The organism is Limimaricola cinnabarinus LL-001, assembly GCF_000466965.1.
GTDB classification, from domain to species: Bacteria; Pseudomonadota; Alphaproteobacteria; order Rhodobacterales; family Rhodobacteraceae; genus Limimaricola; species Limimaricola cinnabarinus.
Window position 1 is genome coordinate 1 of the sequence record NZ_BATB01000031.1, and the last position, 40,535, is coordinate 40,535.

Genomic DNA, 40,535 nt, shown 5'->3' on the forward strand with positions numbered 1-40,535 from the left:
ATGCCGACGCGCTGCTGCATACCGCCCGAAAGCTGGTGCGGATACTGGTCGCCCAGACCCTGCAGCCCGACCCGGTCGAGCCACTTGGTCGCCTCGTCGGCATAGGCGCGCGTCTTCTTGCCCTCGATCGCGGGGGCGAGACCGGTGTTCTCCAGAACCGTGCGATGCGGCAGCAGCGCGAATTTCTGGAACACCATCGACATGCGGTGCTGGCGCAGGTCGCGCAGCTGGCGCGGGTTGTAGGCGAGGATGTTCTCGCCATCGACCAGCACCTCGCCTGCCGTGGGCTCGATCAGCCGGTTGAGATGGCGGATCAGCGTCGATTTGCCCGAGCCCGACAGCCCCATGATCACCGTCGTCCTGCCCGCGGGCATGTCGACATTGATGTCATTGAGGCCGAGAACGTGGTTCTCCTTCTCCAACAGATCGGCCTTGCTCACGCCCTCGTGGACATGGGCGAGCGCCGTCTGCGGGGCGTTGCCGAAGATCTTGTAGAGGTTGCGGATCGAGATCTTGATGTTGTCGGTCATGACCGTCCCCTCAGTGCTGCGACGCGTTGATGCGGGCCAGAGCGGCCTTGGTCACGCGGTCGAGGATGATCGCCAGAAGCACGATGCCGAAGCCCGAAACGAGGCCCACGCCCAGCTCGAGGCTGCGGATGCCGCGCAGCACCAGAACGCCCAGACCCGGCGCCGAGACCAACGAGGCGATGACGACCATGGCAAGGCTCATCATGATGGTCTGGTTCACGCCGGCCATGATGTTGGGCAGCGCCAGCGGGATCTGCACGCCGAAAAGCTTCTGGCGCTCGGTCATGCCGAAGGCGTCGGCGGCCTCGATCACCTCCTTGTCGACCATGCGGATGCCCAGATCCGTCAGGCGCACCACCGGCACGATGGCGTAAAGGATGATCGCGATGCCGTAGAGCTTGGGCTCGGTCACCGAAAACAGGAAGATCAGCGGGATCAGATAGACGAAGGGCGGCAATGTCTGGAGCATGTCGAGCACCGGGATCATGCCGCGCTGCACCTTGTCGTTGCGCGCCATGGCGATGCCGATCGGCACGCCCAAGAGCACGCATATGAAGGCGCAGACGAAGATGATCGCCAGTGTCTGCATGGTGTAGTCGTAGTAATCGATGAAGGCGAGGAAGGCGAAGGAGAGCCCGACGAGCCCCGCGAGCTTGAGCGAGCGGCCCACCGCGTAGGAGACGATCATCAGGATCGGGATCATCAGCCACCAAGGGGCGGCCTGCATGATCCAAAGCGCGTTGGTCAGCGCCCAGCTCAGCGGCTGGGTCAGCGGATCGACCACCACCTGCAGCCCGTCCTTGATGGCGAGAAAGCCGTCCTCGAGTCCCGAGGTCAGGTCGCGCGACTGCGGCATGGCCGGGCAGGCGGCGTTCAGCGCGTCGAGCGACGGAAAGGGCGTGTCCCAGGCCGAAACCTCGGTCTCGGTGCCGCTGGTCTCGCTCAGCAGCGCATCCATCGACATGAGACCGCCGCCGGCCTCGTCGCCGCCGCACCATTCGCGCAGGCCCAGCCCGTCGAACACGAAATCATAGGTTGCCATTCAGGCTCACTCCCCGGCGGGTTACCGCCTTGTTATTGCTTCAAAGAACATGACAAGGGGCGGCTCGGGCCGCCCCTTGAAGCGATCGGCCACGAAGGCCCGGTCTTATTTCAGCAGCGCCGCGAGCTTTTCGCGGGCCTCGTCGTTGAGCCACTCGGACCAGACGTCCGGGTTGTTCTTGAGGAAGTAGACCGCCGCCTCCTCGTTCGAGGCGCCGTTCTGGTCGGCCCAGGCGAGCAGGCTGCTCATGGTCTCGGTCTCGAAGGACAGCTTGCTCATCAGCTCGACGATCTCGGGCTCGCGCTCGCGGAAATCGGTCGTGACCACGGTGTAGACCGGGGCCGCGGGATAGGAGCTGACGCCCGGGTTCGGCGTGTCCTTGTTGCCGTTCGCGAAATGCGCCTCGGCGTCGTAGTCGCCGATCTTCACCTCGGTCATGTCGTACTTGCCCAAGGGCACGGTCGGACCCCAGTAATAGCCGAACCACGGCTCCTCGCTCTGCACGGCCGAGGCCATCGAGGTGGCCAGCGTTTCGCCCGAGCCGTGGTTGAACACCTCGAGACCCGAGCTTTCGAGATCGAGCGCGCGGATCAGGTTGTCGTTGGTGACGCGGCAGCCCCAGCCGTCGGGGCAGTTGTTGAAGCGCCCATCGACCAGCTCGGGGTTGGCCATGATGCCTTCGATCGTCGTCAGCTCGGGGTGCTCTTCGGCGAGATAGGTCGGAATCCACCAGCCCTCGACGCCGCCGGGGGTCAGGACCTCGCCCAGCTCCTCGACCTTGCCGGCCTCCTTCAGCTCCTTGTAGACGTCGCCGGTGGAGTTGGTCCACAGCTCGGTCAGGATGTCCGGCTCGCCGTTCTCGGCCACCGAGGTGACGGCCGGCACGGTGTCGGAGGGCACGGTCGCGACATCGCAACCATAGCCCTGCTCCATCAGGAACTTGGCCACGGCGGTGACGATCTCGGAGGACGCCCAGTTCATCTGGGTGATCGAAACTTCGCCGCATTCGGCCGCGGCGGCGCCGGGCAGGGCGATGGTCGCGAACAGCGCACCGAGTATCTTCTTCTTCATTCCGTTCTCCTCATGTTGGTGTGTCGGCAGGGGTCGGCCCGCACCTGCGGGCGTCGTCGCGCCGACGGGGATCTTGCGTCCCGTCCCGGGGGCGCCCGGCGTCGCGCCGGGCCCATGGGGCAAACGGCGGCCGGGCGCCGCCACTCGGGGTCATAACCTAACGGTTGAGACCGAAGGAGCAAGCCGAATGCCCCCCGAAGCGGACACGACGCAGGTCGAAAGGCCGTCTTGAGCGGGTTCGGCTCGCGCGAAACCGGGCCGCGCGGGGCGGCCGCGCACGGGTGCGGCCGGTTGTCGTGAGGCGGTATTGCCTCGGCTCAGGACCCATTGATCTTGAGGAAGCTGCGCAATCCAAGCCCCCCGAGAGACATGATCGATGAGTAGAGTTTTCCGGATGAAGCCGAGCATATGGCCTGACTACAGATGTTCGTCAGGAAAACCGTCGCCGGGACCGTTCCCCGATACGGCACTGTCATGCAATTCCCGTTCGGGCCCAAGCTTACCTTTTCCCATCGTGCTGCGAGCCACTCTCTTGATCTGGGCCCTGTCGAGGGCCGAGAAGCGGGCCATGACGGTAATGTGGACCTGCGTCTCAGCGATCTTGCGGCCGGGGTCTCGTGAGATGACGCGCGCCGCCGAACCTCCTCGGCCAGTTCGTCCGCGCTTCGAGCCGATGCCGGGCAATATGGCCGGTCCATCGCTTCTACAGCGCCCGACCCGGATCGTGCGGGACAATATGGACCCGGCGCCATCGCCTCCGGCGCGAAGGGCCACGTTTGTGGAGCCGACACAAGACAGGCGCAGGAGAATCCGGCTCATCGTCAGGTGCAGCAGCGCCTGCATATTGCCACGAAATGGAAGCTGTATATAATCTGTTAACGTGGGCGCCGATGTTGTACAAATTGCCGCGCATTGCCCTGCCCATCGCGGGGGCAGGGGAAAATCGGATACCGTTTTCATTGGTATCGACGCTGCGGACGCCTCGTACAGGTTCGATATGCGGCCCGACACTTCAGTTGACCTAACAGCGACGGACGGGGGTAGGGAGGAGAAGGCGGGCCCGAATATCGAAGTTCTCTCAGGTTTGTTTTTGAAGGAAATTCTGTTTTGCGGTATCGTCCTGAGATCGACGGCTTGCGAGCCGTCGCGGTTGTCCCGGTCATCCTGTTTCATGCAGGCTTCGAAGCGTTTGGCGGAGGATTTGTCGGGGTCGACATCTTCTTTGTCATCAGCGGCTACCTCATCACCTCCATCCTGATCAAGGAGATGGAGGCCGAAAGGTTCAGCCTGGTCGATTTTTACGATCGCCGGGCAAGACGGATCCTTCCGGCACTCTTTCTGGTGTCACTCGTCTCTGCCGTGTTCGCGTGGCTTTTGCTGCTGAAGCATGATTTCAACGATTTCTTCAGAAGCCTCGTAGCCGTCGCGACATTCTCATCGAACATATATTTCTGGCTCGAAAGCGACTATTTCTCCACGGCCGCAGAGCTCAAGCCGATGCTGCATACTTGGAGCCTCGCCGTCGAAGAGCAGTACTACATCCTGTTCCCGCTGATCTTGATGGCGATGTGGCGCTATGGCAGGTTCGTCCTCCTGACCCTGCTCGCGACCATTTTCCTGCTGAGCTTTGGTTACGCGCAGATGATCGTCGATGATCGTCCCATGGAGGCGTTCTTCCTTTTGCCGACCCGGGCCTGGGAAATCCTGGTGGGGGCGTTCTGCGCTTTCTACCTGCATAGCGGCAGACCGACGGGTTCGGCCATGGCCCGGCAGCTGTTCAGTGGGTTGGGCCTCGGCCTGATCGTGATGGCCGTGCTTGCCTATTCCCCGGATACACCTTCGCCCAGCATTTACATGCTCGCTCCGACAATGGGTGCGGCGTTCGTGATCCTTTTCGCGACCGAGGGAACATTCGCTCGTCGGCTGCTCTCCGCGTCTCCCATGGTCGGCATAGGGCTGGTCTCCTACAGCGCATATCTTTGGCATCAGCCGATCTTCTCCTTCGTACGCCACAACTCCCTCGAAGAACCCGGGGCGGCAGTCATGATTTTGCTGTCGGCCTGTGCCGTTTTTCTGGCGTGGCTTACATGGAAATTCGTCGAGACCCCGTTTCGGAGAAAATCCGTCTCACGGCGGCACATCTTCATCGGCAGCGCGTCGGGAAGCGCCCTGATCTTGGCCGCCGGCCTGGCCGTGCATTTCAACGGTGCGGTCAACTATGGCAATGGACGCTTCAATCTTCTGGATCAGGAGATCACGCTTCTAGATTATGAAAGCAACAACAAGGCTTTGCAGAAAGCATCCTGGAGCGTCTTGCGGGAATACGCAGATGAGCTGGAATATGTCGCCGACCGCAACGATTCCAACAATGATCGAAAATGGTTCTTGCCCGATGACGGGCGCTTCAATGTTCTTCTCGTGGGAAACTCGCACTCCAAGGATCTGTTCAACATCATGTTTCTGAATCCGGAGACCTCGAACCATATCCGGATCGGTCGCTACAACGCACAGATCGGAGAGTTGGGGCCGGACCATCCGTTTTTTGAATCCTACAGCTACAAGCACGCCGATGTGGTGATGGTGGCGACCCGCTTCGATGACCGGCGGGGCGATGTCTCGAACCTTCAGCCTTTGGCCGAGCGCGTGCTTCGAGACGAGAAATCCATCGTATTGGTCAAGAACATCTTCGAGTTCCCGACACTTCTCGGCGGGAAATGGACCCTGTTCGACATGGCCGTTCACCAAGCGATCGAGGCGGGAATTCAGGACGGGGACTATATTTCGCGCATGGCGAACGAGTACTATTACGAGGCCTTCACCGCAGGCGACGTGGACAGCAGGGTCATCGCGGCGAACGAAGAGATCCAGAGATTGGAGGGTGTCGATCCGAGAATCATCGTGCTGGATCGCATGGATTACATATGCTCGAGGGTGGAGCGTACCTGTTATTCGGGGTCGAACCAACTCGAGAAGTATTTCCCCGATTACGGGCACCATACGATTGCCGGGGCCACATTCTTCAGTTCGCGGGTCGACGAGGTCGATTGGCTGAGGCCGGTTCTCGATCTGGCGCAGCAGATCAAGAGTTGAAATCTGATCTACCGACGCGGTTTTGCCCTGCACTTCACCCAACCGCGAAACGAGCTTGATCCGTCAGATGCGCGGCCAAGGGTGGCAGGTCGGGCAGATGCGTGAATGGTTCATAGTCCCATGCAAGGCAGGCGGTGATCGCTGTTATGACCTGAGGTGCCTTGGGGGCCCCGGCCCCGCGTATCCGCCCGATCTGCCATGCCAGCAGGCTCGGCGGGCGTGACAACTGGCGCGCAAAGCGTGTTGGCTTTGGTGATCCCACGTGTTCGACGGCGCGATCGAAGGGTGCTCTCCTTCGATATGGGTCAGATGCCGTAGTAGCTTCGGTACCATGCCACGAAACGCTCTACGCCCTCTGCGACATGGGTCGCGGGGGCGTAGCCGGTCAGGTCCTTGATCAGGCGCGTGTCCGCCCATGTGGCAGGCACGTCGCCCGGCTGCATGTCCAGGAAACGCTTCTGGGCCACGCGTCCGGTCGCCGCTTCGATGGCCTCGACGAAATCCATCAGCGCCACTGCCGAGCCGTTGCCGATATTGACGACCCTGAAGGGTGCCACGGGTGAAAGGCTGTCATGCTCGCCAAGAGATGCGGCGCCGGGATGGCCTGGCGCCACATCTGCCAGCCTGCGGATGCCTTCGACGAGATCGTCGACATAGGTGAAGTCGCGCTTCATGTCGCCATGATTGTAGATGTCGATCGCCTCGCCATTGAGGATCGCGCGGGTGAATTTGAACAAGGCCATGTCGGGCCGCCCCCATGGCCCGTAAACGGTAAAGAAGCGAAACATCGTCGTCGGCAGGCCGTAGAGATGCGCATAGCTGTGCGCCATCGCTTCGTTCGCCTTTTTGGTGGCGGCATAGAAGGACATCTGCGTGTCGGCCTTGGCCGTTTCGCGATAGGGCATCTCGGTATTGGCACCATAGGCCGAGCTCGTCGAGGCGAGCAGCATGTGCCGCGGCGGATGGGCGCGGGCGGCTTCCAGAAGCTCGAAGGTGCCTTGAAGGTTCGCCTCGAGATAGGAGCGTGGGTTGTCGATCGAATAGCGCACCCCTGCCTGTGCCGCGAGGTGGATGACGATCTCGGGGCGGTGCGCCTCGAAGAGCCGCATCAGGCGTCCGGGCTCCTCGATCTTGCCTATGTCGGCCGAGAAAGCTTCATGCCGCCCGAGCCGGGCATGACGTGCCTGCTTGAGCTCGACGCTGTAATAATCGCTCAGAGAGTCGATTCCGACCACGCGATAACCATCTGAGATCAGTCTTTCACAGACATGCATCCCGATGAAACCTGCGGAGCCTGTGACAATCGCGGCGGGAAGGTCGGTACGTGTCATGGCGCCGCCTGAGAATATTATTCATGAGTTTTCAATGACTGAACGCAGGGTGGACCTGTGAGGCGCGCTTGGCAAGCACGCTCGGTACCAAAGACGATCCATGAGGGCGACTTCGGGTCGCGATCTGCGTCGGTCCCAGTCACATGTCGATTGTCTCGCATGTAACGGAAGCCTGCTTCAGGGCCGGACAAAGGCGGCGTGGGAGCAGGAACGAATCATACTTCCGACTTCCATCGCGCTCCTCCGGGCGCCGGAAAAAAATCTGCCATGTTTTCATTCCACAGGCCGCCTCGGGAACCTCGGCGATACGCGTATTGGTTGAATGAAGGCAAGTCCCGACCGGGCTAACGGTTGAGGTTCGCTGAAATGCCTTCGATTTGCGTAAATCACTGTGTTCAATGGTGTATCGATCGATACTGGCATTCGAAATGCCTTTGGCGCGGTCTGGGGTCTGAGATAAGGGCACAGTTCAAATTCATGCCAATAGTTTCGCCTATGTGTTATACATACTTAGGTTAGCAATTATAATATAATTTCCCTGAAAAGCATTACTAAGCAATAATATATTATAATACCAATAACTTAAGCAATATAAAGTCGCGATGCGAGATCGTCACTTGATTACAGCTGAAAAGTGTTTGTCTGACGGCGTAAGATTGTTAATCTCTGCAGTAAGGAGCGAAAGCAGTTCCTGGATTGCAGGATCGAACGCCGAGTCGGATCTGTTGAAGATCCGGGAGGGATGCGTCGATTGGCGCAGGAGGGTCGTTTCCAGGCCAAACTCCATCCAGATCTGTGAAATCGGACTTGCAAGCCGGAGATGCATTTTCCGCGATTTTTCGATTTTTTATTTAGTACCCAGGGGTAATGGTTGTGGCTGTTTCCAACAATTTTTCCGCAAGCTCTCTCGATCTCAATGGCATCGGCACACTAAGCCAGCCGACCGCTCTTGTCTGGGGGGCGGACGGCCGTCTTTACGTGACAGAAGTCGATGGGGACGTGAAGGTGCTGACCATCGCATTCGGCGATCCCAACCCGAATGACAGCGACAACACGACGAAGTTCTACGTCACCGATCAGGTCACGCTGGATCACGTCAAATCGATCCCGAACCACAACGATGACGGCAGCCTCAACACCGCAAACAATGGCACCAAGCGGCAGGTCACGGGGATCGACGTCACGCCGCAGTTCGATGCGAACGGCCAGCCCGTGATGATCGACGGCAAGCCCGCGGTCACCATTTACGTCACCTCTTCGGACAGCCGGATCGGCGCGGGCGGCGACGGCGAAGATGTCGGCCTCGACACCAATTCCGGCACCATCACCAAGCTGACCCAGACCGGCCCCGACAGCTGGGATGCGGTGGACCTCGTGCGCGGTCTGGCGCGCTCCGAGGAGAATCATGCGCTCAACGGTCTGGAGGTGATCCAGGAGTTGGATGCGAACGGAAACCTCGTCTCCGAGCGGCTCATCGTCGCCAATGGCGGCAACGCCAACACCGGCGCGCCTTCCAACCACTTTGCCGGGCAGCAGGAGACGGCCTATTCGGCGGCCATTCTCGAGGTCGACCTGACGATGCTGGCGGGCATGCCGGTGTTCGACGACAATGGCCGGGCCTATGTCTACGACGTGCCGACGCTCGACGATCCGACCCGCGCCGGGGCGGATGACGGCAACGACCCCTTTGGTGGAAATGACGGTCTCAACGGCGGCAAGATCGATCCGAACGGGCCGATCAGCATCTACTCGGCAGGCTACCGCAACTCCTATGATGTCGAGGTCACCGATGACGGGCGCGTCTATACGTATGACAACGGCGCCAACAACACATGGGGCGGTCGGCCGATCGGCGAGGCGGGGGACAATGGCGGCATCGTCGATTTCGCACAGGCCGCGGGTTACATCGCGCTGAACTTCAACAACGGCGATGGCAGCAACAAGGATCCGATGAGCTTCGTCTCGTGGGATCCGAAGAATTTCGACCAGATGCACGAGGCGACACGGTCCGACGATCTCGCCGGGCGCACCCTTGCCGCGGGCCAGGGTGGCGCACAGACCTACGAGATCGACGGGCTCACCTATGTCTATGGCGGTCATCCCAACCCGACACGGGCCGAAGGCTCGCGCGCGGGCCTGCTCTTCACACCCGAAGGTGGCGTCAACAATTCCTTCCTGCTCGTCTCGAACGTCGACAGCGCCGGCAATGGTGGCGGCAGCGATTATGACGAGGTCATCGCATGGCTGCAGGCGGTCGAGGCGGACAACGCCAATTACCCGACCACGGGGGTTTACGGCGCCGACAACCAGGAGCTGACCAACAGGGTTCTCGCGGTCACGCCCGGCGTGGCCTATGACATCTACGGCTTTGCCGATGGCACGGGCCAAGCGGTGCCCGTCGGCGATCCGGCGCCACAGGGCGGCACATTGCTCGGCCAGGCCGGGCTGCCCTCCGATATCGGCGAGGTGATCGACGCGGCCAACCCGGTCGAAGGCAACTACCTCGAGGGCGGTTTCACCGACGGCGCGCTCGATTCCGGCAAGGGGTCGATCAACGGCATGACGGAATACACCTCGACCGTGCTCGACGGGGGCGGGGTCGACATGTCCGGGGCGCTGATCGCGGCCTCGCTGAACCAAGGCTCCTTGATCGTCATCGGGCGCGACGAGAACGGCGTCGTGCAGACCACGGCCGCAGGGTCGGGCGAGACCCTTGCGGCGGATCGCACCACACTGCAGGCCGGGGGCGGGCCGCTGGGTCTGGCGTCGATCGGCGACGAATTCGGGGAGCTTGGCCTCGGAAACGCGTTCCGCGGATCGATCTGGGTTGCGACCTACAAGCAAAACGGCCCCTTCATCGAGATCTTCCAGCCCGCCAACGGCGCCGTGCCCCTGGCCGGACAGGATATCGTCGACGAAACCGACGCCGATCTCGACGGGGTCGACGAAATCAACGACCCGTTCGAATTTTCGGCCGAGAACGGCTATGCGATCGAGGCGGGGCAGAAGATCGTCCTCGACTTCACACAGCAGAACACGAATTTTCCCGGCACCCTGTCGGATACCGGTTTTCTCGGGGCTGCGCTCGACGGTGTGACCCCGAACCAGGATGCGCGGACCGCGGCGGAGAACTTCCCCGTCGATCAGCAGCAGGACGGTCTTTACGACAACGCGGGCAACATCATCCCGGGCGGCAACGCCCCGACCTTCCAGATCAAGGACGTGCAGCCGGGCTCGGCCGTGGGCGCGAGCAACTCGGCCCGGGACGCCGTGCATACCGGTATCCGGCCCGACCCGGATGTCGGGCGCATCGTCGCGACCCTCGACATGGCAAACTGGATCTCCAGCCAGCAGGGCACGATCGTCGAAGGGCAGGTCTCGGGCATGATGTTCGGCGACGGGACCCAGTTCAACTTCGTCCGGATCGTCATGGGGTCGGTGGGAGGAAACCCCTATATCGAGGTCGGCTATGAGCTGTCCGATGTCTATGAACAGCTGGCGCGCATCGACGTGCCCGAGCTCGGCAACATCGGCGTCACCGGCGTCGAGTTGCGGCTCGAGATCGACATCAATGCAGGCTTCGCGGTCGAGGTGCAGTACCGCCTCGACGGCTCCGCCGACTTCGTCACCATCCCGCTCGATGGCGGGGCGGGCTTCAGCCTGCCCGCGGGGGTGCTGCAGGATGTTCTGACCGGAGCGCATATGATCGACAGCGGGTCGGGGGCGGTGCCCTCGGGTGCCGCGGTCGGCCTGATCGCCGAGGATGTCGCGGCCGATACCCTGGTGACCGTCGATTTCAACGACCTGACGATCGAGGCCTTCGGCAACGAGATCGTCACCAGCGACCCCGCCGCCGTCAGCGGACCCGGCACCTCCGGCGAAGACACGATCTTCTATACCGGGACGCAGGCCGTCGATGCGACGCTTGCCGATGATGTCGAGAACTTCGACAGCTCCGGATCGGGGGCGGACGTCTCCTTGATGGGCAATGACAACAACAACATCATCACGCTCGGCACCGGCTCAAACCTCATCGGCACCGGCGGCGGCGCCGACGAGGTGCGCGGCACGCTCGCGGCGGTCGGCGGGTCCGAGATCATCGACTTTTCCTTCGACGACGCGGTGGTGATCGCGGATGCCGATGCCGGCATGTCGGTGAGCTACCAGGCGGGTTCGGCGGTCGTGGTGGTGAACGGTGAGGCGATCACCTTCTCGGGTTCGGATTTCGAAACCTTCGACCCGGCGGACGGCCCCACGAGCTTTGCGTTCGAGGACACCGCCGAAGGGCTGCGCATCACCCGCGTGCCGAACGAGACGATCCTCTACCGCATCAATGCGGGTGCGGGCACCATTGGGGCCATCGATGGCGGGCCGGACTGGGAGGGCGACACCGCGCTCGAGAACGGCACCGGTTCGGTCTCTGTCACGGGCGAGGTCGACAACGAGTATTCGAATTTCCTGACCGACGCCGAGGACGAGGTCGATTTCGTCGATGCGGAAGTGGCGGCCTATGCCCCGTGGGATCTGTTCGTGTTCGAGCGCAGCGACAACAGCGACAATGGCGTGCCCCTGACCTATAATTTCGACGTCGTCACGGGTGCGACCTACGAGATCACGCTGCTCTACGTCGAAAACTGGCCCGGCGCGTTCAACATTCCCAGCAATGACCGCATCTTCGACGTGCTGGTCGATGGCACCGCTTTCGCAGAGTTCGCCGATCTCAACCCGCTCGTCGAAGCGGCGGACGCGCTTGGTCTGACGCTGCCGCCGAACTCGGCCACGAACGAAGAGAAGCAGCCCTTCATCGGCACGGTGGTGACGCGCGAGCTGACCTATACCGCCGTCGATGACGAACTGAATCTGTCCTTCATCCACAACAACCAGAACCCGAAGGTCAACGCGATCCAGATCACCCAGCTGGGCGGCGCGTTGCCCAGCGACACCAAGGCCCCGGTGATCGAGAGCATCACGATCGAGAACCTGACCAACGACACCGACAGCCCCCGTGACGTCACGGTCGTGCTGACCGACAACACCGGCTTTGATGCGGGCACCTTGCAGACCGATGGCACGGAGTTGGTCTTCACCGGTATCGTGCCCGATTCCGTCTCGGCACCGACCGTGGTGCTGAGCAATGGCGGCAAGACGGCGACGCTGACTTATGTGGTCCAGCCGCCCGAAGGCGCCTGGCCCAGAGGCGAAGGGCAGATCTCCATCGCCGCGGGCGCCTTCGCGGATGCGTCCGGAAATGGATCGGTGGCTTCCTCCTCGTCCTTCATCCTCGAGCCCGACCTCGACAACCTCGTGCGGGGCGCGGTGGTGCGCGCGATCAATGTCGGCACCTCCGACACGTCTCTTGCGACCAATCTCGGCCCCGATCCGCTGGAGGGCGGCGCGGTCGACAACAACCGTTATGGCGGCGCGATCGTGGCGGACAGCATCCTGACCGATGCGACCGGCCAGCCGATCAGCTTCGAGGCGGACGACAACGCCCATTACTCCAGCCCCAAGGGCGTCTCGGGGCTCAACAACAATGTCGACGGGCAGTCCGGCACCACCGGATCGAACTCGGGCGGTATCGATCTCGACGGCTCGGCGCTGCACACCTACCGCGATTCCGGGGCCGATACGTGGACCGCGGCCTATGACGGCTTCGCCAATGGCTCCTATGTGGTCGAGCTGCATTTCGCGGAGCTGTTCCAGACCTCCGCCGGTTCGCGGGTTGGCGATTTCTACATCAACGGCACGCTGGTGGGCGATGATTACGACGCCTTCGTAGAGGGCGGCGGTGCCGACAGGCCATCCTTCATTCGTCACAACGTCCTCGTCACCGACGGCACCATCACGGTGGATGTCGACAGCTCGGCCGGGCAGGCGGGCTATTCCGCCATCGTGGTCTATGACGCCGTGCCCTCGGACCTGCCGCCCGCGATTTCGGTTTCGGCGGGCAATGTCGCCGAAGGTGACGACGCGGTGATCACGGTGACCCGGATCGGCGACCAGACCGAAGAGATCACCGTCACGCTCGAGCTGACGAATGGCACCGCGGGATCGGATGATCACGCCGGGCTCGGCACGACCACGGTGGTGATCCCGGCCGGACAGGGCTCGGCCAGCACGACCGTGCCGATCATCGACGACGACATCGAAGAGGCGTCGGAATCCTTCACCGTGTCGATCACCGGCCTCGCCAACACCAGCAACAACGCGGTCGTGGCTTCGGGTGGCGACATCGCGACCGTGACCATCGCGGCCAGCGACGTGTCCGGTGACATTCCCGAAGGCGGCACCTTCTTCGCGCTTGATTTCGAGAACGGGAGCGACCCGTTCGCTGATGGCGGATTCGACAGCGCGCTTGGCGGTTCGGGTGCGATCGTCGCGGCCGATGCGACGCTGCAGGGCGGCAAGCTGGTGGTGCAGACCGCCGATGGCGACCTCAACCAAGGCGGTGTCGCGAGCAAGAACGACCTGACCCGGATCGTCGACCTGACCGACCCGGATCTCGACGTGATCCATATCGCGACGCGCTTCGGCAATCCCTTTACCCAGGCCCTTTTGGAGGGGCAGCCGACGCCGATCACGAATGGCGAGGTGCCGCAATATGCGCAACAGGGCATCGTCTTCGGCACGGGCACCCAAGGGCTCAACGAGCTGGTCAAACTGGTCTGGGGCGGAGTCGCCCAAGCCAACGGGGTCCAGACCTGGAGCAACCCGACCGGCGGCGTCGGTCTGGACGTGAAGGTCACGCTTGCCCAGATGGCGCCGGGCGCATCGCTTTTCGACGTGGCCGAGGTCGAGCTCGGTCTCGGCGTGGATCTCGCGACCGGCATGGTGTCGAGCTATGTGACGCTGTTCGACGCGGGCGGCGAGATCCTCGGGGGCGTGCGTCCCATCGAGACACCGGGCTTCTTCATCCAGCCCCCGGTGCAGGCACCGCAGGCCGTGCTCGACAACCTGGCGAGCGGCGCGACCCATATCGGTGTGACCTCCAACGACTTCCAGACGCTCGAAAGCTACGAGGCGACGTGGGATTACCTGAACGTGACATCGCCGCAGATCCCTGTGTCGAACGAAGGGCCGGACGCTTTCAACGGCACGGTTTTCGGCGACTTTTCCGAGGATGGGCTGGTCCCCACCGATATCGGCGTGCTGCAGGACGGGGACAACAGTCTCGTCGCCCAGCAGGCCGGTGACAACGGGCCGGAGGGCCGCGATCGCGACTATTTCACCTTTGAGGTGCCGGTCGGCAAGGTCCTGACCGAGATCGTTCTCGCGGGCTTCGACAATGGCGATCCGACCGACACGGCGGGCTTCATCGGTATCGTGGCGGGCAACCAGATCACGACCGATCCGACCGGCACCGATCCCGGCAACCTCGATGGTGGTTTCATCTTCGGCAGCGGCGAGCTTGGCGAAGACATGCTCGACGATCTCGGCGCAGGCACGGATCAGCAGGGCACCGGATTTCCGGGCTTCGAGCTTCCGCTGCCGCCGGGGTCTATACGATATGGCTGAACCAGGGGGCCGATCTTCCCGCGACGGTGACGCTCAACCTCAAGACGGCCGATGCGACCGCGACGCTGTCGATCTCGGATGCGCCGAGCATCGTGGAGGCGGGCGATATCGGCACCACCGAGCTGGCCTTCGGGCTGACGCTCGACGATACGGGCTTCAACGGCGAGCTGGATGTGGGCTTCGACACCGACACGGTTTCGGGGCAGTCCCAGACGGTGAGCTTCGTCAATGGCGCGGGCACGCTTGCCGTGCTGGTCGCCAATGACGACACGGATGACGGCGACGACACGGTCGCGGTCACGCTCACTTCGGTGAGCGGGGGGGGGCCAGACGGTGGTGCTTGGCACGGCGACGGCCAATGGCACGGTCACCGAGGATGACTCCGTCAGCGATCCGTCGGCGGTGGTGACCACGGCGGGCGATCCGGTCGTCGTCGAAAGCGGCGACGCGGCCACGACGACCGCGCTTGCCTTCGGCCTCGCCTATACGGGGGCGGACGCGACACGGACCATCGAATTCTCGATCGATGGCGGCGCGACGCAGAGCGCGCAGGTGAGCTTCGTGAACGGCGCCGGCACGCTGACGGTCGAACTGGCCAATGACGATCTCGCCGATGGCGACGATACGGTGGCCCTGGCGCTGATCTCGATCGATGGCGACGCCGCGCTCGGCGACACGACCACGGCGACCGCGACGGTGACGGAGGATGATTTCGCCACCACGGTCGATCAGGGCATCGCGCTTCAGACCACCGACGAGGACGCCCTGTTCAGCTTTGCGGTGCCGGGCGACGCTTTCGCGGATGCCGACAGCGCGGCGTTGGCCATGACCGCGACCCTCGCCGATGACAGTCCGCTTCCGGCATGGCTGACCTTCGACGGGACCGGCTTCAGCGGCACGCCGCTGCAGGCCGATATCGGCACGATCCGCATCAAGGTGAGCGCGGGCGATGGCGCCAACCCGGTCGTCTCGACCGAATTCGACCTCATCGTCGACAACGTCAATGACGCGCCCACGGTCCTGCCGATCGATGCGGGGACCGTGACCGAAACGGACACGTTCCAACAGATCGATCTTCTGTCCACCGCCGCGGACGAGGATGGCGACGCGTCGTGCTCAGCACCATCCTCAGCGTCGTCGACAGCGCCGGCGCCGATGTCGCCTATACCGACAATGGCGACGGCACCGTGTCCATCGATCCGCAGCAGTTCGCGGGGACGTTGTCGGACACCGACACCACCACGGTGACGATCACCTACGAGGTCTCCGACCAGATCGCCCCCGCGGTGCAGAACACGGCCACGTTGGTGGTCAGCGGCGACAATGCGCCGCGATACTGGTATATCGACGCGGATGCCGATGGTTTCGGCAGCAGCGACGAGAACGACCCGGTCCTGTACCAGAACGACCAGCCCGACGGCTATGTCGACAATGATCTCGACTGGAACGACGCCGATCCGACGGTTCACCCCGGCGCGACCGAGATCAACGATGGCAAGGACAACGACCAGGACGGCCTTGTCGACGAGGACAACACCGCGCCCGAACCGGTGGATGACAGCTTCAGCGTCACCAAGGACCAGCCTCTCGTGCTGCAGGCCTCGGATCTTCTGGGCAATGATGCGGATGATGATGGCGACACGGCCTTCACGATCCTGGGCGTGACCAGCGGCAATGGGGGACAGGCGAGCTACGACGCCAACTCCGGCGTGGTGTCGTTCACCCCGCAGACCGGCTTCGTCGGCACGGCGAGCTTTACCTATCAGATGGCGGATGGCTTTGGCGGTACGGCCAGCGGCACGGTCACCGTCGAGGTGACCGGGGAGACGGGGGGCACGACGGAAATCCCGATCCCGATCACCACCTCGGCGATGTCGGGCTATGCCAACCAGGACAAGTCGCCCGCGGGTTACGAGTTCGTCGAGGGTGGAAACGACATCACCCTGACGGGCAACACCTGGAAATCCATCACCTTGCCACAGCCGCTGACCGTGACGGCGGGCATGGAGCTGGTCTTTACCGTCGCGTCCGATCAGCTGGGCGAGATCATCGGCATCGGGTTCGAAACCGACCAGATCTGGCGAAATGGCGGTCAGGCGCTGTTCCAGCTCGGTGGCACCGACACGGTCGCGGGTATCTTCGATCAGACCTACAACAGCTATGAGGAGGATGGCGGCGCGGTCGAGTTCCGCATCGACCTCTCGGACCATGTCGGCACGACCTTCAACTATCTTGTCGTTGCCAATGACAAGGATGCCGGCCCGGAAACCAACACCGTCACCTTCAGCGACATCCGCGTGGTGACCACCGCGCCGGCAGGAAACGCACCGCCGGTGGCCGTCGACGACGCGTTCGACATGGGCAGCGAGGCGTCGATCGTCATCGACAAGAGCGCGCTTCTGGCCAACGACACGGATACGGATGGCGATACGCTGTCGGTCGGAAACATCTTCAACGTCACCGGCGGCGCGGTGACCCAGACCGCCGACCAGATCACCTTCACCGCCGCCGATGGTTTCACCGGCGAGGCCAGCTTCGACTATGCCGTCAATGACGGCAATGGCGGCACGGCGGTCGCGACGGTGCGGATCGACGTGGAGGCTGCCGGGGGCGGCAACGAAACCGTCCTGCCCATCGATTTCAACCAGAACCCGATCGAGAGCTATAGCGGCGGGCAGGACAAGACGCCCGACGCCTTCGAGATCGATGCCGATGGCAGCGGCATCACCCTGAGCGGCAACATCTGGAAGAAGACCGTGTTGCCCGGCGGCACCTTCACGATCGACGCCGACACGGTTCTGCGCTTCGACGTCACGATGGAGACGGGCTCCGCCGAATTCGTCAGTATCGGTCTCGAGAACGACGATGACTACAGGACCGACGATGACCTGCTCTTTCAGGTCTTCGGCCCGGTCACGCTCTCGAAGTTCGATCAATCGGTGCATGGGAAATACACGACGGTCGGGCAGACCGTGAGCTACGAGATCTCGCTCGCCGAGCATGTGGGACGGACCTTCGAAGTTCTGGCCCTGATCAATGACGACGACGCCACGCAAAGTTCGGTGGTCCGGTTCTCGAATGTCGAGCTGGTGAAGGCCGGCATCGCCCCCCCCGTCGGTGAGCCGCCATATATCGTGAACGGGACGCTGCCCGATGTCGGGGCGACCGAGGATGTTCCGATCGAGATCAGCCTGCCATTTCTCGATCCGGACACGCCTTACGATCAGCTCGCTTTCACGTTCTCCGGACTGCCCGAGTTCCTGACCCTGACGGATGGTGTGCTGAGCGGCACCCCGGACAACGAGGATGTCGGCCTTCATACGATCGAGGTCACGGCCACCGATCCCGAAGGCAACGCCACGGTGGGGGATTTCGACCTGACGGTCGAGAACGTCAACGACGCGCCCGTGCTCAACGGCAGCATCGCCGATACCACGGCGGCACTGAACAACTCGTTCACGCTGGCATTGCCGACGGGGCTGTTCACGGATGTTGATGCGGGCGATACCATCAGCTACAGCGCCGAAGGTCTGCCTTCGGGTCTGGAGATCGATCCCGTCACGGGCGAGATCTCGGGCACGCCGGACACGGTAGGCAGCTTCGCGGTCACGGTCACCGCCACCGATCTGGCCTTGGCCGAGGTTTCGACCAGCTTCGTGCTGCAGGTGGGACAGCAGGTATCGACCGACCCGATCACCATCGAGATGGAGGAGTTCACCGGGCTTACCGAAACCAACTCCGACCTTCTGAACTTCCGCGAGGATTTCGCGGCACCCGCCTCGGGCAACCAGGTGGTTCGCGTCTCCAACAGCCAGAGCGGGGTGATCTCGACCAGCCTGTCGAACTTTGGTGTCACGGCCGGTCTCTATGAGCTGGAATTGTACTTCTTCGACGAGGATGACGGTGAATCGTCTGTCGAACTCTTCCTGCAGATCCCCGGTGGCCCGCTTGAATCGATCGGATCCTTCACGATGGATCAGGTTCTGCCGGGGCAGGGCAATGCAACGCAGGCGGCCAACCTGACGTCGATCACCCTGAACGGTGTCAACGTGCCCGAAGGTGCCCGCTTGGTGATCAGCGGCACCGCCGACAACATGGAGGTGCTGCGCCTCGACAAGGTCGTCCTCACTCCGGTGCAGAACGCGGCGCCGTCCTTCGAAAGCCCAGCGGCGCAACAGGTGGCCGAGAACGCCACGATCGCGGGCGATGTCGACGCGGTCGATCCAGAGGGTTCCACCGTGAGCTATGCGATCGTGGGCGGCGCCGATCAGGGCCTGATGACGATCGACCCCGCCAGCGGCGTGCTCTCCTTCGTCACGCCGGCCGATTTCGAGGTGCCGGGGGATGCGAATGGCGACAATGTTTATGAGGTCACGGTTTCGGCCAGCGACGGCGCCACCCTCGCCACGCAGGACGTCACCGTCACCGTGCTGGACACCGATGGTGAGCTGAGCTTTACCAGCCCGTCCGCTGCGCAAGCGGCGGAGAACCAGACCGTCGTCACCACCGTCGTCGCCACCGAGGATGGGGGTGCTGGAACGATCACCTATGCGATCGGTACGAGCGGCGTCGATGGTGGGTTGTTCGCCATCGATGCGACAACCGGCGCCCTGAGTTTCCTTGCAGCGCCGGACTTCGAAGTGCCAGGCGACAGCGATGGCGATAGCGTCTACGAGGTGGAGGTGGTCGCCTCGAACGGCACCGCCGAAGCCAGCCAGACGGTTTCGGTGACGGTCACCGATGCCAACGACGCGCCCGACCCGATCGAGCCCGCGCCATCGCAGGTGGCCAACACCAATGCCGCCTCGACCTTCACGGCGACCGATTTCTTCACCGATCAGGATGGCGACGCGATGACCCTCGTATCCGCGACGGGTCTGCCGAGCGGCCTGAGCCTCGTCAATGGCGAGGTGACCGGCACGCCGACGCAGGCGGGCTCGTATCAGGTGACGATCGAGGCCACGGACGGGGTGGAGACCGTTTCCACGATGTTCGATCTGGTGGTCGAGGGCGAAGTCGGTCCATTCGGGCCGGTCGCGCCCGGGCAGGATCTCGACGGCGATCTCACGCCCAACGCAAGCGATCCGGACGTCGATGGCGACACGGTGCCGAACGCCGCCGATCACTTCGCTTACGACGCGAACAACGGTGTCCTCCTCGGTGAGAACGACGTCATCGATCTGACCTTCGACGTGGATGGCACCCCCTATCAGAACGGGTTCACCGGACTGCTGCAGGCGGCTCAGGGCGCGAACAACACCCTCAAGGACTTCAATGAGGAAACGGGTGCCGCCAGCGTCGCGAACGGCCTGTTGAGCGTGGCCACCACGACCGGTGACACCGGCGGGAGCAACACTCCCCAGGACGACTACCAACTCGGGATCAAGAATGCCGAGTTCACGGTCGAGGCGCGGGTGTTGAACCCCTTCACCGGCCAAGCGCCCGTCTCCTTCGACCAGATCGGAATTCATGTCGGAGTGGACTCGACCGATTTCGCAAAGCTCGTCATCGGCAACACGATCGAATTCTCCAAGCGCAGCGACGATGCCGAAACCAAGGCGGGTGGCAGCAACCAGCCGCTGCCGGGCGGGCTCGGGACCGGAGAGTGGGCCTCGGTCGACATCCGCCTCGTGGTCAATTCGACCGATGCGAACTCGGCTTCGATCTCGGCCTTCGCCACGTTCCTCGGCGCAACCGGCAACCCGCTCGCGGGGGCGACCAACGTCAACATCGGGACATTGCAGATCAATGGTGCGCTGGCGGCGGCTCTGGCCGATGAGACAGCTGCGGTCGGGACCGGCTTCACGCATGTCCATGCCGGAAGCTCCACCTCCTTCACCGCGCAGCTCGACAGCTTCAAGGTGACGCCGGGTGCCGATCCCGAGCCCGGCGACCCGACCAGCGCGCTCGAGGCGTTCGAGACGCAAACCGATCTCGATACCTCCCAGAGCTATTCGACCGGCACGGTCGGCTCGGCCGTTCTCGAGATCATGGCAGGCAACAACAACATCGAAGGATCGAATTTCGGACAGAACTCGTTCCAGGTCACCAATACTGGCGGCAAGAAGATATCCGCGGTGTTCATCGACGTGTCGCAGGCACTCTACCCCGACAGCGTTTTCGACCCGGATGGCGCCGGTGGTGACAGCGCCTCGAAAGCTTGGGCGATCAACACCGGTGGCAACACCGGGGGCTATATCGGCGGCGGCGTGGGCGGCTACTTCCTGCCGGGGCCTGATCCGCTTCCGAACACCACCGGGACGGGCTCTTCTTCGAACGGCGGCTACAAGGGCGCCATGGTCAAGTTCGACCCGACCACGAGCAATGGCTTCCAGACCGGTGAGACGGTCGGCTTCTCCGGCGACATGGACCCGAACTCGATCGCGGGTCTGACCAAGAGTTCTGTCGACAACCTGGCGATCGACAGCTGGGATGTCGGCGGCATCTCGGGCCACGAGTTGATCGGTTCGAACTTCACGGTGCTGTTCGACGATGGCACCACGGCCTCGGGCCAACTCGGCTCGGATGGAAGCGCCTCGGGGTCGCATGCCATCGCCACGCAGGATGCCGCGATCGGAGCCGCGGCCCCGACCCTGACCGTCAACGGCGTCGGCGCGGGCGGCTTGGGCACCTATGGCGTCACGCTGCCTCGGTGATCGTGAGCGGCACGCCCGGCGACACCATACAGGTCACGCTGACCAAGGGTTTCAACCCGGTCGTAGGCACCGGGAACGAGATCGCGCAACTGGTCGAAGATCGCTTGGATGCCTATGACTTCAAGGCAAACAACACCTTCGACAACCAGCATATCACCGTGACGCTCGACAGCAGCGGCACGGCGGATATTTCGGACCAGTTCGACTATGACGACAGCCCGGCCAACAACAAGGAGGATGGCACCTTCCCGGGCGACGACGTGGCGCAGATCGGTTTCGTGGCCGCGGTGGTGGATCCCTCGAACGGCAACCTGCCGATCAGCCCGATCACCTCGCCCATCTACCTGACCAATGATGGCGGGCCGGTGGTGAGCGATCCGAACACGGCGCCGGAGGGTTACTTCCAGATCGTGAATTCGGGCGGCAACGGCTACTTCAAGATCCAGATCGAGGACGAGAACGGCACCGGCGGCACGAACCCGGGCGGCAAGTGGTCCTATCAGACCGCCGCGGATCCCGAAGGGCGGCAGAGCGGTTTCCAGGGAGACGGATACTACCTGTTCGGGTCGAACAGCTCGACCGCGATCGACAACAACATCAATGGCGATGATCTGCTGGAATACACGATCTTCGTGCCCGACACCGATCTGGGCACCTACACCGTCGCCTTCGGCGTCTCGCGCGACGGGGTTGCTGCGGGCGATCAGCAAAATGATCTCTGGCTGAACCTCAAACCCGCCGAACAGGCCGGCAATGGCGACATCCATGCCTTCATGCCGCCAGACACCGAGCCCGAACCGCATCAGAAAGGGTTCGTCAAACTCTTCGGCGGTTCCAACAACGGCAACTGGTCCGAAACGTCCAAGGTCGACGGTCTGCCGAACTTCACGGCCCAAGTCACCTTCGACAATGCCGGGCTCTACACGGTCCAGGTCGAAGGGCGCAGCGAAGGCTACCATGTCGATTACTTCGAGCTTTACCAAGGCGGCACCAGCCGAGTGCCGGCGCGGCGGATTCGCAGTTCATCGAGGGCGATCCTGACACTGGCGGCGGCGGCGGTGGAGGCGGTGGCGGCACCATCGGAACCATCACGACACCGGTCGACGCCTCCAGCGATGATTGGGAGCAGTTCGGCGGCGCCAACAGCAAGGATCTCGAATTCGGCCTGAACGGATCCAACCCGCAGGCCGTCGGGGTCCGGTTCGACGGGATCGACATCCCCGACACCGCAAACATCGTGGATGCCTATCTGCAGTTCACCGCACGCGAAACCTCGTCGGGGGCGGCAAGCTTCACCATAGGGATTGAGGGAACCGAGAACGCGGCCACCTTCTCCAGCGCGGCACCGCCGCAGACACGCGGCATCGTCGACGAGTTCAACTGGTCCAATGTCGAACAGTGGAGCGCCGGCACGATCTACCGGACGCCCGACATAAGCGACCTGATCGAGACCGTGATCGGAAATGATGGTGTCTCGAATGGGGCTTTCGCCTTCGTCATCGAGGGAAGTGGAAGCCGGGTGGCCAGCAGCTTCAATGACAATATTGCGCCGGAGCTGGTTCTCGTACTCGAAGATGGCACCACGCAATTCCTTTGATTGCGAGGCGGTAGTAATCTCGCGAACCTGGCCAAAATCTTTGGCCAGGTTCGACCCTGAAGGACACCGCCGGAGATCCGGTCATATGGGCTGAAGGTGGAATATCCGGAGTGCATTTTACGGAATCCGGAATCCACGACATTGGATATGACCGGTGCATGTCATCGGTCGATATAGCTTGTTCAGGGGTTAATATTAAAGGAATCAATTAGTTACCATTGGAATAATCTTGAAATAGTTACCAGCTACCCCTTTAATGAGTTCATTCACATTTACATGAGGTCGGTCGGAATGAAGATCGCGATTATCGGTACCGGGTATGTAGGCCTCGTTTCGGGCGTTTGTTTTTCGGATTTTGGCCACGAGCTGGTTTGCGTCGACAAAGTGCCCCAGAAAATAGAGATGCTTCGACGTGGAGAAGTCCCGATTTTCGAGCCGGGTCTCGATCGGCTTTTGGAGCGAAATGTACGGGCCGGACGGCTGAGTTTCACCGGCGATCTCGCCGAGGCGCTCGACGGGGCGGAGGCCGTCTTCATCGCGGTCGGCACGCCGACGCGGCGTGGCAATGGCCATGCGGATCTGAGCTTCGTGATGGGGGCCGCGGAGGAGATCGCCCGGGTCGCGCGGCATCCGATCGTGATCGTGACCAAATCGACCGTTCCGGTGGGCACGAACCGCAAACTGCGCGAGCTGGTCGCGGCGACCAATCCTGATCTCGATTTCGACGTCGCCTCCAACCCCGAGTTTCTGCGCGAGGGTGCGGCGATCGACGACTTCATGAAACCCGACCGGGTGATCGTCGGGGCCGAGACCGAGCGCGCCGCACGGGTCTTGCAGGAGATCTACCGCCCGCTCTACCTTCGCGATTTCCCGATCATGATGACGGATCTCGAATCCGCCGAGATGATCAAATACGCGGCCAACGCGTTTCTTGCGGCGAAGATCACCTTCATCAACGAGATCGCCGCCCTGTGCGAAAAGGTCGGCGCGGATGTGAAGCAGGTGTCCAAGGGCATGGGCCTCGATGGGCGCATCGGCAAGACCTTCTTGCATGCGGGCCCCGGCTATGGCGGGTCATGTTTTCCCAAGGATACGCACGCGCTGGCCCGGATCGGACAGGATCATTCCAGCCCCGTCCAGTTGGTCGAGACGGTGATAAAGGTCAACGAGGAGATCAAGCGGCGAATGGTCGACAAGCTGTGCGACCTTTGCGGCGGCTCGTTCAACCACAAATCCATCGCGGTCCTCGGAGTGACCTTCAAGCCCAACACCGACGACATGCGTGACGCGCCGGCCCTGACCATCGTGCCGGCCATGGTCGGCGGCGGTGCCGACGTTCGGGTGGTCGATCCCCAGGCCCGCAGGGAGGGTGAGGAATTGTTGCCGGGTGTCGAATGGATGAAAGACCCCTATGCCGCCGCCGAGGGGGCCGACCTCGTGGTCGTCCTGACCGAGTGGAACGAGTTCCGGGCGCTGGATTTGCGGGAGTTGGCAAGCCGCATGGCCGTGCCGCAGATGGCCGATCTGCGTAATGTCTATAGCCCCAAGGATGTCCGGGCCGCAGGTTTCATCGCTTATGAGGGGGTCGGCCGCAGGGGGTGAGACCCACGAAAAGCCTCGCATCCCATCGATGCGAGGCCTCCTTCCACGACGTGTCGATGGAGATCCCATCTTTTCATCCGGACGCGTCGCCCGGAGGTTCGAACCGGGCCACGGGCCCGGGACCGGGGGTCGCGATGCCACCCCCGGCGGATGGTCGTCAGGCGACCAGCAAATCGTTCGGCGTGAAATCGAGCGAGTCGACGCGCAGCGGCTCGCCACCATCATCCTCACCGATCAGCACGAGACGATCGCCTTTTTCGAGGCGGACGTCTTCGATCACGTGCTGCGTCAGGGTGTCTTTGTTCGCCACGCTGTGGCCAAGATCCTCGTCCCAGACCCACGAGGTCAACTCCACCCCGTTCAGTTTGAACATGAAACTGCTCTCGCCATCGTTCTCGTCGAAGTAGTTCAACGCGATGTCGTAGGTGCCATCGGCACCTTCGAAGGTTGTCGCGGCCGAATGTTCGCCCTTGCCGTCACGCCGGATGATCGTGCCACCGGATCCGGCACCCAGATCGTCGACACGGAAACCGGTGAGCTCGAATTCGTCGACTTCGAGATGCAGGGGCGCCGCAGGTGCCGACGTCGCTCCATCCTCGACGGAAGCGGTCTCCCGCGCGGTCTCGGTCGATCCGCCGCTTTGGGTGAACCGCAGGTTGTCGATCCGAAGCGGCTCCGAACCATCACGAGTGCCACGCAGAGTGACCGTATTGCCCTTGGCGAGCTCGATGTCTTCGATCACCTTGGACGTGCGAGTGTTGCTGTTGGCCTTGTTGTCACCAAGATCCTTGTCCCACGTCCATTCCGTGACCTGCTGGCCATTGACCAGAACGGCCATGGTGCTGTTGCCGTCGGCCTCGTCGAAATAATTCAGGGTCAGGTCGTAGCGGCCCGTATCGCCGTCGAACTGCAACTTGGCTTCTTGAGCCGCGTCGGAGCGGGCGCGGATCACCGAATTGCCGCTGGCAGCGCTCAGGGAGTCGATGCTGAAGCCCTCGCTGAGTTTCAGCGTCTCGGCTTCGATCGTGATGTTCGGAGCAACGCTCGCCACTTCGCCGGTCTCAGGCGCGGTCGGCGTCGATGGGCTTTCGACCGGCGGGGTCGGATCGAGGGTGATTTCGGGTTGGCTGGTCACCCCCCCTTTGGGCGCGTCATCCCCAAAGCCGTCGAGCAGGCCGTTGATGTAGTTCTCGATATTGGCGTAGCATCCTTGTCGGCGTCGCTTGGGCGTCCGCGCGGTTCGGGTTGGACCCGATGAGGGTCTCGTATTCGTCGGGGATGCCGTCATCGTCGCTGTCGCGCAGGCCCTTGCGCAGGCGACCGTCTTCATAGCCACCGACCTCGTTCGGGCTGTCGATGATCTTGCCGGTGCCGTTACGCACCCCTTCGATGATCCGTGCGTCGATCGCATCGAGCCCTTGGCCACGCGCACCGACATTGGCGAGCACATGATCAAACAGGTCCTTGGATGACACCACGTCGGTGGTCCGGGGGGCGAAGACGTAGCCATCCTTGATCTTGGACATCGCCGCGCCGGCGACCTCGGCATCGTTGTCCTTCAGGAAATAGGCCGTCGACTCCTCGGGCGACAACAGACGGATCGCCTCACGTCCGGCGGAATCCTTACCCGGCGCGTAGATGTTGGAAATCACGTTCGCGTGGTGCCTTCGTGGATGGCCAGACCATTCGGGCCATAGTTGCTCACGACGTTGTTGATGAACTCGATCTGCTTGGCGTCGTCCTTGATCGTCGCGTTCCGAAACTCGGTGTTCGCGATCAGATTGCCCACGACGCTGATGTTCTTGCTGTTGTCGCCGATCAGCAGGCCCATGCTGTGATCGCCCTTCGGGTGGATCGAGTTCTGCAGCGCCTCGGCCATGATGTTGTTGGAAAAGGTCACGTTGCTTGGCGCGCCCCAGGTCGAGGCCAGCTCGTCGACCGACCACGAGATCGAGTTGCTGTCGATCATGACGTTATCGACGGTCTGGCCACGCTTGCCGACGGCGATGCCGTCGCGATTGCCCGGATCGTCGCCGCCGGCCTCATCGCCGGGACGCACATGCATGCCGCGGATGATCACGTCGCTGTCGACGACCCGCAGGCGACCACCGGTCACGGTGACGCCGCCGGGCGCGGTCTGACCGGCCAGGGTCACGTTGCCGTTGATCTCGATCTGATCCTTGAGGTCGATCTGCCCGCCGACGTCGAAGACGACGATGCGCTTCTGGTCCAGGTCTTCGAGCGCCCAGCGAAGGGATCCCTCGCCGGAATCGTTGAGGTTGGTCACCTTGACCACTTCACCGCCACGGCCGCCTTGGGCCTGCGCGCCGAAGCCTTTCGCTCCTTTGAAAGCCAACATGTTGCTGCATTCATCCTTTTTGATGGATCGTCCGATCCGGTGATTTCGACCAAGGCCGGTTTCCCAACCTGATTCCGACGCCATGCATATCCATCCCGAGACAGCGGTGCAGGCCTATCGGGCTTTACGCAGCGTCCCTGAGTGGAATCCCGCCCTTCGTCGGCGGAGGCTTACCGAAACGCGAAAAATGCGCTCGAACACGAAAATACCGGGCCGATATAATTTGAAAAAGATTTCTGGATCTAACGGACAAGCGGTATCTATATGTCAAATTGTCGCATGTGTTATTTGTAAGGTGTGCAGATCCCCAAGGCCCAGCCGCGCGACGCGGCTTGCAACCTGAGGTAATAGAAATCGACGCTTTTAACGCCTTTGCCTTGAGGTGCCTGACAAACAGTTCAGAAATGTGACAATTTTCTATGACCTGATGCGTCGATACGGCATGATGGTATTTGCCGTTGAGAGAGGCCGGCGAGGTTATTCGGGCATGGTCTAGTAGATTCGATCTCATGGTCTAGTAGATTCGATCTATGGAACGGCGTGTACTTCGTTTTCTCGCGAAAACGACTTTTAAATTTTGATCTGAGGGCGGGTTATCCTCATGCAAAAACTGAATATTCTCGCGCTGACGAAATCGACCGGAGGAATTGCCCTCTACAACAGGCTCCTTCTGACAGAGCTTGGCCGGGTCGGCATGGGCTCGGAAACCTTGTGTCTGTCCGACGGTGCGGCGGAGTACGCGCTCAGTCTGACGTCAAAGGGGCTCGGGGCCACGCCCATGGACATGGCCCGCTACAGTATCGACCCGCGCGGCGACCTGCGCGTGTTGCGACATGTGATCGCGCGTATCCGGGCAGACGAAATCGACGTGATGATCTGCCATGGGAGCAAGGCCGGCTTCATCGGCCGGGCGGCGGGCCTGATGACCGGTTGTCCCGTGGTCTACCGGCAGGCCTCGATGCCGTTCCTGCCACGGGTGCAAGGGCGCAAGGCGCCGTTTTACTGGGCACTCGATTTCGCGGCGCGGGGGTTCGGGGGGCATGTCGTGACCCTGTCCGATTATGCACGAAGCCAGACATTGCGGCACCGGCTCGTGCCCCCCGACCGGATCAGCATCATCCGGACCGGTGTGGATATAGACCGGTTTCGTCCCAGCCGGGATCGGGCCGCGCGTGTTCGCGACTTGGGGCTGGATCCGGCGCGTCCCGTGGTGGGCTGGATGGGGCGGATCGAGCCGCAGAAGGCGCCGTTCGATTATGTCGAGACCCTGCGACTGGTGGCGGACCGCCATCCCGAGGCGCAGTTCGTTCTCGCGGGCGAGGGACGTCTGCGCGGCGAGGTCGAAAATGCCCTTGCCGCGGCGGGTCTGTCGGACCGGGTGGCGATGCTTGGTTGGCAACCCGAACCCGCGCTCGTCCTTCGCGCCTTCGACGTCTATGTGCTGACATCACATTGGGAAGGGCTGCCGCTCACATTGCTCGAAGCGATGGCCAGCGGATGCTGCTGCATCTCCACTGATGTGGACGGTTGCGCCGAGGCGATCGAGGACGGGGTGAGCGGACGTCTGCTCGCCGCGGGGGCGACAGGCGACATGGCGGCCGCGCTGGACGAGGTGCTGCGCCAGCCCGACCTGCGGCATCGATACAGCGTCGCGGCACGCCACAGGGCAGTGACGTTGTTCGACAAATCCGAGATGGTCGACAAGTGGATCCAACTCCTGTCGCGCATGACCGCCGAGACGGCGATTGCAGCGCAAACCTCCGCGCCGGCAGTCTCGGTCGACCGCACCGCGGAGGGCGGGTGATGTCGCTGTTCACCCCGAGCGGTCCGGGCGCGGCCGTCATGGAGGGAACCGCGCGCACGGGGCCGCTCGATGTCTGCATGGTCATCTCGTCCTATCATCCGATCGTCGGCGGCGCGGAGAAGCAGGTCGCGCAGATCGCGCGGATCATGGCGGATGATGGCCACCGTGTGTTTATCGTGACGCGGCGCTACCCTGGCCTGTCGGCGCGTGAGCGGATCGACGGGGTCGAGGTTTCGCGGATCGCCATGTCAGGTCCCCTCGGTCGGCTGAGCTTCGTCATCGGCGCGGCCCGCGAAATCCGTCGCCTGAGACCGGATGTGATCCACTGCCATTCCCTGTTTTCGCCCGCCCTCGCGGGCGCGATCGGTCGGCAGCGCGCAGGTCAGCCGCTTCTGGCAAAGCCGATGTGCGGTGGCGAGGCCAGTCGGATCGCAAGCAAGGCATTCGGTCGCAAGCGGCTCGCCTATCTTGGGCGATCCGTGGACCGTTTCGTCGTGGTGAGCCGCGAGATCGAGGATGAGCTTCTGGATCTGGGTTTGTCCGAAGAAAAGCTGCGCTACATTCCCAATGGCGTGGACGCGCAGCGTTTCAGCCCGCTCCACCATGCTGCCAATCGCGAGGAGCTCAGGCTGCGGCTTGGCCTGCCGGCCGGGGTGTTGTTCCTGTTCGCGGGTCGAATGGCCGCACAAAAGCGGTTGCCGCTGCTTCTCGAGGCCTGGCGATCCGTCCGGGCCGACCTGCCGCAGGCGACCTTGCTCATCGCCGGGGCGAACCGCGCGTCGCAAGACGGCTTCGAGGCCACGTTCGGCGAAGGAGAAGAGATTCCCCCCGCACTGCTCGATCAACCCGGCGTGCGGCTTCTGGGCCATGTCGATGACATGCCGACATTGCTGCGGGCATGCGACGTCTTCGTGCTGCCTTCGGCGCGCGAGGGGCTGTCGAATGCCTTGCTAGAGGCCTGTGCCACGGGGCTGGCCACGATCACGGCGCGCACCGGCGGTGCCATGGATCTCATGTCCGACGGTCAGAACGGCCTGATGTTTGCCGTGGACGACCGGTCGGAACTGGCTGATGCGCTGCATGCCCTTGCCGTCGACGAGGATCTGCGCATCCGGCTCGGCGCCGCCGCGCGGCGCACCGTCTGCGAAAAGTTCGATATCCGGCAGACCGCTGCGGGACTTCTGGCGCAATATGCCGATCTCGTGGAGCATGAAGGACGGAGAGAGCGCGATGACTGAGACCGGTCCCATATTTCTGCTCGGAATGCAGCGCGGTGGCACCAACCAGCTGCTCAATGCGCTGCGCTCGCATCCCGATACCTGTTGGCCCGACGGCGAACTGCACGAGGTGTTGCGGCCCAGACGCGAGGTCGGCCTTGCCGCCTTGCGAGGTTGGGCCAGCTACCTGCCCGTCGCGTGGCGCACCAAGGATGCCCTCAATCCGCGCAAAGCGCCCGGACCGCTCGCGTCGCGCGACCGAGACTGGCTCAAGGCGGCGTTGAGCCGGGCCGCGCGCGCCAACCTGCCGGAGGTCCGGCGCTACAGGCACGCGTTGGCCGAAAGCGGGCTGGGACCGTTCGATCCGTCACCCCGATCGCGGCTGCTGGTCAAGCTCGTCAATTACAATGTCGGGCTGGCTCCGGATCTCGCGCGGATCTATCCGGATGCAACCTTCGTCGGCCTCATGCGAGACCCGTTCGGCATTTGCGAAAGCATGATGTCCCGCGGGACCTCCCCCGAAGCGATCCTGCCGCTTTACCGCTATGTCGGCGAGACGCTGATCAAGCTCGAGGAGCGCGGTCTGCCCGTGACCATCATTCGGCTCGAAGACATGATCGCGGATTTTCGGCGCGTGGTGGATGACGTCTACGGGGCCTGCGGGCTCGGACTGGAGGCCACCCGGGGCTTGTGCCTGCAGCGCAAGGACCGAATAACCGCAGATGGCCGCGTGGTCGGCATGACCAAGGTCGACACGTTCCATGACTTCGACAGCGTCAACGCGCATATGCGCTCGGACGTGAACAGCGCCGCCCGCGCAAGCCTGCCGCCGGACGCGGTCCGGGGCATCTTGCAAAGCTGTGGTGCGATCATGGGCCGGTTCGGCTACGCGGCCCCTATGGAGACCTGATCGGGTCGGTATTTTCCGCGCTCAGCCGGGTCTGCAGGATATGCTGCATCTCCAGTGCCAATGCGATGACCAGCCACAAGAAGCGCGGAAAAGAATCCTGAAGAAAGGTCATCGCCATGAGATAGCCGGCGCATCCGGCCCCGAACGCCACGATATGTCGCGCGAGCCGGTCGTCGTTTGCCATCCGGGCGAGACGAACGGCCATGAAGATGCTTCGGGCCGCGACGATGAGGATCACGGACAACAGCAGTATCCCGGCCAACCCCTGCTCCGCCAGAATTTCTAGGTAGAGGCTATGGGTCGAGCGACCCTCGCCCCGGAAGATCAGGCCGAGTTCGAGCGCGATGTCCTGATAATATGGTTTGAAGTTCCCGACCCCGACACCGAGCAGCGGATGATCGCTGAACAATTTCAGCGCAACCTGCCAGCTGGCGAGCCGCCCTTCCGTGCTCGTGTCCTGCACTTCGCCCGCGGTGACGGTTCCGAAAATGGTGGAGAACCGCTCGATCACCGCATCGCTCGTGAAGGTCGTGACCAACAAGACCGCGACGAGGGCGGCAAGCCCGAACGTCAGAAGCTGGCGCAGCGTGAGGCCCGTCCCGAGCGCCGCGAGCGCAACGGCAAGGCCGATGAGCCCGCCGCGTGACTGGGTGGCCAGAAGGCCGACGACCAGCAGACCCGTGACGATCATCCAGCCGATCCCGCGCAGAATGCCGCGCGCGTTGAGAAACTGGAACAAGGCCAAAGGCACCGTGAAGACGATGATGCTGGCAAAGAAGTTCGCGTCTCCCAGCGGCCCGGAGAACCGCCCGCTATTGCCGATGACGAGGGCGAAGCCGCGAAAGCCGCCCATGTAATTGCCGAAGATCAGCTGGTAGACGCCAAGCGCGCAGATCACCGCGACCGCGAGGACCGCCGTGACGGTAAAGGTCTCGATTCCCCGACGCTGCGACATGAAAGCGAGCGCGAGAAGGGCCACGATCGCATCCTTGGTAAAGTCGATCGATAGCTTCAGGCTCGTCTCCCAATGCGCCGCATAGGTGGCGCTCAGCAGCTTGAGCGCAAAGAGGGCCACGAGGCAGGCCGTGGCAAGCCAACCGATATAGGGGACGTCGCGATAGATGAACCAGCGGGCGGCGAGCAGGGTGAACAATCCCGGCGCCGCGAGCTTGGCGATGGATGGCAGGTCGAACGACACGATGAGGTTCTGCGACATGTTGGTCACGATCATCACCGTCAACCCGGCAAGGGCGACGAGCGGATAGCGGATCGATGCCGCGAGACCGATGAAAACCAGAGGGGCGAGCAGCAAGATCTTGGCCGATTTGTCGCCGATCAACAGCGCGATGCCGGCCGCGAACAGCCCGGCAGCAAGGATCTTCAAAAGGCTGAGGCCCGGCGGCGCGCCGCTTGGGAGGGTGTGGTCGCTGCTCATGGCAGCTTGCGGCGCTTTTGAAGCCGATTGCCGATATTGATGCCGATACCGTCGAGCAGGCCCTTCTTGCGTACGTATCGGACCGCCGAGCGCCCTCCGTCAAGCGCGGCGCACATGCCGAGCCGGAGCGGAGTGAGGGGGAGGTGGCGGGTGGCGTATTCAGGCCTGTAAGGAGTGCCTTGGGCCGCGTCGAACACGATTTCCTCGATCCGGCGCTGCTCCTGCGCGTTGAGGCGTTCGCGGAAACGACCAAGATTGGCGGGGTCGATATAACGCTTTCCTGCCGCTCGACCGATGTTTTCCGAAGGTCGGATGAGCGAGGTCATTTTGGATGCATAGGCAACATCTAGAAACGTGCAGGCCCGCTGCAGCTCGGCTTTCGGGTGACGCAACAGGTCTTCGTAGAAGATCTCCATGAAACGCCCGTCAAAACAGGCCGAGTCGCGCCGACCGATTGAGACGTTGCGCGTCCATTTGTTGGCGCTGCGCAGCAGGTTGTGGCGCCATGCATTCCTTGCGGAAACCGCGACATCGCGCGGATCACGAATGATGTGGATCACCCGCGCGGCGGGAAATATCTCGGCCAGAAGAGGCAGATCGAGCACGTATGACGGCGTTTTGTCGCCCCAGATCGCCGTTGCAGAGGCGCCGGGCTCTCCGTAGTGGCGCAGTATCATCTCGAAGGCTTCGGCCCAGCTTCGGGCGTCGCGCAACGCCTCGAACTCTGCCCGTCCCATGACGGGCTTGCCCATGCGGCGGCTGAAGATCTGGAACGGCATTCGATCGAACGCGGCGAAGAAACGGTCGAGATCGACCGAGAACACCCCGGGATCGGTGCCGAAGCTGCGATAGAGATAGGGGATGAAGTGACTCTCGGGGTTGCACAGGTTGATGCCCGGATTCCGGTTGAGCAATTCGCGCAGCAGTTTGGTGCCGCTGCGGGGGCTGCCGACGATGAAGAGAGGTCCTTGGAAGGCATCGGTCTGGGGCATGCGGGCGCTTTCCTGGTACGGGGCAAAATGGCGCGGCTCAGGCGGGCGGCTCAAGCCAGGCGGACAGGTCGAGGCGTGTGAGATCCTGCAATCTCAGGATGTCGTCGCGGTAGATCCGCAGCAGCTCGGCGTGGATTTCGGGAGGAATCTTCGGAGCCCGGCCGAGATTGCCCTTCTTGGCGCGCCGCGCGAGGTGGCGGGCCCAACCGGGCAGGGCAGGGCGCAGCACATCCCGGGTCAATCGGTTTTCGATCAAAGAATTGAAGAGCTTCGAACGAGGATAGGTGCTGACATTGTGCCGCTCGTGCAGCGGCGGTGCAAAGTCCGTGTCGACGCCGATGAAGTCGAAGACACGCGCGAGCGTCGCGGCGTTGTCGCGGGCGAAATCCTCATAGAGGACCAGCATCAGTTGCTCTTTGGGAAAGTGGTCGAGATAGCGTTTGACCTGCGCGTGGTAGAACCCGGCCTGAACGTGATGCGACGCCGGGTCGAAGGCGTCGCGCATCTCGCGGCCTTCGCGGCCCGAACGAACCTGCATGACATATCCCGAAAACGCCCTGTGCACCGGGTTGCGCAAGCTGGCGATGAGCCGGACCTGCGGGGCCAGATCCCTGATGCGGCGCGGCGCGCTCGGACTTTCGAGATAGATGGGCGCGATTTCGCCCCAAGCCAACGCCGGGTCGGCCTCGGCAAAGAGCGCTTCGTAGGCCGCAAGAGATCTGACCTCGAAATGGTCGCGCCCGAAACGTGCCATGCGATCGCGGGCCTCCGGGCCGTCATCATAGGCAAAGAAGCGTATCTCCTTGCCGGGCATGAAAATCTGAGGGTGCTCGCGCATGTAGCGGTAGAGCGCGCTCGTGCCGGCCTTGGCGGCGCCGATCACGAGGAAATCGGGCAAGGTCTTGGGAGCCGTCCGTGGCCGGGCTGCGCCAGGGTTCGTCATACGCGCCTCCTGCGTAAAAACATGCGCGACCCGGCAGCGAAGAGCTCGGGAACCAGGTATCGCAGCACCGTCAGATAAAGGGTCGAGAACACCACCATCCCGGTGAGCAGACGGATGATTTCAGCGCCGGAGACGACCTGCAGCGCGGCATAGGTTCCGGTCGCCGCGAGGCCCGAACAGAAGAAGGCGGGGGCCAAGCGCGCAACGTGTCCGGAAAAGTGACGTCGATCACCCGCTTCATGACGATAAAGGTCGGTATGAAGCGCAGCACCGCAAGCACCAGTTGCGCCCCGGCCACCGCGACGATGCCGTAAGGGACGGCCAGCACGATAAGCCCGACGAAGAGGGGCAGGTTGATCAGCGACACCTTGAACAGCAGGTCGGTCCTGCTGACCGCCTTGAGCAGCTTTCCGGGCACCATGTTGAGGGTGCTGATCGCGAAGGCCACGGCGACGATCTGCATCGGTACGATCATCCCGTACCACTTGGGAGAATAGAGCACGTGGACGAGCGGGGCCGAAAGCACCGCGATCGCGGCTCCGACGCCGAACATCAACAGGGCGCAATAGCGTAGCGACTGATAGAAATACTGCCGAAGCTCGGCCGGGTCCGACTGGATCCTGGACATCACCGGGTGCAGCACGGACCCCACCACGGTGGTAAAGCTCTTGATGCCCAGCTCGGGGATTCGGAACGCAAGCGCGTAGACCCCGAGTGCCGCAGGTCCGAGGATCTTGCCGATCAACAAGTTGTCGAGCAGCCGCGGCGTCGAGTTGATCGTCTCTGCGCCGATGAGGTGAATGCCGAACCGCAGGACATGGCGGATCATGGCAGGGCCGGGCAGGGCGGTGGGACGCCATGGCCGAACGATCGCAAGCACGAGAGAGCCTGCGATCGCGCTGGCCAGATAACCGAGCGCGAGCGCCCAGACACCGTATCCCATCATCGCCAATATGATGGAAACGACCCCCTTCGTGAGACCACGCGCGATGTCTGGCGCCATCTTCTCGCGCAGCTTCAGCTCTCTGTAGAGCAGGCTCGAATTCACCGAAGTCAGGCCCCGGATGAAAAGCGCGATGGCAATGGTGCCAAGAAGGTCGCGCAGCGCAGGCGCGCCGTACCACTCTGCGATTTGGCCCGAAACGAGCCATAGTAGGCCGGCCATCGCAGCCGACATCCCGACCGCGCAGATGAAGACGGCGTTCGCGGTCTCTTCGAGACGGTCGCGCGCGGAGATCAACGCCGCCCCCAGCCCGAACTGCGAGATGATCTCGAAATATCCCATGACAGCGAGGCAGATCGCCATGAGCCCGAACTCGGCCGGGCCGACATATCGCGCGACCAGCACGATGGCCACGAGGTTGAGCACCTTGGTCGAGGCGAAGGACGCATAGGCCCAGGACACGTTACGCGTCGTGGCCTTCGCAGCTGAGAATGTCATGTGTCCCGTACCTCAAAAATACCGGGGTGCGAATACCTGCGCCGCTCTCCAAATCTTCGAAGCGGGCTTTCTCCGAGAATCATGATTAAGCCTACGGGCATCGCAACGATGCGCAAAGTCCCAAAAAGGGCCGGACGTCGCAATTGGATGCTGCAACTTCGCCCATCTCGCCATCGCCTCGATGCAATCGGAGCCTTGGGCCGGATCGTTTTCAAGTTCGTCGACCACCATGAAAAGGGATTGTTGCCAGATGCCCGGGGCGGTGCTAAGATTCGAACAACACCTCATTCTCTTTTATTTTTATACCGTTACGTTTAACGATATGTGGGCATTCAGCGCCCAAGGGTGGATTGCAAACGTGAAACGCACTTTCCTCGCACTGGTTGTATTCTGCGCCGTTCTTGCACCTTTGATCCATCTGGTGAGGCAGCAGGTTCCCATCTACGAAGCGCGTTCCTTGATCTCTTTTGCGCTTGGGCGCGAGTATGTTTATGTCCCCGAGCCCAGCCTGTCCGATATCAAGGCGCCGAATGCCGGTGATTTCCAAGGGTTCGTCAATGCGGAGATCCTTCTTCTGGACAACCCCAGATTGATTGAATCCGCAGTGGACAAGGTCGGGTTCGAGCGGACCTATCCGGATCTTCCCTTTACCGACGCCGGGCGGCGCGCAGCCACGGTAGCGCTCGATGCGGCGACCAAGGTCGAACTGATCACCGGCTCGTATGTCGTCAAGATCGCGGTGCGGCACACCGATCCGGAGATCGCGGCCGAACTTGCGAATGCCCTGACCGACAGTTTCCTCGAACAACGGCGAAGCATGTATCTCGGCCGGGAGGTCGAGACCGTGACGGAGCGCCTCGAAAGCACGCGCCTCGAAGCCGATCGCATCGATGCCCGTCTGGCGCAGCTTCTCGGGGGATCGGACCCGGTCGTCATCGAAGAGAGGCTGAAAAGCGCGACCCGCGAACAGGCCCAGTTGACCGAAGCGCTGCGCGATGCCCGCCTCGATCTGCTATCGCTGCGGCAACAGCGCAGCGCGCTTCAGGACAGGCTCGTGTCCGATGCCGAATGGCGGCAGGCCGATCTTGCCGTGTCCGAGGCGGAGGCGCGGGTTGCCTTTTTCGAACAGGAGAAGACGACTGTCGAAGCCGCGATAGGCGAAATGTCCACGATCATGCCGCGTGTTCGGCTCCTGAAGGCCAGCCAGGACGCGCAGACCGAACGTCTCGCCGAGTTGGAACTGCGCCTGCGCGACACCAAGGCGGTTTCGAGCTTCGACAACGTCCGTGTCATTGAAACAGGTGTTCCGCCGCTTCGCCCGGTGAGCATGCCTCCCAAGACCCAGTTTGCCATTGCGGGCGCCGTGGCCGGTCTCGCCGCCTTTGCCGCCGTGATCATCGCCACTCTGCTCGCGCCCAAGCAGCCCGAACCCCGGCCGCGCCGGATGCGCTCCGATCCGGGCCTGATGGTGCTACGCAATACCAGGCGCGCCAATGAGCGGGCCGGGGCCTGAGGCGGATGAACGCGGATCCCGATCGGCGCTCGCGCTACCGGACGGCCGAACCGCTGCGCCTCGGCTACATGATCGACACCTTGGTCACGGGCGGAGCCGAGCGGTTGGTCGTCACCTTCGCCGAAGCGCTGCGCGGAAGATCGGATGTCGCGCTCACCGTGTTCGTCCTGCATGACGGCGACACGCCGTTTCGCCGGCAACTCGAAGCCCTCGAGATCGACATCATACGGCTTCCGGGGAAGAACCTCGTCGATCGGAGGCGCTTTCTACGCTTGCTGACTGCCCTGCGCGGCAGGCGGATCGAGTATCTGCACGCCCATCTGGCCTCCTCGACGACCCTCGGCGCTTTTGCCGCGGGTCTTTTAGGCATCCCCTTTGCCACGACCCTACACAATGTCCGGCCAAGCGTGCGCAGGGTGCGGCGGGTGCGCAAACTTTTGCACCGCGTCGCACTGCGTCTGCCCGGAACGGAAAAGATCGCGGTCGGACAGGCTGTTGCCGAAGCCTCACGCTCCGAACTGGGGCGGTCGGATTGTCGCGTCGTGCCGAACGCGGTGCCCGCAAGTGTGGTCGCCGATACGGCGGCGCGTGGCCGGGTCAGGCATGAACTGGGCCTCGGGGAGGATGTCACCGCCCTCGTCTGTGTCGGAGCCATCATCGGTCAGAAGGCGCATGAGGTCCTGCTCGACGCCTTTGGAGCGGTGCAGGCCCGACGGCCGGATACCGTGCTGGTTCTCGTGGGCGACGCCCGAGAACCCGACCGGCAACGCAATCTCATGGCGCAAGCCGAAAGACTCGGCATCAGAGAAAACGTGCGTTTCCTTGGACTTCGACGCGATATTCCCGACATCCTCGCGGCCAGCGACATTTTCGTCAGCGCCTCGGATTGGGAAGGCGCCCCTGTCTCGCTGCTCGAGGCGATGGCGAATGGGCTGCCGCCCGTGGTCACCGATGTCGGCGAAAATCGCCGCGTGTTGCAAGACACCGGGGCGCGGTTGGTCCCTCCCCGCGATCCATTCGCGCTGGCCGAGGCCCTGATGGAGATGGTCGCCGACAAGGGGCTGCAGATGCGAACGGCCGACGAGGTGCGCAGCCGCGTCCTGAGAGACTACGGCGCCGACGCTTGGGTGGAGCGCCTTCTCGATCTCTATGCCGAGCGCAGCGCGCGCCGCGATTGGCGGCGCCACACTCAATAGCGGAAAGACATTGCCATGGATGCCTCAGACGGAAACTCCGGCAGAGCCCTGCTTATACCGCCGTGCGAGAAGCCCGGCTGCATTGGCGTACCCTGGTCGAGCGCGATCGCGCCCTGCCGGATTTCCTGATCATCGGGGCGCACAAGGGGGGTACGTCATCCTTTTACGAGAACCTCGTCACTCACCCTCAGGTTTATCCCTCCCTCACCAAGGAGGTCCATTATTTCGACCGGGACCCCCGCCCATCCTTGCGCTGGTATCGGGCGCATTTCCCCTCCCGTGAGGAACTGCGCCGCAATGACGCGATCTGCGGAGAGGCGACGCCGTCCTATGCCATCTACCCCGGCATTCCTGCCGACATAAAAACTCTGTTGCCGAAAGCGAAACTCATTTTCCTGCTCCGCGATCCGGTAAAGCGCGCCTATTCTGCCTATCAGTTCAATTCAAGACGTGGCGCGCCAGCCATGTCATTCGAAGCCTGGATCGAGCGAGATTTCGACCTCTTAGGGGGCCAGAAGATAGACCGCTCCGCATTCATGGAATATGTCGGAAACAATAAGAGGATCGACAAGGTTCCGGTGGCATTGCTACGCGGTATATATGTCGAGCAGATCAGGAACTGGCATAGCGTATTTTCTCAAGATCGGCTTACAATCATCGAAAGCTCGGAGTATTTTCGGGACCCGTCAAAAGTACTGAATGCGGTTGCGACACAATCTCTCGGGTTGCGTCCGCACCAATTCGCATACCGCAAAACACATCACGAAAAGAGGGGATATCCCAAGATGCGTGACGAAACGAGGGCCCGGCTCGAGGCCTTTTTCAAGCCGTACAACGAGGCCCTCTATACGTATCTCGGTCGCGACTTCGGCTGGTAGTCGCGCCGCCCCGCGCCGGGCGCGGAATTATTGTCCCACCGTTTCCAGGCGCACCACCAGCAGATCATCAGGTGCGAGCGCGGTTGAGTCATTGCCGATCAGGGGGGCATCCTGCCCCGGGCGATGGATCTCGAACACGGTTTGCATGACCGCGCCCAGATCCGTCAGGCCCTGCAACGCCGCAGGGTTGGTCTCTCGAAGATAATTCGTGGCGAGCTGCATTTCGGCACGGGCCAATTCGGCACGCTGGTCTGCCGCGATCTTGTCGGCCAGAAGCTTGTGGCGATACTCCATCTGCGCAACCCGAATGTCGCTTTCTGCGTTCGCGGCCGTTTGCCGGGCCCGGGCCTCGAACGCGGCCGCTTCAAGCGCATCCGAGCGGAATTTGTCGGCGTTGATCTCGAGCTGCAATGTCTGCTCACGCCGGGCCAGGCCACGTTCGGCCAGATTCTGCATGCCGCTGAGCTGCTCTTGCGTGGCGGCCAATTGACTGTTGATGAGGTCGCGCCGTTGCGAGAACAGGTCTGCTTCCTCGCCCGCCAGCGACAGCTTGCGCTCGGCGCCTTCGGTCACGCGGGCCGACAATGCACGGCGCAGGTCGACGAGGCGATACTGGTCGGCCCTGACCGGATCATCGGCCTCGACCGGCGCGGGGTCCCCGCCATCCGTCAGCCGGGCCAACTCTTCGGCGATCGCCGCCTGTTCGGCCTCTGCGAATGTGAGCTTGCTGCGCGCTTCGATCGCACGGCGCTGCGCGGCGTCCACGTCGCGATCGGCGCTTACATCCGCGGGCGCAGTCTTGAAACCGCCCGCCAGAGCTATGGCCTTCATCACGGTAAGACCGGGCCGGTACTCATAGGCGCCGGGCGTCTCGACGACGCCCGCGACGAAGACATTGCGATACATGGCCATATCCACCAGCACCGACTCCCGGCTCGAAAATCTGTCCTGCGCTTCGGCGACGATGCGCTGCTCGATCTCGCGGATCGTCGAACCGGCCGCCGGTATGCCGCCAAGCAGGTGCAGCACGACCTGACCGTCGGCGCGCACCTCGAATGTCCCCGACAGTTCAGGCTTGCCATAGATCGACACCGAAAGCCGGTCCCCGATGCCGACGGTATAATCGATACCGGTCTGGGCGTGCGACATGCTGGCCAGATGCACCGAGAACAGCATGACGATCACGGCTCTCAGGGTCCTGCGGATCATGGGTGTCATCCTTTTTTCAAATGGCCGGTTCGGGGGTCGTCGAAGACAATTGCGTTCCCGCCAGCGTGGCATCGTAGAGGTCGCAGAGCTTTGCGCGCATGACATCGGCGCCAAACCGGGCGGCGACGGTTTCGCGGGCCACCCCGCCCATGCGTCCGGCCTGAACGGGATCGGCGCAAAGCCGCGCCATGCCGTCCGCGAGCG

Annotated in this window: 27 protein-coding genes; 14 read left to right on the plus strand and 13 right to left on the minus strand. The window is 62.7% G+C overall.

Annotated features, from left to right (window positions below; all coding sequences use genetic code 11):
* From MBELCI_RS11180 to MBELCI_RS11190, 3 genes are all read right to left on the minus strand, one after another.
* On the minus strand, positions 1 to 530 hold a 530-nt coding region (locus tag MBELCI_RS11180), incomplete at its 3' end, for an ATP-binding cassette domain-containing protein (RefSeq protein ID WP_045320041.1).
* Between the two features lie 10 nt (positions 531 to 540).
* Complete coding sequence (locus tag MBELCI_RS11185) at positions 541 to 1,572, minus strand: ABC transporter permease (protein ID WP_021694310.1); 1,032 nt, start codon at positions 1,570 to 1,572, stop codon at positions 541 to 543.
* 105 nt (positions 1,573 to 1,677) lie between these two features.
* Entirely contained in the window at positions 1,678 to 2,643 is a 966-nt protein-coding gene (locus tag MBELCI_RS11190; RefSeq protein ID WP_021694311.1) for an ABC transporter substrate-binding protein, read from the minus strand.
* 1,107 nt (positions 2,644 to 3,750) lie between these two features.
* Here MBELCI_RS11190 and MBELCI_RS19915 point away from each other — a divergent pair.
* Positions 3,751 to 5,733 (plus strand): acyltransferase family protein, encoded by a 1,983-nt coding sequence (locus MBELCI_RS19915; protein ID WP_021694313.1) that lies wholly within the window; start codon positions 3,751 to 3,753, stop codon positions 5,731 to 5,733.
* A gap of 305 nt (positions 5,734 to 6,038) precedes the next feature.
* On the opposite strand, the gene MBELCI_RS11200 is transcribed toward MBELCI_RS19915, so the two are convergent.
* A complete protein-coding gene (locus MBELCI_RS11200) occupies positions 6,039 to 7,064 on the minus strand; it encodes an SDR family NAD(P)-dependent oxidoreductase (protein ID WP_021694314.1) in 1,026 nt (341 codons plus the stop codon).
* A gap of 873 nt (positions 7,065 to 7,937) precedes the next feature.
* Here MBELCI_RS11200 and MBELCI_RS11205 point away from each other — a divergent pair.
* The 7 genes from MBELCI_RS11205 to MBELCI_RS11230 all read left to right on the plus strand — a co-directional run bounded on the left by MBELCI_RS11205 (position 7,938) and on the right by MBELCI_RS11230 (position 24,434).
* Positions 7,938 to 14,579 (plus strand): malectin domain-containing carbohydrate-binding protein, encoded by a 6,642-nt coding sequence (locus tag MBELCI_RS11205; protein WP_158497382.1) that lies wholly within the window; start codon positions 7,938 to 7,940, stop codon positions 14,577 to 14,579.
* 26 nt (positions 14,580 to 14,605) lie between these two features.
* Positions 14,606 to 14,959, plus strand: a complete 354-nt coding sequence (locus MBELCI_RS11210) for a hypothetical protein (protein ID WP_021694316.1) — start codon at positions 14,606 to 14,608, stop codon at positions 14,957 to 14,959.
* Positions 14,913 to 15,827: a putative Ig domain-containing protein gene (locus tag MBELCI_RS21660; RefSeq protein WP_235047620.1), complete on the plus strand. Its 915-nt coding sequence runs from the start codon at positions 14,913 to 14,915 to the stop codon at positions 15,825 to 15,827. The genes MBELCI_RS11210 and MBELCI_RS21660 overlap by 47 nt, the downstream gene beginning before the upstream one ends.
* A 59-nt stretch (positions 15,828 to 15,886) precedes the next feature.
* Positions 15,887 to 21,235, plus strand: coding sequence for an Ig-like domain-containing protein (locus tag MBELCI_RS11215; protein WP_235047621.1), 5,349 nt, complete (start codon positions 15,887 to 15,889; stop codon positions 21,233 to 21,235).
* A gap of 2 nt (positions 21,236 to 21,237) precedes the next feature.
* On the plus strand, positions 21,238 to 22,404 hold the full coding sequence (locus MBELCI_RS11220) for a hypothetical protein (protein ID WP_131505540.1): 1,167 nt from the start codon (positions 21,238 to 21,240) through the stop codon (positions 22,402 to 22,404).
* A gap of 68 nt (positions 22,405 to 22,472) precedes the next feature.
* Positions 22,473 to 22,832, plus strand: a complete 360-nt coding sequence (locus MBELCI_RS11225; protein WP_021694320.1) for a hypothetical protein — start codon at positions 22,473 to 22,475, stop codon at positions 22,830 to 22,832.
* Between the two features lie 291 nt (positions 22,833 to 23,123).
* Complete coding sequence (locus MBELCI_RS11230; protein WP_021694321.1) at positions 23,124 to 24,434, plus strand: UDP-glucose dehydrogenase family protein; 1,311 nt, start codon at positions 23,124 to 23,126, stop codon at positions 24,432 to 24,434.
* A gap of 157 nt (positions 24,435 to 24,591) precedes the next feature.
* Here MBELCI_RS11230 and MBELCI_RS11235 read toward each other — a convergent pair whose 3' ends face one another.
* Genes MBELCI_RS11235 through MBELCI_RS11245 form a run of 3 tightly spaced genes read right to left on the minus strand, consistent with a single transcriptional unit; the run spans position 24,592 to position 26,793 of the window.
* Entirely contained in the window at positions 24,592 to 25,569 is a 978-nt protein-coding gene (locus tag MBELCI_RS11235) for a carbohydrate-binding protein (RefSeq protein WP_021694322.1), read from the minus strand.
* Between the two features lie 16 nt (positions 25,570 to 25,585).
* Positions 25,586 to 26,086, minus strand: coding sequence for a hypothetical protein (locus MBELCI_RS11240; RefSeq protein ID WP_021694323.1), 501 nt, complete (start codon positions 26,084 to 26,086; stop codon positions 25,586 to 25,588).
* Positions 26,083 to 26,793 carry a hypothetical protein gene (locus MBELCI_RS11245; RefSeq protein ID WP_052512721.1) on the minus strand — a complete coding sequence of 237 codons (711 nt, stop codon included), beginning with the start codon at positions 26,791 to 26,793 and terminating at the stop codon, positions 26,083 to 26,085. Before MBELCI_RS11245 ends, MBELCI_RS11240 begins: the two co-directional genes overlap by 4 nt.
* Before the next feature lie 601 nt (positions 26,794 to 27,394).
* On the opposite strand from MBELCI_RS11245, the gene MBELCI_RS11250 reads away from it, so the two are divergent.
* Genes MBELCI_RS11250 through MBELCI_RS11260 form a run of 3 tightly spaced genes read left to right on the plus strand, consistent with a single transcriptional unit; the run spans position 27,395 to position 30,724 of the window.
* Complete coding sequence (locus tag MBELCI_RS11250; RefSeq protein ID WP_021694325.1) at positions 27,395 to 28,597, plus strand: glycosyltransferase; 1,203 nt, start codon at positions 27,395 to 27,397, stop codon at positions 28,595 to 28,597.
* On the plus strand, positions 28,597 to 29,835 hold the full coding sequence (locus tag MBELCI_RS11255; protein WP_021694326.1) for a glycosyltransferase family 4 protein: 1,239 nt from the start codon (positions 28,597 to 28,599) through the stop codon (positions 29,833 to 29,835). Before MBELCI_RS11250 ends, MBELCI_RS11255 begins: the two co-directional genes overlap by 1 nt.
* Positions 29,828 to 30,724: a sulfotransferase gene (locus MBELCI_RS11260; protein ID WP_045320044.1), complete on the plus strand. Its 897-nt coding sequence runs from the start codon at positions 29,828 to 29,830 to the stop codon at positions 30,722 to 30,724. Before MBELCI_RS11255 ends, MBELCI_RS11260 begins: the two co-directional genes overlap by 8 nt.
* Here MBELCI_RS11260 and MBELCI_RS11265 read toward each other — a convergent pair.
* From MBELCI_RS11265 to MBELCI_RS11280, 4 genes are all read right to left on the minus strand, one after another.
* Complete coding sequence (locus MBELCI_RS11265; RefSeq protein WP_021694328.1) at positions 30,711 to 32,159, minus strand: O-antigen ligase family protein; 1,449 nt, start codon at positions 32,157 to 32,159, stop codon at positions 30,711 to 30,713. The genes MBELCI_RS11260 and MBELCI_RS11265 overlap by 14 nt on opposite strands.
* The gene (locus MBELCI_RS11270; protein ID WP_021694329.1) at positions 32,156 to 33,151 is read right to left on the minus strand and encodes a sulfotransferase family protein; all 996 of its coding nucleotides are present in this window, start codon (positions 33,149 to 33,151) and stop codon (positions 32,156 to 32,158) included. The genes MBELCI_RS11265 and MBELCI_RS11270 overlap by 4 nt, the downstream gene beginning before the upstream one ends.
* Before the next feature lie 37 nt (positions 33,152 to 33,188).
* Positions 33,189 to 34,094, minus strand: a complete 906-nt coding sequence (locus tag MBELCI_RS11275; RefSeq protein WP_045320045.1) for a sulfotransferase family protein — start codon at positions 34,092 to 34,094, stop codon at positions 33,189 to 33,191.
* A gap of 70 nt (positions 34,095 to 34,164) precedes the next feature.
* Positions 34,165 to 35,535, minus strand: coding sequence for a lipopolysaccharide biosynthesis protein (locus tag MBELCI_RS11280; protein WP_081698559.1), 1,371 nt, complete (start codon positions 35,533 to 35,535; stop codon positions 34,165 to 34,167).
* Between the two features lie 358 nt (positions 35,536 to 35,893).
* Here MBELCI_RS11280 and MBELCI_RS11285 point away from each other — a divergent pair, with 358 nt between their 5' ends.
* The 3 genes from MBELCI_RS11285 (at position 35,894) to MBELCI_RS11295 (ending at position 39,122) form a co-directional block, all read left to right on the plus strand.
* Entirely contained in the window at positions 35,894 to 37,048 is a 1,155-nt protein-coding gene (locus MBELCI_RS11285; RefSeq protein ID WP_145973717.1) for a GumC domain-containing protein, read from the plus strand.
* A 5-nt stretch (positions 37,049 to 37,053) separates the two neighbouring features.
* Positions 37,054 to 38,244, plus strand: coding sequence for a glycosyltransferase (locus tag MBELCI_RS19330; RefSeq protein ID WP_021694333.1), 1,191 nt, complete (start codon positions 37,054 to 37,056; stop codon positions 38,242 to 38,244).
* Positions 38,245 to 38,306: 62 nt separating this feature from the next.
* A complete protein-coding gene (locus MBELCI_RS11295; protein WP_045320047.1) occupies positions 38,307 to 39,122 on the plus strand; it encodes a sulfotransferase domain-containing protein in 816 nt (271 codons plus the stop codon).
* Positions 39,123 to 39,149: 27 nt separating this feature from the next.
* On the opposite strand, the gene MBELCI_RS11300 is transcribed toward MBELCI_RS11295, so the two are convergent.
* Positions 39,150 to 40,331, minus strand: coding sequence for a polysaccharide biosynthesis/export family protein (locus tag MBELCI_RS11300; RefSeq protein ID WP_021694335.1), 1,182 nt, complete (start codon positions 40,329 to 40,331; stop codon positions 39,150 to 39,152).
* A gap of 16 nt (positions 40,332 to 40,347) precedes the next feature.
* The coding region (locus tag MBELCI_RS21040; protein WP_162471693.1) for a glycosyltransferase family 4 protein at positions 40,348 to 40,535 on the minus strand (188 nt) is incomplete at its 5' end.

Coding starts and splice junctions, on each gene's coding strand:
- MBELCI_RS11185 (WP_021694310.1), bottom strand. CDS start 1,572: ATGGCAACCTATGATTTCGTGTTCGACGGGCTGGGCCTGCGCGAATGG.
- MBELCI_RS11190 (WP_021694311.1), bottom strand. CDS start 2,643: ATGAAGAAGAAGATACTCGGTGCGCTGTTCGCGACCATCGCCCTGCCC.
- MBELCI_RS11200 (WP_021694314.1), bottom strand. CDS start 7,064: ATGACACGTACCGACCTTCCCGCCGCGATTGTCACAGGCTCCGCAGGT.
- MBELCI_RS11230 (WP_021694321.1), top strand. CDS start 23,124: ATGAAGATCGCGATTATCGGTACCGGGTATGTAGGCCTCGTTTCGGGC.
- MBELCI_RS11245 (WP_052512721.1), bottom strand. CDS start 26,793: ATGTTGGCTTTCAAAGGAGCGAAAGGCTTCGGCGCGCAGGCCCAAGGC.
- MBELCI_RS11250 (WP_021694325.1), top strand. CDS start 27,395: ATGCAAAAACTGAATATTCTCGCGCTGACGAAATCGACCGGAGGAATT.
- MBELCI_RS11255 (WP_021694326.1), top strand. CDS start 28,597: ATGTCGCTGTTCACCCCGAGCGGTCCGGGCGCGGCCGTCATGGAGGGA.
- MBELCI_RS11260 (WP_045320044.1), top strand. CDS start 29,828: ATGACTGAGACCGGTCCCATATTTCTGCTCGGAATGCAGCGCGGTGGC.
- MBELCI_RS11265 (WP_021694328.1), bottom strand. CDS start 32,159: ATGAGCAGCGACCACACCCTCCCAAGCGGCGCGCCGCCGGGCCTCAGC.
- MBELCI_RS11270 (WP_021694329.1), bottom strand. CDS start 33,151: ATGCCCCAGACCGATGCCTTCCAAGGACCTCTCTTCATCGTCGGCAGC.
- MBELCI_RS11275 (WP_045320045.1), bottom strand. CDS start 34,094: ATGACGAACCCTGGCGCAGCCCGGCCACGGACGGCTCCCAAGACCTTG.
- MBELCI_RS11280 (WP_081698559.1), bottom strand. CDS start 35,535: ATGACATTCTCAGCTGCGAAGGCCACGACGCGTAACGTGTCCTGGGCC.
- MBELCI_RS19330 (WP_021694333.1), top strand. CDS start 37,054: ATGAACGCGGATCCCGATCGGCGCTCGCGCTACCGGACGGCCGAACCG.
- MBELCI_RS11300 (WP_021694335.1), bottom strand. CDS start 40,331: ATGATCCGCAGGACCCTGAGAGCCGTGATCGTCATGCTGTTCTCGGTG.